Genomic DNA, 56875 nt, shown 5'->3' with positions numbered 1-56875 from the left:
ATCTTCGGCGTTTCATCGATGCCGAACCAGATGATGATCAGCGGCAGATAGGCCAGTGGCGGCAGCGGGCGGTAGAACTCGATGGGGGGGTCGAAGATGCCGCGTGCGATGCGTGACATCCCCATCGCAATGCCCAGCGGAACGGCAATCAGGAAGGCCAGCCAGAACGCCACGGTCACGCGCAGCAGACTTGCCGAGAAATGCTGCCACAGCGGTTTGTCGTTGGCCTGCCCGGTCAGGTATTCATAGAACTGCTGGAACACCGCCTGCGGGCTGGGCAGGAACAAGGGCTTGATCCAGCCGAGATTGGTGGTGGCGAACCACAGTGCCAGCAGCACGGCCACGGTGACGATGCTGATCGCGAGGCTGGAGCCTTCGCCAGGGGTCTTGAAGCGACTGGTCTTCACCGGTCCTGACGCCTGCGGGGCAGTGGCCTTGGGCTGCACGCGCGCTGTTGCGGCGGGCAGATGGTTGATGTGGACTGCTTCAGACATTGGCAGGCTCCCGTTGGTGAATCAGACTCAGAACTTCTTCGCGCATCCTGATGAAGTCGGGGCGCGACTTGACGGCACGCGCATCGCCGGTGCGCAGAAACTCGTGGCAGAACGGCATGTCGTCGTAGACATGGGAGATGCGGCCCGGGCTGGGGCTCATGACGATCAGCCGGCTGGCCAGAAACAGCGCCTCCTCGACCGAGTGGGTGATGAAGAACACCATCTTGTGGGTGGCATGCCATACGCGCAGCAGGATTTCCTGAACCTGCTCGCGCGTGAAGGCATCCAGCGCACCCATGGGCTCGTCCATCAGCAGCAGTGCGGGATCGTTGGCCAGTGCACGGGCAATGCCGACACGCTGCTGCATGCCGCCAGACAGTTCATAGACGGCACGCCTGGCGTAGCTCTCCAAGCCCACGAGGCCCAGTTTCTCTTCGGCGATCTTCGTGCGCGTCTTCAGATCCATGCCGCGCATGCGCAATCCCAGTGCGACGTTGTCGATCACATTGAGCCATGGCATCAGCGCATGCTTTTGAAACACCACCCCTTGATTGGCTCCGGGGCCTTGAATGGGTTTGCCGTCTAGCAGGATCTGGCCGCTGGAAGGTGCCAGAAAGCCTGCCATGCAGTTGAGCAGTGTTGTCTTGCCGCAGCCCGATGCACCCAGAGCGACCACGAAGTCGCCTTCATTCATGGTCAGGTTGACGGGCGCCAGGGCTTGCAAGTGTCCGCCCTTGACCTCGTAATTGACGGTCAGGTCACGTATATCCAGAGTCGGCATGACATTGCCCTCCTATGTGAAACAAAGTTGGGAGCCACGACGGGAAACTCCTGTCGTGGGCAGGAGCCGTCAGCGGCCGAGAGCCTGCTTGACATAGCTGTTGGTGACGTACGCGGCGTAGTCGGGCTTGACCTCCTGAATCCGACCTTGTGACTTCAGAAACGTTGCGGTATTGGTCATGGCCTTGGCCGCACCGCCTTCCAGCCACTGAACGCCGAGCTGCTCCTCAGCGCTGGGAAAGCGGTAGAGCGCCATGGCGGCGGGCACGTCCTTGGGGTCGGCCTTGCTCCATTTGGCAATGGCCTTGATCTCGGGCGAATCGGGAGTCCACGTGGCCAGGTTGTCGCGCACCTGGGCGCTGGCCCGATTCAGGGCCTTGATGAACGCCACCATGAACTGGGGATTTTCCTGGGCGAACTTGCTGCTCACGGCAATGCCCTCGAAGGTGGGATAGCCCATCTGCGCAATGGAGCCGGAGGTGGCAATCACCTTGCCCTTTTGCTTGACCTTGGCCAGTACCGGATCCCAGACAAAGGTGCCGTCGATATCGCCGCGCTCCCAGGCTGCGGCAATCTCTGGCGGGCGCATGTTCATGATGTTGACCTTGCGTGCATCAACGCCTTCCTTGCCCAGGGCCGCGACCAGCTGGTAGTGCGCGGTGGAGACGAACGGCACGCCTATGCGCTTGCCCTCCATGCTCTTGAAACTGCTGATGCCGCCGCCATCGCGTGCCACCAGGGCTTCGGCACTGGCGATGTCTGCAGAGATCCAGAGCAACTTGATGTCCTGCCCCTGGCTGGCTGCTGCGGTCAGCGGGCTGGAGCCCACCTCTCCCATCTGCACGTCGCCCGAGGCCATCGCCCGTATCACGTCGCCGCCGCCCGAGAACATGCGCCAGTTGATCTTGTAGCCAGTCTCCTTTTCCACTTCACCCGATTCCATGACCAGGCGCAGAGGCACCAGCATGTCCTGGTTGGCGAAGGTCACGGTTTTCTGCTGCGCCAGCGCGAAGCCTGTCATGGCCAGTGCTGCCGTCGCAACACCCGCTTTCAGCATCCATCGTTTTTGCATTTTCATTGCCAATTTCTCCATGGTTAGAGCGATATCGGTTGAAGACTTAGACCAGAGAACCCTTGCTGTGCTCACTCTTGCTGACTGTTTTCCCATTCCCGCTTCTGGCTGAACCGGTTGAAAGCCGCATCGCGAGGCTCAAAGAGCTTTCTCAGCGGATCGTAGTGAGCAACCTTGTGAAGCCAGTAGGGCCAGTTGATGTGAATCGTTAGGTCCAGTCGCGCACGGCCCCGGATGGTGCGTGCAGCATGGGTTGGCGTGCACCGCGACCGTGCATTGCAAAGCCATGCATGGCGCGGCTTGCGCGGGATATCTCGGTTCTGGTGGAAGGCGTTTTTGCGACGTCTGCATGGGCTTAGGTGGTTTCACTGATCGCAGACAGATGCGGGAGGATTGGGCTGTCCGAGAGGCACGAGCGCTTGCGCAATATGCGTGCCAGAGAGGCGGTTTTTCCTGCGGCCTGGGCGCTGAGGTATGCGCTGCCGCGCATCCGTCGATAGGATGAAAAAAGCACCTTCCTCGCGGAAGGTGCTTTGCGTTGTGTGAAGCCCGAGCGGCGGCTGGCAGGGTCAGTTCTTCTCGTCGTTCATGTGATACCAGTGGTAGAGAAAGCGCTGTCCCATGCGGCGAAATGGTGCAAATGCCTCCGAGCGCACCATATTGAACACATTCGGATATTCGAGCGATGAGTTGTAGATTGGCAACTCGAAAGCCTTGAGGTTCTGGCCTGCGATGCGCTGGGCCATGCGCCGGCCTGCATGCGCAGAGAACGACACACCATTGCCGCCATAGCCGACCGCATAGAAGACGCTTTCCCTTGGATCGGGCTGGGTGATGCGCGGCATCATGTCGTGGCTTACATCGACCCAGCCCCACCAGGAGTAGTCCACCTGGATTCCCTTGAGGGCCGGGAACTTGTGGTGCAGGCCCTCGACCAGCTTGGCCATATGGACCGGATTGGGCGCATCGGCGCCGGTGATCGAGCTGCGGCTGCCGATCTGCACGCGGTTGTCAGGCAGCTTGCGGTAGTAAAAGCGCAGGGTGCGGGTGTCGGTGATGACTTGCGTGGTCTTGAAATTGGTGGCGGCCAGCTCTTCTTCCGTCAATGGCCTGGTGACCAGCGAGTTCGAGAGAATCGGCATGATCTTGGAGCGCAGACTGCGGTGCAGGCCGTTGCTGGTATAGCCGCCGGTGGCAAAGCCGACGGCGCGTGCCTTGACCGTGCCGCCCGGGGTCTGAAGGTAATGCACGCCGTTTCGCGTTTCCATGCCCAGCACGGGACTGGCGGGATGCACCTTCACTCCCAGCTCGCGGGCCTTGCGCAGATAGCCGAATGCCAGCTTGAGCGGATGCACGCCGATGCCGTCGGGCTCGTGCATCGCGCCACGGCAGTCGGCGTCGTCGACATAGTCGCGGCGCACTGCGTCGACGCTGAGTATGCGGGCGTCGTAGCCGAAGACTTCGCGCATGACGCGGGTCTCGTTGCGCAGAAAATCCATTTTTCTGTCGCGGTGGGCAATATACAAATGCCCTCCCGGTTGCGGCTCGCATTCGGGAAACTCCGCGACCAGGTTCTTGAACGTGTCGAATCCTTCGCGGATTTCCGCGTCCAGCTTCAGGGCTGTGTCCTTGCCCCAGCGCTCTATCCACTGCGAGCGATAGAGGCGGCCGCTGGCATTCTGGCCCTGGCCGCCGTTGCGGCTGGTGCAGCCCCAGGCGCTCTGGTTGGCTTCGAGAACCACGGCGCGAATGCCGTGCTCGCGGGCCAGAAACAGGGCAGTGGACAGGCCCGTGAAGCCCGATCCCACGATGACCACATCGGCCTCCATGTCGCCGCAGACCGGACCATCGTCCTCGGGGGGCCGGCCTGCCGTCCCTACCCAGTAGGTCGGAGCGTAGCCGGTGCCATGCCCGGGGTTTCTGGCAACCAGGGGGTCGTACTGCGGGTCGTATGGATTCAGATGGCTGGGGCGGATGTCCTCGGCTTTCATGGCGGTCGTCTCCTGGTGTGGCTGCGTTTGAAGCGGCGCTCTATTGCTATGGAATTGATGTGCGCAAAGTCAATGCAGATGCACTGCTTGCGATGTCCAGAGCAGCATAGCCAGCCCCCTGTGTCGCCGGTTAGGGCCACGGCACAGGTTTTGATGGAGCCAGCGTGCAAGCCTGGCCATCCGAACCTCGGGATTGCCGCAGAGGGGCTGCGGCGAGTCTCTTGCAAACCGGGTGCCCATCGAGTCGCGCCCGCCGAGCGGGGCTGCGCGCTGGCCTGCTTCAGGCCGGCATGACCAGGCGGTGTCATTCGCCACCTCAGGGGGATGCATTGGAGTTCACCGCAACCTGTGCAGCCAGCGGGCGTTGCCGTGAACTTTCCCTGCGCTTGTGGCGGCGATGACCGCATTGAGCGTGGTGATGCTCTCCTATCGTTTTCACCTAAATGAAGCAGCACAAGAGGCGTTTGCCGACGGGCGTCGGTCTGCATCGGCAAGCGCTGCGCCAGAGCGTCGCGCTCAGAGGAGATGCGGACTTTTTCAAGGCATTTTTTCGGTGCGCGCCGCCGTCATTTCGCGAGGGATCCGAGCCCTGCGCGGCAAGGTCTTGGACTTAACGATAGCCGGCAACTGGTCCTACGAAATGGAGCCAGTGCTCCCTACCATGAGCCATCGGAATTTCAGGCATTTTTCGATCGAAAGGGGGCGCTTTTGCAATGGTCGGCCCCCATGACATGACAGCAATCTGGAGAGCATATGAACAAGCAAGAATCCCAACCCGATGTCCAGTTTCTAGCGCGTTTCTCCGACGCGTGGAATCGGCATGACATAGACGCATTGATGGACTTCATGGCCGATGAATGCGAGTTTCACGCCGTTGCCGGCCCTGATCTGATGGGGCGCAGCTTTGTGGGGCGTGAAGCCGTGCGTGAGGGCTTTCAGCTGGCCTGGCAGGCATTCCCTGATGCCGCCTGGGTGGATGGAGAGCATTTTGTGCAAGGCTCGCGCGGCGTTTCGGAGAGCACCTTCAAAGGCACCAAGGCCGACGGCCTGCGGGTAGAGGCGCGCATGGTCGATGTGTTCACCTTCCGCGACGGCAAGATCGCCGTCAAGAACGCCTACCGCAAGGATCGTCCTCCAGTGGCGCTTTCCTGACACACGCCGGGCCTGCGGGCACACCTTCCTGTCTTACGGTGGGAGGCGTTGCACGCAGGGCTTCTCACGACAATTTTCAAGCAGATAACTGAACGACCACGGCAACGGCCTGCACGAGCAGCAAGGCGCGATCCGATACATAAAGCCGTGGCGACCGGCATTTCCAGGCCGGCAAGACAGGAGACAAAAATGATTGGAAATCCGCATTCGTCGCCGGACGGGCTGTCGCACAGCCTCAAGCAGCGGCACATGACCATGATTGCCCTGGGCGGCGTCATCGGAGCCGGGCTTTTCGTCGGCAGTGGCGTGGTCATCAAGTCGGCCGGACCGGCGGCCGTCATCTCTTTTCTGATCACCGGCCTGCTGGTGGTGCTGGTCATGCGCATGCTGGGCGAGATGGCCTGCTCCATGACAGGGGGCTCCTTTTACGAGTACGCCCGCGAAGCATGGCGTGACAAGCCCGCCGTGGGGCAGTTGGCGGGATTTCTGACGGGCTGGATGTACTGGTACTTCTGGGTCATCGTCGTGGCGATCGAAGCGGTGGCAGGGGCCGAGCTGGTGCGCTACTGGCTGCCCGACGTGCCGGCCTGGAGCATCAGCCTGGTCTTGCTGATCATGATGACGCTGACCAATCTGGTCTCGGTCAAATCCTTTGGCGAATGCGAGTTCTGGCTGGCTTCCGTGAAGGTAGCCGCCATCGTGGTGTTTCTGTTCATCGCCGGTGTCTATGTGCTGGGCCTGACACCGGGAGGCGGCGGAATGCATGTCGCCAATCTGAGCCAGAACGGCGGCTTCATGCCCAACGGCATTGTTCCGGTGCTCACGGGCGCCGTGGCCGCCACCGGCTTCTATTTCGGCGCGGAGATCGTGACGATTGCAGCGGCCGAAACCGCTGAGCCCCAGAAGGCCGTGGCCAAGGCCACGAATTCGGTCATCCTGCGCGTGCTGGTGTTCTACGTGGGATCGGTGCTGCTGGTGGCCTGCCTGGTGCCATGGAACTCCACCGGCATGTCCATGCCCTATGTCAGCGCTCTCGATGCGATGGGCGTGCCGGCCGCTGCCCAGATCATGAATGCGGTGGTGCTGACCGCCGTGCTGTCGGCGCTCAACTCCGGGCTTTATGCTTCGTCGCGCATGCTGTTTGCGCTGACGCGACGCGGCGATGCGCCCAAGGTGCTGGCCCAGGTCAGCCGCAACGGCGTGCCCGTGTACGCGATTTTGGTGGCCACATTGTTCGGCTACGGCGCCATCGTCATGTCCTATCTGTCTCCCGACAAGGTGTTCGCCTTCCTCGTGAACTCCTACGGAACGGTTGCCATCTTTGTCTATATCCTGATTGCGATTTCCCAGCTGCGCCTGCGCTATCGATTGGAGCGCGAAGCGCCGCACCTGCTCAAGGTGCGCATGTGGTGCTTCCCTTATCTGACCTGGCTGGCGATTGCGGGCATGCTGTCCATCGTGGTGGCCATGGGCTTCATTCCCGAGCAGCGCACGCCGCTGGCCCTGGGTGTGGCCAGCCTGTGCATCTTGCTGATTGCCTATCGCGTGCGCCAGGCGTTGCGGCGCGGAATCAGTCCCGAGGGGCTGCTCGACGAGCTGGCTCCGCCCAAGCTGCGCAAGAAGAATTGATGAGACCAACAAAAGCCCCGGACCCTGAGTCCGGGGCTTTTTGCTTTGCACATCTACATGCAGTGCATGGCTTCTGCCAGAGCCTTGATGCCCTGGGCGATTTGTCCTGCGGGAATGGACTGATAGCCCAGGCGTATGAAGTTGCCCGTGTTGCGAGGGGAAGTGAAGAACACATCGCCGGGCTCGATCAGCACTCCATGCTCGGCGGCCTGGCGTGCCAGTGCCTGCGCGGGCACATGGTCGGGCAGTTGCACCCAGCACGAGCCGCCGCCGCGTACCGGCGTGATGCGGCATTGGGGCAGGTAGCGAGCCATGGCTGCCGTCAGCTCGGCATGACGCTCTTTCTGGGCCTGACCCAGGCGGCGCAGCTGGGCCTCGTAGTGGCCCAGCGAGATGAACATGGCCAATGTGCGCTGGATGAAGGTGGACGGATGGCGGATCATCAGACGGCGCAGGGCGCGCAGCTCCTTGATCAGCTCGGGCGGGGCCACGATATAGCCCACGCGAAGGCCGGGTGCCAGACTCTTGGAGAGGCTGCCGATATAGATCACGCGGTTGTTGCGGTCCAGGCTTTTGAGCGCCGGGATGGGTTGTTCGTCGAAGCTGCTTTCGCTTTCGTAGTCGTCCTCGATGATGATGAGGTCGTGCTTTTGTGCGGCCTCGAGCAAGGCCTCGCGCCGCTCCAGCGGCATGGTGACGCCGGTGGGGCACTGATGGCTGGGCGTGACGTAGAGGTACTCGAGCTTGCGCATGGCATTGACGATAGGCAGTCCATCGCCATCCACGCCAATCGGGATGACCTGCGAGGTGCGGCTGCTGAAGATATTGCGCGCATCGGGGTAGCAGGGGTTTTCGATGCCGATGGAGGTGCCCTCGCGCATCAGCAAATCGGCCACCATGTACAGCGCATGCTGGGCGCCGACGGTGATGATGATTTCGTCGGGTGACGCCCAGACGCCGCGGCGCGGCAGGATCTTGGTCTGCACCTGCTGGATGAGGCTGTCGTCGTCGCGGGTGATGTGATCGGGCGCCCACATGCGGATGTCCACCACGCCCAGTGACTTGAGGCAGCATTCGCGCCAGGCGGCCGTGGGAAACAGCTCCTTGTCGAACTGGCCGTAGAGAAACGGATAGGGGAACTGCTGCCAGTCGTCTTCCTTCACGATGCTGCGCTGCAGGCTGGGGCGCAGCCACAGGCGGCGCGACCAGTCCGTGTGCGCCTCGGTGCCCGCATTCCTGACGTTGCTGGGGGTGCGCTCTGTGGTGCGGCCCTGCAGCACATCGGGGTGGATGAAATGGCCTTTTCTCTCTCGGCTCAGCAAAAAGGCCTCTTCGGTCAACTGCTGGTAGGCCATGACCACGGTGATGCGGCCCACGCCCAGCAGCTTGGCCAGTTCTCGACTTGAGGGGACGGCATCACCGGGCGCGAGAATGCCGGTGAGGATGGCATCGACCAGCATTTCGCGAATCTGCCCCTGAAGGCTCAGCGAGGGCCTGGCGCTGCGGCGAAACAACTGCTCCCACATGGCCACGGATGGAGGAATCGAAGGCGAGGCCGGTTTTCTGTCTGTCGTCATTGATGGTTCTGAATGCACTGCCGCAGCCCGTGGTGGCCTGGAGCGACCGGCGGCCCCGACGCGCGGGGTCTGGTTCTTTAGGGTCCATTAACGCGACATCGCAGAGGCCGCCAGCAGCTTGCTGGCCGACCGGTTTCAGCGCTCAAGATTAGCGCATATGCATGTGCTTGGAATCAGGCTTTTCATGTGGATGCATGCGTGCAGCGGCGCCCGGAATTTGAAAAATCTCGGAGACTTCTCTGCAGGCTCAAAAATAAGTATATAATTTGAGGCTTAGCGGCTGTAGCTCAGCTGGATAGAGTACTTGGCTACGAACCAAGGGGTCGTGGGTTCGATTCCTGCCAGCCGCACCAAACGACAAGCCTCAGAACTGCAAAGTTCTGAGGCTTTTTCGTTTCTGCCATGTGTGCTTCGCCGCACTGATGGCGCTTGAGTGCCTTTGAAGAAAAATTCGGGTTTTCACCGAGCGGCTTCAAAAACTGTATATAATTCGAGGCTTAGCGGCTGTAGCTCAGCTGGATAGAGTACTTGGCTACGAACCAAGGGGTCGTGGGTTCGATTCCTGCCAGCCGCACCAAACGACAAGCCTCAGAACTGAAAAGTTCTGAGGCTTTTTCGTTTCCGGGCTTTGACGAGCCCTGGCCTGATCGGGCCCCGATCTGTGTGAAGATCGGCCTCATGAGCAAGGCTTTCACCAAAGAATCGGATGGCGACGACGATGAAGACGTCGCAGCTCTGCCGCCATTGCCCGCCGGCGGCAAGAACTACATCACGCCACAGGGCTACCAGCGCATCAAGGACGAACTGCTGGATCTGATCGACAACGAGCGCCCCAAGGTCGTGGAGATCGTGCACTGGGCGGCCAGCAATGGCGACCGCTCCGAAAACGGCGACTATCTCTACGGCAAGAAGCGCCTGCGCGAGATTGACCGACGAATTCGCTTTCTCACCAAGAGACTGGAAATCGCCGAGGTGGTCGACCCTGGCGTGCACGCAGGCAGCGATCAGGTCTTCTTTGGCGCCACGGTCAGCTACGTGGATGACGAGGGCGTGGAGCGCACCATCACCATCATGGGCATTGACGAGGCGGACAGCGCGCAGAACCAGGTCAGCTGGATTGCCCCGGTTTCGCGCGCGCTGCTCAAGGCGCGCGTGGGCGACGAGGTGGCCTTGCCCACGCCGGCCGGCGTGCGCATGCTGGAAATTCTGGACGTCAGCTATCCTCAGCCCACCACTCGATCCTGAGTCCAGCGGCAACCAAAAAGCGCGGCTTCCGTATCGGATGCCGCGCTTTAATTTTGTGAGCTGCAATCGATTGATGTACAACGATTTCAGATGGTTTTATTATTGAAATCGTTGAGCATAAAGCGCTAATAGCTATTATTTTTGAGGCTGATCGCCAGCCTGCAGGCGTTGAAGCAGCTCCAGCGTGGGGTAACCGTCTGCCGCCAGACCCTGGCTCTGCTGGTACTGACGAAGCCCGGCACGGGTGGCCGGACCCATCACGCCGTCGGCCACTCCGGTGGCAAAGCCGCGCTGGGCCAAGGCGGTCTGCAGCGCCCGTGTCTGCTCACGCGTGAGTGCGCCGAGATCGCGCGGCCATTCGGCGCTGACACCTCCATTGCCGGCCAGCTGCGATGCAAGCAGGCCCACGGCGAGCGCATAGTTGGTGGAGTTGTTGTAGCGCAGGATGGCGCGGAAGTTGCTGCCCACCATGAAGGCCGGACCACGGGCACCGGCCGGTGCAATGATGCTGGCTCCGGCCATCGCGGGCAAAGCCTGGCCGTTGACGCTTTGCACGCCTTCTGCAGCCCAGGCGCTGCTGTTCTGGCGAGTGGAAAGCTCGGTGCGTGCGTAATCGAAACTGGCTGGCAGGCGCACTTCAACGCCCCAGGGCTCGTCGGGGTTCCAGCCCGAGCTTGCAAGATAGTTGGCAGTGGAGGCGGCCACATCGGCCATGGAGCCCCAGATGTCGCGGCGGCCGTCTCCATCGGCATCGACGGCATATTGCAGGAAGACCGAGGGCAGAAACTGGGTGTTGCCCATGGCTCCGGCCCACGAGCTGATCATATGGGCGGCGTCGATGTCGCCGTTGTCGATGATGCGCAGCGCGGCAATCAGCTCCTTCTGAGCCCATTCGGCGCGGCGGCCGTCAAAGGCGAGAGTGGCCAGTGCATCCACGGCCGAGAAGCTGCCGAAGTTGCTGCCGTAGTTGCTCTCCATGCCCCAGATGGCTGCAATCACGGGTGCCGGCACGCCATAACGCTGGCTGGCCGCTTGCAGATTGGCTGCGTATTCCTGCATCTTGAGCTTGCCGGTCTTGATGCGCTGTGCGGAGACGGCGCTATCGAGATACTGCCAGGGCGTGCGCGTGAACTCGGGCTGTGAGCGGTCGAGCTTGACGATGCTGGGCTGCAGCTTGGCGCCGGCCAATGCGCTGCGCAGCGTGCGCTCCGAAATGCCTGCGGCGCGCGCACGCGGGGCAAATTCCTGCTTCCAGTGTGCGAAGTTGCTGGCCTGTATGGGGCTTTCCATCGCTGCGTCGTCAGTGCCTTGCTCTGTTTTGGCCGGCTGGGCCGGCTCGGACACCGCCGCTGCTGGAGGTTCGGACCGGGTGGCGCAGCCTGCGAGCAGGGCTGCTGCGATGGCGGTGATCAGCAACGGCTGACGGACATTCAGAAGCGAAGGTGCGGTTTGGAGCATGAATGCCATTGTCGCCTGCTGCCGTGGCCGGCAGGCCCTTGCAGGGCGGGATGGTGCCCGCAGAATGCAACAAAATCTTTCGCCCATGAAAAAGGCCGCCCGAGGCGGCCTTGTGGAGCACATGCAAGAGATCAGGCCATGACGCGGCTGGCGCGAATCACCGAATGCAGGCGGCGCAGATTGCGCAGCGCATTCTCCAGCTGCACGCTGTTTTGCACGGAGATGACAAAACGCAGGTCGGTGGTGCCGATCGCGGCTTCGTCGGTCATCTCGACGCGCACGATATCGGCTTCGGCGTTCGATAGCTCGGCCGCCACGCGGGCCAGCACGCCCTTGTTGTTCTGCACCGTGACCACGATGCCGGCCTCGAACAGCCGCGTGATGTCGTCGGACCAGTCCACGGTGATGAAGCGGTCGGCATCCTTTTCGCGCAGCTTGATGGCATTGTTGCAATGGGCGTGGTGCACGACCAGGCCCTGACCGCCCAGGTAGCCCAGAATCGGGTCTCCCGGCACGGGGCGGCAGCAGTGCGAGTAATAGACCGAGCTGCTCTCGTCGCCGTTGAGCGTGACCGCGCCCTGGAAGGGGCGGTTGTGTGTGTTGAAGCGCTCTTGCGTGATGAGCAGGGCATCCGGGCGCACACCCTGCTTGGTCATGAAGCTGGTCATGCGCGCGGCCACCAGGGAGGCGATGCGGCGACCCATGCCGATATCGACCATGAGGTCGGCGGGCGTGCGGTTGCCCGTGATGCGCAAAATCTCGTCCCAGACGCCCTTGTTGGCATCGTCCTGCGACGGTACGCTGTCAATGCCTTCGGCACGCAGAGCCTGGGCCAGCAGCGTTTCTCCGAGCTGGCCGGCTTCGGTCTGGGCCGCATTCTTGAGGTAGGAGCGAATCTTGGAGCGGGCGCGTCCGGTTTTCACAAAGCTCAGCCAGGCCGGATTGGGCGTGGAGGTTTCGGAGGTGATGATCTGCACCACATCGCCGCTCTTGAGCTCGGTGCGCAGCGGCACTTCCTCGTCATTGATCTTGGCCGCCGTGGTGCGATGCCCGATCTTGCTGTGGATGGCGTAGGCAAAGTCCACCACCGTGGCGCCGCGCGGCATGGCCATGATCTCGCTCTTGGGCGTGAACACGTACACGGCATCGGGAAAGAGGTCCACCTTGACGTGATCCCAGAACTCCGCCGCGTCGCGGGTCTCGTTCTGGATATCGAGCAGGGACTGCAGCCACTGGGTGGACAGATGCTCGGAGTCATGACCTTGCTGCGCCTTGTACAGCCAGTGCGCCGCGACGCCGGCCTCGGCCACGATGTTCATCTCTTCCGTTCGAATCTGGAATTCGATGCTGACGCTGGAGGGGCCGACCAGCGTGGTGTGCAGCGACTGGTAGCCATTGCTCTTGGCAATGGCGATGTAGTCCTTGAAGCGGCCCGGCATGGGCTTGTACTTCTGGTGCAGCACGCCGAGGGCCGTGTAGCAGTCCAGCGTCTTGGGCACGATGATGCGAAAGCCGTAGATGTCGGTGACCTTGGCAAAGCTCAGCTGGTTCTTCTGCATGCGCTGGTACAGCGAGTACAGCGTGCTCTCGCGGCCCAGCAGCCGCACCGGCAGACTGTGCGTGGCAAAAGCGGTGCTGACTTCGTCCTGCACGCGTTGCACCAGATCACGGCGGCGCGTGCGCGAGCGGTCTATGGCTTTTTCCAGCGTGGCATAGCGCCAGGGATGCAGATGCTTGAACGACAGATCCTGCAGCTCGCGATAGGTCTGGTTCAGGCCCAGGCGGTGCGCGATGGGCGCGTAGATTTCCAGTGTCTCGGACGAGATGCGGCCCCACTTGCTGCGCGGCATGTCGCTCATGGTGCGCATATTGTGGGTGCGGTCGGCCAGCTTGATCAGGATGACGCGCACATCGCGCGCCATGGCCAGCAGCATCTTGCGAAAGGACTCGGCCTGGTTTTCCTCGCGGGTATTGAACTGCAGCTTGTCCAGCTTGGTCAGCCCGTCCACCAGCTCGGCCACATCCTCGCCAAAGCGCTCCTTCAGATCCAGCTTGGTGATGCCGCAATCCTCCATCGAGTCATGCAGCAGGGCCGCCATCAGGGCGGGGGCATCAAGCTTCCAGTTGGCGCATATCCCCGTGACCGCGATGGGGTGGGTGATATAGGGGTCTCCACTGCTGCGCCACTGATTGGCATGTGCTTGATCTGCGTAGACATACGCTTGGCGCACGCGCTCGGCGCTGTCGGCATCCAGATAGCCCAGATGCTCCATCAATCCGTCAAAAGCAGCAGCCGACACACGTGCAGCCTGTTCAGCGGGCATGCGCTGAGGCTTGGCCGGTGCCGTAGAAGAAGGTGCAATCGTCGAGTTCTGGGCCGCTGTCATATTCCTTAAATGTAGCCTGCAAGTACCGAGCGCACGGTGATAGGTACAAAAAAGCACCGACGAGCGGTGCTTAATTGTCTGTTTTGGTGCTGCGATGCAACAGCTTAACCCGGCACCTTCTTCAGCATTTCCAGGCCTACCTTGCCGTCTGCGATTTCACGCAGGGCAGTGACGCTGGCCTTGTTTTTGGTTTCAATCTTGGGGGTATGGCCTTGATTGAGCATGCGGGCGCGGTAAGTCGCGGCCAAAACGAGCTGGAAGCGGTTGGGGATCTGCTCCAGGCTATCTTCAACAGTAATGCGTGCCATCAGGAACTCCGGGAACGGTCAGTTGGATTCAGGGATATTGAGCGACTCGAAGGTGTCGGCGCGAAGGCGCCGCTGGGCCGCATATTTGAGGCGTTGCGCGTGAATGATCGCCTTGAGATCAAAGAGCGCACTCTCAAACAGTTCGTTGATTATAACGAAGTCGAATTTGGCTACCTGTGCCATTTCTTCAGAGGCATTTTTCAGGCGCAGTTCGATCACTTCAGCGGTGTCCTCGCCACGGTTTTCCAGGCGTGCGCGCAGCTCGTCCCAGCTGGGCGGCAGGATGAAGATCAAAATCGCGTTGGGAAAGGCCTGCTTGACCTGCAGGGCACCCTGATAGTCGATCTCGAGCAGCACATCGGTGCCGCTCTGAATGCGCTCTTCTAGGGACTTCTTGGCCGTGCCATAGCGGCGGCTATGCACATTGGCCCATTCGACAAAGCCGTTGTTAGCGACCATGGCATCGAATTCGGCATCCGAGACGAAGTAGTACTCGCGACCGTGCTTTTCCTGGCCGCGTGGTGCACGCGTGGTGTGAGAGACGGAGGGGTAGACACGCGCATCGAGCTCACGCAGGGCGCGTACCAGAGAAGATTTGCCGGCACCGCTGGGGGCCGACACGACAAATAGATTTCCGGGATGGTCCATGACTTTGGGCATGACTTTGAGCATGAATTTTGGCGTATGGGGTTGGATACGCTCGGGGTTTGCTTACTCGATGTTCTGCACTTGTTCGCGCATTTGCTCGATCAGCACCTTCATGTCCACGCTGATGCGGGTCAGCTCTAGCGTGGCAGATTTGGAGCCCAGTGTATTGGCTTCACGGTGCAGTTCCTGGATCAGGAAGTCCAGGCGCTTGCCGATGTCGCCACCCTTTTTGAGCAGACGCTCGATTTCGTCGAGGTGAGAGCCCAGACGCGTGACTTCTTCAGCCACGTCGATGCGGATGGCAAAGGCCGTGGCTTCGGCCAGGGCTCGATCCTGGGCGGCCTCGGGGGCCACCGAGCCTTCACCGAGGGCCATGGCCTCCTTCCAGCGCTCGAGGAACTTCTGGCGCTGCTGCTCCACCAACTGCGGCACCAGCGGCGCGGCGGTCTTGGCCAGCGCGCGCAGTTGCTTGATGCGGTCGAGCAGCATGTCAGCCAGGCGCTCGCCTTCGCGGGCACGAGCCGCGAGCAGCTCGGTGACGGCCTGTTCGGCCAGGGCCGGAGCGATCTCGCTCCAGTCCGTGGTGGTGGTGGCGGTGCCGCTGCACAGGCGCAGCACATCGGCCACGGACAGGTCGCGTGCCTTGGGCAGCCAGGCCTGAACCGAGTCCTGCAAGGTCACGAGGCGTTGCAGTTGGCTGGCTGCGGGAATGGGCAGGTATTGGTTGCTGGAGACGTCGATGGCGGCTCGTACTTCCACCTTGCCGCGCTTGAGGCGCGCGGTGAGCAAGGTGCGCAGGGCCGGTTCAAGGGCGCGCAGTTCGTCGGGAAGGCGGAAGGACAAATCCAGAAAGCGGCTATTGACCGCGCGGATCTCAAGGCCCAGACGGCTGTTGGACTGGGACTCTTGACCACCCTCAACGGATGCGCTGTGCTGGGCACTGGCGTATCCGGTCATGCTGTAAACTGGCATTGGACTTTTGATGGATGCTTGCAATTGCCCGATTATCCGGGTTTCGTATCATCCTTGAGGTTTACCGGTAAAAAATGTCTACAAAAACCAAGCCAGCCCCCCTACCGTCGGGCAGCACAATAGGCGGATACCGGGTGGTGCGCAGGATTTCCTCGGGGGGGTTCGGGATTGTCTACCTGGCTCTGGATGCCGATGGCCAGCAGGTAGCGATCAAGGAGTACCTGCCGGCTTCGCTTGCCACTCGCGCACCTGCCGAGCTGCAGCCCGTGGTGGCACCAGAGAAACTGTCCCTCTATCGCCTCGGGCTCAAGAGCTTTTTCGAGGAAGGTCGCTCGCTGGCGCAGATTTCCCACGCCTCCGTGGTGAGCGTGCTGAACTTCTTTCGCGAAAACGAAACCGTCTACATGGTGATGAACTACCTGGAAGGGGCGACCCTGCAGGAGTTCATCGTCACGGCGCGCGAGCTCAAGGCCGACAAGGTGTTCAGGGAGTCGACCATCCGCGCCCTGTTTGACGAGGTGCTGCGCGGCCTGCGCATCGTGCATCAGCACAAGATGCTGCATCTGGACATCAAGCCCGCCAATATCTTCATCACCAATGACGACAAGGCCGTGCTGATCGATTTCGGCGCGGCGCGTGAAGTGCTGTCCAAGGAGGGCAACTTCATTCGTCCCATGTACACGCCGGGCTTTGCTGCCCCTGAGATGTACCGGCGCGATTCCCAGCTGGGTCCCTGGACCGATATTTACGCCATTGGCGCCTGTATCTATGCCTGCATGCAGGGCATACCTCCCAATGAAGCTCCGCAGCGTCAGGACAAGGACCGACTGGCCCTGGCCTTGAACAAGCTGCGCGGCGTGTATTCGGACAATCTGATCGAGGTGGTGGAGTGGTGCATGGCCATGGATCCGCTCTCGCGCCCGCAGTCGGTGTTTGCTCTGCAAAAAGAGCTGAGCCGCGAAGGCGAGCGTCGCTATACCAAGCTCAGCATGCAGGAGCGCATGCGCATGCAGTTTGACAACATGGTGCAGGACGCCAGGAAGAATCTTCAGAAACTCGGCAGCTCCGAACGTGGAGCGGTGACCGACAGCAATCGCAAACCATGAAATTTTCCGTCTTCCAGCTCAGCCGCCGCGGAGGCCGTGCCCTCAACGAAGACCGCATGGGCTACTGCTATACGCGAGAGGCGGCGTTGTTCGTGCTGGCAGACGGCATGGGCGGGCATCCGGACGGCGAAGTGGCCGCACAGATAGCATTGCAGGTGGTTTCCACGCTTTTTCAGCAAAAGGCCAAGCCCATGCTGGAAGAGCCTGCTCTGTTTCTGGAAGAGGCGCTGCTGCAGGCCCATCGCCAGATCCTGCGTTATGCCAGCACCAAGGGCATGATGGACACGCCGCGCACCACGTTGGTTGCGGCCGTGCTGCAGGACGGCAAGGTGACCTGGATTCACTGCGGCGACTCACGTCTGTACTGGGTGCGCGACGGGCAGCTCGTGGAGCGCACACGTGATCATTCCTACAGCGAGATGCGCAAGGTCTCCGGTGCGCTGGTGCCGGCCAACCGCAATGTGCTGTTCACCTGCCTGGGCTCGCCTTCCAAGCCCATCTTCGATGTGAGCGAGATAAGGCGGCTTGAAGAGGGCGATCAGCTGATGCTGTGCTCCGATGGCCTCTGGGGGGCGGTGCCGACGCCGGAAATTCTCCAGATCATGAATGGCAAGGCCGTGGCCCATTTCGTGCCCATGCTGGTCGATACGGCACTCAAGCGAGCCGGAGACGGCAGCGACAATGTCACCGTGCTGGCACTGGTATGGGAAACACCTAATAATTTCGAACCGTCTTCCATCTCCACACAGGAGATCGAGGATGAGGGCTTCGAGTCCACGATACAGGTGGGACCGATCGATGAATGCGAGGATGAACTCGATGACGAGGCCATCGAGCGATCGATTGCAGAAATCAACGAGGCCATACGCCGCTCGGCGCAGCGCCAGAAAGCCAAGAACTGAACACGGTTGCACGCTGCAATAGGCGCTGGCTTGAAACTACTGAATCAATAGCTGATTGCGCAAGCGCCATAAGCGCTTCCATGGATTTTTATGATGAAAATTGTGCTGGCATCCAACAACCGCGGAAAGCTCGTCGAGTTGCAGGCCATGTTTGCCCCGCTGGGCGTGGAGCTGATCCGCCAGGGCGATCTGTTCGAGGGAGAAGCTCCCGAGCCCTATGGCACCTTTGTAGAGAATGCTCTGTCCAAGGCGCGCTTTGCGGCCGAGAAGAGCGGCTTGCCTGCCATTGCCGATGATGCCGGCATGTGTGTGGATCATTTCGGCGGTCTGCCCGGTGTGGACACGGCCTACTATTGCACCCAGTTCGGCTACGAAAAAAGCGACGACAACAATGTGCGCGCGCTGCTCGAGCAGATGCAGGGCGTGGCCAACCGCCGTGCCGCCATGGTCAGCACCCTGGTGGGCGTGCGTTCGCCCAAGGACCCCGAGCCGCTGATTGCCGTAGGTCGCGTGCAGGCGCTGCTCACGACCGAGCGCCGTGGCAGCAATGGCTTCGGCTTTGACCCGGTACTGCTGATCCCCGAGCTGGGCCTGACCTTTGCCGAGATGGAGCCCGAGCTCAAGCATGCACATAGCCATCGTGGACTTTCTTCTCGGAAGATGATCGCGATGGTGAAAGAGAGATGGCTGTAACCCCCTGAGGCGCTTTGCCTAGGCCCTTGCTAGGCATCTCTTGGCAGGGGCTGTGCTAGTTGTAGCAGCATCGGTTTTTTGCTGAGCCAGAGAAAAGTAATTCCCCCCTCCATGATCCCCATCCAGCCTCAAACAGAGACTGCCGAAGCGGCGGTGCAGCGCGATATTCAGCACTACATGCGCCCCGGCACGCTGCAGCTGGGCAGCTTGCCGCCGCTGTCGCTGTATGTGCACCTGCCCTGGTGCCTGAAGAAATGCCCGTATTGCGACTTCAACTCGCATGCCTGGGCCAAGGGGGATGCGCTGCCCGAGGATCGCTACATCGATGCTTTGATGGCCGATCTGGAGTCTGCGCTGCCGCTGATCTGGGGGCGCACGGTGCACAGCGTCTTCATGGGCGGCGGAACGCCCAGCCTGTTTTCGCCCGAATCCATAGACAAGCTGATTGCCGGTCTGCGCGCGCGTCTGCGCATGGAGCCCGATTGCGAAATCACCATGGAAGCCAACCCCGGCACCTTCGAGAAGGACCGTTTCAAGGCCTTCCGTGCGGCCGGCGTGAACCGCCTGTCAATCGGGGTGCAGAGCTTTGATGACCGCTATCTGCAGGCTGTGGGCCGTGTGCATGATGCGGCGCAGGCCCAGGCGGCAGTGCGCGAGGCGGCGGACAATTTCGAGACCTTCAATATCGATCTCATGTATGCGCTGCCCGGCCAGAGCCTGGTCGATCTGCAGCGCGATGTAGACACGGCACTGTCGTTTGCACCGCCGCATCTGTCGATTTATCACCTCACCATCGAGCCCAACACCTATTTCGCCAAATACCCGCCTGTGGTGCCGGAAGACGATACGGCCTATGAGATGCTGGACCTGATCACGGCCAGCACCCGGGGAGTCGGCATGCAGCGCTATGAAGTCTCGGCCTATGCCAAGGACGGCCATCAGTGCTTTCACAACAGCAACTACTGGCAGTTCGGGGACTATCTGGGCATTGGCGCCGGTGCGCACAGCAAGCTGAGCTTTGCCCACCGCATCGTGCGCCAGGTGCGTTTTCGCGATCCGGCCCGCTATATCGACATGGCACTGGCCGGCACGCCGCTGGCACAGGACAACGAGGTCAAGCGTGCCGAGCTGCCGTTCGAATACATGCTCAACGCGCTGCGCCTGCGCGGCGGCTTTGCCTTGCAGGAGTTCATGGAGCGCACGGGCCTGCCCATGTCGGCCATCGCCAAGGGACTGGATCAGGCGCAGGCCAAGGGCCTGATCAGCCGCGATCTGGGCCGCGTGGTGCCCACCGAGCGCGGCTTCGACTTTCTGAGCGACCTGCAGGAAATGTTCCTGGCCGACTGAGAGGCAGGCCGCCATGGAAAAACGGGAGGTCCAGGCCTGCCGGACGGTGCCAACCGCAGCGCCGGGCGCCCGTGTCATGGCATTCCTGAGGAGAGCCTGAGTTGAGCCATGAACTCAACGCGAAACGGTTGCGGGCCATCCTGGCTGAGCGCGAAAATCATTGCCGTAATGGGCTACTGCCAGCTTGCGCATAGGCGTCGAAGTCGCTGCCTGTGCGCTGAATGAGGCAGACCAGCGGAGTGTTCTTCCGCTTGCCTTGACTAGGAAAGCCGTCGCCATGAAATTACGTCATGCCGTTTTTGCGGGTTCTGGCCGTCTTGTTTGGTATAGGCTCGAATTCAAGCGACTTTTCAAAGGGCAGGCATCCCGTGGTGCAGTCGCTGGCAGCGTCGTCCGCCCCGGACTTCATGCGTGTCTGCTGCTTGGCATGATGGCTTTGACAGCGCCGGCCAACGCCGACCTTCGCTTTGTCTGCAACCCGGCTCAGCTGCCCATGCTCGAAACGCAGATGGTCGAGTACCTTGGCAAGTTGGACATCGACCTCGCGCTGGTCACCCAATCAGAGCAGCAGGACACTGGGGTCGTCGTTTATGCACTGGCCACGCCTGCGGACGATACCGACACCTTGGACCTGGTCCGTCGCGTGGAGTACAACGTGCCGTTGGAAATCGTCCAGCTGCCGGAGCGCAAAGGCAAGCTGCGCAAGGTTGCCACTGTTTCCAAAAAGGAAATCCTGCTGTCTGTGCTCCAGCATGGCCGGATGACCTCATTCGATGGCGGCGCTTGCAGCCTGGGGGCTTTGGAGGACCACATAGGCTTGCGCCAGAATATCGTGGCGTGGACCGAAGTCTTGCAATGGACTTGGCCCAATGGTGGGCGTGCGCGCTGGAACGTGCGCTACTGGGCGAATGGAACCCCCAGGAATGGCGTGTCGATAGCAGCCGCGCTGATGGACGCTTTTCAGTCGCAGCACAAATACGCAATCGGCTGCTATACCGCCGCCAAACTATTGATGGCCCAGGGTGTGGTGGACTACTTTCAGCGCGTAAGACCGGATGCCAGCCGGGAGCTTGGCGTCGAAAGACGGCTGGCCTTGGACGGCGACTCCTTGGTTGACGTGGAGCCGCCCCGGATGTGGAGTTTCGAGAAGGAATTCGACCCAGCGACATTGCCGCGCCCCGGTAAATTGCTTCGCATTGCAGAGCATGTCGCGCCGCGCAACTTCATTCCGGGCGACTGGGCCTATTTAGTCAATACGGATCCGCGATTTTCGCAGAAGACGGGATATGAAGGTTCCAACGCCATCTATCTCGGGCGTGGAAAATTCGGCGATTTTTACAACGACAACCACCATGCCTATACCTTCGACCAGAAGCTGGATGAAGTGTATCAATGGCGCAATGGCGTTTTCAGCCGGACCCGAGACTTCAGGAAAATCCAAGAAATGTCCGCCCAGGACTACGAGCGGCTTGCCAGGACGCCCGAGGAAGGTGGTCTGGTGCTCGATATTCGTGCCACCCCGCAGCTTTTCGGATACGAAACCCAGCCCCAGCCCCAGCCTGCGGCTCGGTGAGACGAGGCCGTATTTCGGGTTTTGTTCCTGTGCTCTCGGCCCTGTCCTCGTCGCGACTCGATGTCAGCTTTCGGCGTGCTTGCTCGGCTTTGCGCACCGTATCGTTTGGCAGGTGTGCTTGCGCGATTCGGGCCGTGTGGTGCCCACCGAACGCGGCTTCGACTTTCTCAGCGACCTGCAGGAAATGTTCCTGTAAGTCCTGGTGGATGCTCAGCCGCAGCGCAGCGCCGTGATCTTGCCTGCGTCATTGGTGATGACGTTCAGGCGCTCCTGGTTGTATTCCATGGTTGTGGGCTGACCCTCGCGCAGCACGCGCAGCAGATACGAGCCGGATTTCTGGCGGATGGTCTCCAGCGTCGACGCCACCGTGTTGTGGCCGATATAGATCTGTACTGGCTCCGCATGACAGACCTGCAGCTGACGCGCAGCCGGGGCGGCCGTGCCGCCTGCGACCATGCCGTTGCTGGCGCAGCCAGCCATCAGCACTGCCATGCTGGCAGCAGCCATGCCCAGCAAAGGGCGGGTGGAAATAGGCCAAGTGGGTGTTCGATGCTTCATGCCCCACACCATAGCGCCACCCAGGTGCCCGCGCATGCCAGACCAGGCCTTGATGTGCAAGCGGGTGCAACAAGGCAATGCGCAAATTTGATGGCTTCATGCGCAAGGCCATCAGGGCAATGCTTGCATCTGGACTCTCCGTGTTTAGCGCCGGAGTCTATGGCCTGTGGGGACCTTCTGCACTTTGAAAGATGCCGGCATCGATATTCGCGGCCTGCAGCTTGCGCGCAGCCTTTTCGGCGCGCTTTCGGCTCTCGAAGGGGCCGCTGCGTACTCGGGTGACCTCCCCTTTGTTGCTGGCCATCTTCTGCGTCAGCGCGGGCAGTCTGGACTTTTGCAGCTGCGCCAGTACCTTGTCTGCATTGCCCGCTTCGGAATAGACGCCCAGATTCAGATAGAACTTGCCAGGAACCAGATCCGAGCCGGCATGGGGTGTCGAGGGGGCATCTTTGACGGGCTGCTCCTTGGTATCTGTCGCCGGTCTGGCTGTCTGGTTTTCGCTCGGCTCGGCCTTGACCGCCGCTTTGCTCGGCACTGAGGCAGCGGCATTGGGCGCTGCTTGCTCTGCGCTTGTGTCTGTCTCGGTGGCGGCCGTAGGCGTTGGCTCTGCCGAGCGGCTTTCTGGCTGGACGGCAGTGGAGGCAGCTTCGGGGGCGGGCTTTGCCGGGTCCGGGCTGGCAGCCGGACGATTAGCTGCAGCGGTGGCTGCGGCGGTGGCTGCAGGCTGCGCGCTCTTGGGGGGGGCAGGGTTGTCGGCGGGCAGCAAGGCCAGGCCCGCGCCTGCGGCCGCTGCCACAGGCAGGGCCAGCACCAGCATGGCTGCGGTTCTGTTGCGAGCAGAGCCGACCTGCGCCTGCAAGGCGGCATGGGCGGCGGCCATATTGGGCGCGTCCGTAATCGCCTGCAGCGTCTGGGCCTTGATCTTGCGCCAGTACCAGCCATTGCCCAGCAGGCCGGGCACGGCCACGGCGAGCAGCCACAGGGCAATGCCCAGGCCTAGAGCCATGGCCTCGGGCAGAGCCGGGCGCAGGCCAAACCACCAGATCAGCGCGGTTGCCGTGACGGCTGCCAGGTATTTCGCAGCCTCGCGCCATAGACCGTGCAGGCTGCACCAGGCCAGGGTCAGCAAGGCGGCCGCCATATTCCAGCTGGGCAGGCTGCGGTCCAGGGCATCGAAGCGCTTGAACTGGGCCAGGTAAAAGTCGCGTGAACGTGGGCTCAGACGGCTGGCATAGAGTTGGGGCAGCAGGCCGCTGTCCTCCTCTTCGGGCGCAGCGGTCTGCTCGTCCTCGTGTTGCAGACTGTGCTGCATGGAATAGGCCGCAGCTGCAAAGGCCCCTGCAATGGAGGCAGGCAAGGGGCTGGCATCCGAGCGCGTAGGCTGGTCCAGCACGGGCTCCTGGCGCTGGTTTCGGCCAGCAGGGGCGAGCGCAGGGGTGGGGGTGTCCGAAGCAGAAGGCATGGCTGCAATTGTGTCATGGCGTTACGAGCAGGCCCAAGGCAGATTCCCAACAAAAAACCGGCGCCAGGCCGGTTCTTTGGGAGATGGCCGAGGCGTGCTCAGGCCTGGTGTGCAGGCAGCACGGTGGCGCGGCATTCGCCAAAGCCGATGCGCGCGGCTCCAGGCTTTTCGCACCAGCCGGTAAAGACCACGGCGTCGCCGTCGAGCAAGAAGGTGCGGGTTTCGCCGTTGCTCAGGCTCAAGGGGTTTTTGCCGCCTTCGGTGATTTCCAGCAGGGCACCGGCTTCGGCCATGGTGGGGCCGGACAGTGTGCCCGTGCCCAGCAGGTCGCCGGGGTGCAGATCGCAGCCGTTGACGGTGTGGTGGGCAATCAGCTGGGCCATGGTCCAGTAGGCGTGGCGGTAGCTGGTGCGGGTGATCTGCTCGGCAGCCTTGCCTTCGGCGCGCATCTTCTCGGTCTGGATGGCGACCGTGAGCTGTACATCGAGCGCACCGCGCTGCGAGTTGGCTTCGGAGCTGAGGTAGGGCAGGGGCTGTGGGTCCTCGGACGGGCGGACAAAGGCCGTGCGATAGGGCTCCAGTGCTTCCAGCGTCACAATCCAGGGCGAGATGCTGGTGGCGAAGTTCTTGGACAGGAAGGGGCCCAGCGGCTGGTATTCCCAGGCCTGAATGTCGCGTGCCGACCAGTCGTTGAGCAGGCACAGACCGAAGATGTGGTGCTCAGCGTCCTCGATGCCGATGGCCTCGCCCCAGGCATTGGCCGAGCCTGCGTAAATGCCCATCTCCAGCTCATAGTCGAGGCGGTTGCAGGGCTTGAGCACGGGGTCGGCATCGGGGGCCTTGAGCTGGCCGTTGGGGCGCTTGAAGTCCACGCCGGAGATGCGGATGCTGGAGGCACGGCCGTGGTAGCCGATGGGCACCCACTTGTAGTTTTCCATCAGCGGGTTGGTGGGGCGAAACAGCTTGCCCACATTGGTAGCGTGATGCACGGAGGTGTAGAAGTCCGTGTAGTCGCCCACCTGTGCGGGTACGCTGTACTCCACATCGGCCTGGGCCACGAGGCAGGCCTTGAGAGCGGCTTCTTCGGCAGCGCCGGCACGCAGGGCGCGCGACAGGGCCAGGCGCAGGGCCGACCATGATGCAGGGCCCATGGCCATCAAGCTGTTGAGCTGACCCTGCGCCGCTGCTTCGACCTGGGCCTGCACATCGCCGCTCAGTGCCTGGGCATCGCGAACGGCCGCCATATCCAGCACCTGGTCGCCAATCGCCACGCCGCCGCGAAAAGCCTCGCTGCTGCTCTTGCGACGAAACACTGCAAACGGCAGGTTCTGGATGGGGAAGTCGCTGCTGCCTGTGTTGGCGCTGGTGACCCAGCTTTGCAGGCCGGCGTCGTGGGTTTCGTTCAATGTCATGTTCGTCTCCTTAAACGATTTGAATAAAAACAGGCTGCAGCGCTGATCTGCTGTGCGCTGTCAGCCATTGATCTATGAGCGATCTATGACCGATCAATGGGATCTGGCTTGTGGACCTTTCATGCCGCAGTGAAGCCTCCATCCATATTCCACTGTGCACCACGCACCTGGGCGGCGTTGTCGCTGGCCACAAAGCTGACCAGCGCCGCAACCTGCTCCACCGTTACAAAAGCCTGCGAGGGTTGCTTGGCTCCCAGCAACTTGGTGCGGGCTGCGGGCTCGTCCAGGTTTTCGCGCAGCGCCAGGGCCTGGATCTGGGCCTGTACCAGCGGCGTGAGCACCCAGCCGGGGCAGATGGCGTTGCAGGTCACGGGCGTGGTGGCCAGCTCCAGTGCCACGGATTTGCTCAGGCCCAGCAGGCCGTGCTTGCTGGCCACATAGGCGGGCTTGTGGGCCACGCCGACCAGGCCGCTGACGGATGCCATATTGATGATGCGCCCCCAGCCGCGCTCCAGCATGGCCGGCGTGCAGGCCTGTATGGTGTGAAACGGTGCGCTAAGGTTGACGGCCAGCATGGTGTTCCACTGGGCCGCAGGGAAGCTGAGCACCGATTCCACATGCTGCATGCCTGCGTTGTTGACCAGAATGTCCACGTCCCCCAGATCGGCGGCAATACGCCGGGCCAGGGGGGCAATGGCTTCGCCGTCAGCCAGGTCGAGCGCGTAATAGCGGGCCGCCACACCCAGTGCCTGCAGCTCGGCCAGCTGCGCATCGGTGCGAGCGCTGGGGGCGGCGCTGCCATGCAGGGCAATGGCGGCACCTTCGCCAGCCAGTTGCCTGGCAACGGCCCAGCCTATGCCGCTGGTGGAGCCGGTGATCCAGGCGACGCGGCCGCTATGGGGCTTGGAGAGCTGCTGGACTTGGGGCAGGACGGTGGTCATTTGAGCAGGTCCATTTCGATATGCACGTATTCGCTGATGAAGCGTACCTTGGCCCAGTAGACGATCAAGCCCTGTGGATTGCAGGCCCAGCGCAGCGCCTGCATCAACGGCGTGCCCAGCGGCACGCCCAGCTGCTCGGCAATCAGCTCGTCGGCCGGGGCTACGCTCAGGTACTGGCGGGCCGTGGCGATCTGCGCTGGATCATTTCCCAGCGCCTGAGCCAGCGTGGTGCGCTCCAGCTGTTCCTGCAGCCTGGGGTAGAGGTTCTGTTCCAGGTACAGCTCGGAGAGGCAAAAGCGTGCATCGCCGTGCTTGTGCACGCGCAAAAAATAGGTATAGGCCGGGGCCAGTTCGCCAGGGGAGGGGAAGCCGGCCGGAATGGGCGGCACGCAGTCATTCGCTTGCTGCAGCGTGGTCTGCTGAATCTGCTCGCCAAAGGCCACCAGTTCCTGCCAGGTCGTGGGCAGCAAAAAGGATGGGGGCTTGTAGGGCTGGCCCACGACCTTGGTGCCGCCGCGCTTGCGGGTCTCCAGCAGGCCTTCGTCGACCAGCGCATGTACGGCCATGCGCACCGTGGTGCGCGAGACGCCGTGCAGTGCCTCAAGCTCATCGACAGTGGGAATGCTTTGTCCGACCGGCCACTCGCCCGTCGCTATCTTGTTGCGAAACAGCCGGGCCAGCTGCAGGTGCAGCTTGTCGCGAGATTGGGAGGCGGTGGACGTAGCAGTCATAGGCACAGTTTTGCGGGGCAGTGTAGCAAATAAAGTATCTAAAAAAGTACTTTATTAAGGCAAACAAGCAGCCGCTCAAGATGGCGCAACAAGGCCGCAGCAGGCAGTGCCAGCCAGCTCCAGGAAGCGCAAGAGTTCACAAATGTCACCATTCGGGCAGTGCAAATGACTTTTAAACTCCTCGCTTTTGATAGCGGATAGTGCAGGCAGCCATTGGTTGCCATGTGCTTTGACAAGGGCAATCCTTGCCTGGGAGTTGGTAGTTTCATGCACAAGCAGTACGAGTGGCAGTTTTTCCGCGCCGGCGAGGTGGACCAGGTGGTGATCCGCACGGGCCAGGACATTGCCCATATTGGTGAGCTCGATCAGAAGCTGTGGGTGGCTCTGGCCTGTCCCACCAGAGGTATCGAGTTCGACAGCGCAACGCTGGATTTGATTGACGAAAGCAAGGACGGGCGCATTCGTCCCCCGGAGCTGGTGGCCGCCTGTGAATGGGCCGTGGCAAGAGTGCGTGACCCGCAAGTTCTGGCCGATGGCGGCGATGTGCTGCAGCTGGGCAGCATCAACGATGCGACGCAGGAAGGCGCGCTGCTGCTGGCAGAGGCCAGGCGCGTGCTGGAACTCGCGGGTCTGCCCGATGCCCAGGCCATCACGCTGGCCCAGGTGCAGGAGCGCATGGCCTCGCTGCAGGCCCTGCGCTTCAATGGCGACGGCGTCGTCAGTGCGGCCACTGCCGAGGGCGATGAGGCGCTGGCCGGCCTGATTGCGCGCATTCAGGAGCTTTACGGTGCGGTGGACGGCAGCGATGGAGTGCCCGGCATCAACCGCAGCAAGGCCGAGGCCTTCTGGGAAGACGTGCAAAGCCTGCAGGACTGGTTTGCCCGGGCACAAGGGCTGGGTTGCAATCTGCAGCCGCGCGCACAGGCGCTGGCGGCTGCGGAGGCTGTGAACGCGGTGCAGGCCAAAGTCGATGATTTTTTTGCCCGCACGCGACTGGTGGAGTTCGATGCCAATGCACGGGCACCGCTCAACCCCACGGAAGAGGGCTATGCCGCATTGGGGGCGCAGGTGCTCAGCAATGCATCGGAGTCTGTGGCCGCGCTGCCGCTGGCTGCCGTCACCGGCGAGCGCAGCCTGCCGCTGGTCAATGGCGTCAATCCCGCCTGGGCTGCTGCCTTGCAGACCTTGCGCGAGCAGGCCGTGCAGCCCGTGTTCGGCCAAGCGCTGACGGCGCTGACCGAGGTGCAGTGGGATCAGCTCAAGACCATGCTGGCTCATTGCCAGCAATGGTTGTCAGAGTGCCCGGCCACGCCGCTGGGCGCAGTGAGCGAGGCCGAGATTCAGCAGTTGCTGTCCAGCGGGCTGAAAGATGCCGTAATGCAGTTGCTGGACCATGACGATGCCGAAAAAGAGCATGCCGTGCAGGCCATGGCCCTGGAAAAGCTGATCCGCCTGCAGCGCGATCTGCTGGAGCTGCTCAACAACTTTGTCTCCTTCTCCCGCTTCTATCGCCGCGAAGGCGCGGCCTTCCAGGCCGGTACCTTGTTCCTGGACGGCCGCAGCTGCGATCTGACCGTGGAGGTGGCCGATGCCGCCGCCCACTCGGTGCTGGCCGCCATGGCCAAGACCTATCTGGCCTATTGCGAGTGCAAGCGCGAGGGGCAGAAGAAGACGATCGTTGCGGCCTTCACGGCAGGCGATGTGGATTTTCTGTTCGTGGGGCGCAACGGCGTGTTCTACGACCGTGCGGGCCAGGACTGGGATGCGACCATCGTCAAGCTCATCGACAACCCGACCAGCATCGGCCAGGCCTTTTTTTCGCCCTACAAGAAGTTCCTGCGCATGATCGAGGAGCAGGTCGCCAAGCATGCCGCAGCCAAGAACGATGTGGTCAATACCAGCCTCAGCGACAACGCGGCCAAGCTGGTGACGGCGCCCAAGGAGCTGGCCCAGGCACCTGCCGCAGCGCGCAAGACCGATGTGGGGACGGTGGCCGCCATCGGCGTGGCACTGGGCTCGCTCAGTGCCGTGATCGTTGGCATCTTCGGCAAGTTCATCGAACTGGGGCCGTGGATTCCGGTGGCCATACTGGGCCTTATCCTGGCCATCTCCGGCCCCAGCATGCTGATTGCCTGGCTCAAGCTGCGTCAGCGCAGCCTGGGACCGATTCTGGATGCCAGCGGCTGGGCCATCAATGGCCGCATGAACATCAATCTGGGCCTGGGCCGCAGCCTGTCGCAGACGGCCAAGGTGCCGGTCAACGCCAAGCGCAATATTGCCGACCCTTATGCGGACAGTCATGGCCTGCGCAACAGCCTGTGTGTGCTGGCACTGATGGCAGCCGCCGCGCTGCTGGCCTGGCGCATGCACTGGCTGGACACCGTGCTGCCCGTCAGCTGGCAGCACGGCCCTGCAGTCGCTAGCGTGCCAGCGGCCAGTGCGCCGGCAGCGGCCGCAGCAGGAGCCGCAGTCAGGTAAGCCAGGCAAGCTAGGAGCACGTGCCGTCTGCACAGGCTGGCGGCAGGCTCATCGCCTCTTTGGCTGGCAGTTCGCTGCGTCCCCAATACCGCTGGCATGGGTGCGGTATTGGGCGGCTCAGCCGGAATCTGTCCTAGAGTGCAGTTCTGTACTCACCGAAACACCTTGGATGTGCATGCTTCCAAGGTGTTTTTTCATTGCATTTGATGACAGGAGCAAGCCATGGGACGTGCCATCCATAGCGCACATGAACTTCTCGCCACCGATGAGTGTGAGCTCTACGACCTTTCCCAGTCCGATGCGGCCCTGGTCAGGCTGAGCCCGGCCCAGCGCCGCCTGCAACTGCAGCGCGCCCGTGCCATGCGCGACCGGGCGCGTGCGCTGTACCGCAAGCAGGTCGGCCATACGCTGCACCACACGGCCACCAAGCGTGGCTTCACGGGCATGGCCAACGAGCGCACCCGTCAGAAGGCCCAGGTGCTGTCCGAGGTGGTGCGCCGGCTGGCGGGCGAGCCGAATTGAATCCCCGTCGTCTCGGTGGATTTGTGTAGCTATTGAAAAGTGAGCTTATTGTGTAAGCCATTCATGGGTTTTAATATGAAAACACATTGAAATCATTGAATGGATTGCGCTATCAGCTCCTTTTTTATGCTGTCGGCAGATTCACAGCCGACAGCAGCGGCATGCCGGTGCGACGGGTGAACTCCTCGTAGCTGATGGGCGGGCCCATGCGGGTGTCGGCACTATTGGCCTGCCAGTACACCCAGCTCTTGCCGGTGCTGGCGTCGTAGACCAGCTTGAAGAGGTAGTCGGGCACCGCCACTTTGCCCGCACCGATGGTCGAGGCATTTTTGCTGAACACCGGGCCGGTGAAGACATAGACGTCGCCTCGGGCACGCAGCGCGTATTTGCGCGTGGCCTGTTCCACCTGGCTCCAGGCTCCCGCGTTGTGCACCTGGTTTTGCGGAACCATATTGGCGAGGCTGAAACTCTGGGCCATGGCCTCGGGCGTGCTCATGTCTGCCGCCGGGGCCATATGGCCGCGCGAAAAGCCGGAGCGCTTGTAGTCATCAAGCTCGGAGCGCTCGGCGCTCGGCAGGCGGGCGTCGGCATAGAACTTGTCGCTGCGCTGCAAGCCCTGGGCCTGCTGCAGCGTCTGGCGGTTCAGACGCTCGGCAACAAACACCGGGGTCTTGGTGCTGCCGTTGTGCAGAACGGCAAAACCCGAAAAGCACAGCTCGCGCTCATGGGAGTGCAGTTGCAGGGCCGGAGCCTTGCCGCCGGGAAAGAACTGGGGGCAGCCGGCAAAGTGCGTGGGCTGGGCAGTTGCCGTGACATCGGCCTTGGCCACCTTGCCGCCCACACTGGGCGTGTGGGAGCCGGAATGCAGACCATCCAGATCCGGCCAGCCGTTCTTGCGAAAGGCCTGCAGGCGCTGGCCCAGCGCATCCAGTGCGGGAATATGCAGGCTCGCCAGCGCCTGGCCCAGCAGTTTTTCGGCAGAGGCACCGGGATTGAAGCTGCAGCTGGCAATCTGGAAGCTGGCCAGCGCCGCCGCACCTGCAGACAGGGCAAAGCGCTTGATGCGGGAGAGACTGTAGCGAGCAGTCTTGGAGGCATTGCCGCGCTTGCGCGCAGGCGTTTTCTTTTTCTTGGCGGTCGTCATTGAGGCGGCAATGGTACGCCGCTTGAATGCTGCTTGAGGCATGGCGCGCCCCGCAGGCCGCACTTTGTGTGTCCGGCAATGAAACCGTATGTGAATCGCCTGCCTGCAGGCGCGCAATTCAAGGGCCGGGTGTTTGTTTCAAGCCGTGATGTTGCCGATACTGGCCTGGCGTCAGGCCCAGGTGTTTGCGAAATAGATGGCCCATATGCGACTGGTGGTTGAAGCCGCATTCCAGCGCGATCTGCGTGAGGGACAGATCGGGGCCTCGCATCATGGCGCGGGCCGCCTGCAGCCGGGTCTCCGTGATCCAGGCATGCGGCGTCATGCCCGTGAGCCGTGTGAACTCGCGCAGAAAGCGCAAGGGGCTGGTGCCCACCATGGCGGACAGATCGGCAATGCTCAGCGGCCGATCGAGCTCGGCGGCAATGCGGTCCAGCACGCGCGCATAGCCGGCGCCGGGGCGCGCGTCGCCCCCGCAGGCGCTGCCTTCCTGGCAGGCCAGAAAGCGCAGCGCAGCCTGCTCGATGGCCAGAGCGTCCGGCTGCGGGCTGAGCAGCAGCCGGCGCAGATACTGCGCCATCTGCAAGGCTGCACGCTCGCCATGTCGCGAGATGCGCCGCGATGGGCCGGGCGCGTCAGCCTCATGGGCGGCATAGCGCAGCACCAGATATTCGCCGCCGGTGGCCGATTCGGAAAATACCTCCACGCCCGGCGGTGTATAGCTCAGGGTGCCGGGCCAGGTGTCGAAGTCCACGCGCCTGTCGGAGGCAATCGCGTGCACGCCTTGCTGCCTTTGCAGTGCGATGCCCAGCGTATGCATGCGCACCGGGTCGCGGCTGCTGTAGGCGGCGCGGTCGAGCAAATGGATCTGCACGGCAGGCGCATCGGTTGCCAAAGGCTGAATCAGGTGGGTCTTCATGGCGGGCTGAAATTTCATGATAGACGATGGCGGCCAGCCGGCCTCACACTGGCGCTCATGAATCAAGACCTGCAAACAAGCGCCGGGCCGCAGCGCGTCATCGGCCTGATCGGCGGCATGAGCTGGGAGTCCAGCGCCGAGTACTACCGCCTGATCAACCAGGGTGTCCGGGACCGTCTGGGCGCGCTGCGCTCGGCCAGGCTGCTGATGTACAGCGTGGACTTCGGCCCTGTCGAGCAGGCCCAGCATGAAGGCCGCTGGCATGACGCGGCAGCGCTGCTGGCCGATGCCGCCCGGCGTCTGCAAGCCGGCGGCGCCGACTGCGTGCTGCTTTGCACCAACACCATGCACAAGGTGGCGGATCAGGTGGCGGCAGCCGTGTCGATTCCTTTCGTGCACATAGCCGACCCGGTCGGTGCGGCCGCGCGCGCAGCCGGCGTGCAGGTGCTGGGGCTGCTGGGTACGCGCTTCACCATGGAGCAGCCGTTCATGCGCGAGAGGCTGGAGCAGCAGTTCGGCCTGAAGGTGCTGGTGCCGGGCGAGGCCGAGCGCGCGCAGGTGCATCGCATCATCTATGAGGAGCTTTGCGCGGGGCAGATCAGCGATGTGTCGCGCAAGCTCTATCAGCGTGCCATCGAGTCATTGGCGGCCCGTGGGGCGCAGGCCGTGGTGCTGGGGTGCACGGAAATCGGCTTGCTCATCAAGAGCGAAGACAGCGTGCTGCCGGTGCTGGACACCACGGCCTTGCACGCTGCAGCGGCCGTGGACTTTGCGCTGCGGGCCTGAGCTGACGGAGATCAGTGCGCCGAGCCCGGCTGGAGGATTTGCGCAATGGCGCAATGCGTGCTGGCCTCGTTCATGGCAATGTCATGCTCGTGCTTGGCCACTTCCACCGACATGGCCTGCGGCAGCGGCACGGCGTTCTTCACGGCCAGAATCTCGGCCATGACGCTCACCGCGATCTCTGCCGGAGTCTTGCTGCCTATATAGAGGCCGATGGGGCCGCGCAGCTTGGCCAGCGACGCTTCGGTCTCGCCAAAGTGCTCCATCATGCGCTCGCGCCTGGCGTGGTTGTTGCGGCGCGAGCCGATGGCGCCCACATAGAAGGCCGGGCTGTGCAGGGCTTCGAGCAGGGCCAGGTCGTCGAGCTTGGGGTCGTGGGTGAGGGCGACGATGCAGCTGCGCGCATCGGGCTTGAAGGCCGTGACGGCATCGTCGGGCATGTCGGTGACGGTGCTGACCTGGGCCACGGACCAGCTGCCCATGTATTCCTCGCGCGGGTCGCAGACGGTGACCGTGAAGCCGTTGAACAAGGCCATGGTGGCCAGGTATTCGGCCAGGGCCCCCGCACCGATCAGCAGCATGCGGTAGCCGGGGCCGAGGTGGTTGACGAGTTGCTGGCCGTCAAACTCCAGCACATCGGGGTGCTCGGCCGTCTGCAGGCTGACTTCGCCGCTGCTGCAGTCGACGCTGCGTTTCACCAGTGATCCTGCTTCAAGATCGGCCACCAGTTGCTGCAGGCTGGCCGCATCGGGGTTGAATTCCAGCAGCAGCTCCAGCGTGCCGCCGCAGGGCAGGCCGAAGCGGTGGGCCTCGTCGGCGCTCACGCCATAGCGCACCAGCTGCGGCGGGCCGTCCGGGATGCCCAGATTCTGGTTCAGGGCCTTGGTGTGGCGGGCGATCAGATCGTCTTCGATGCAGCCGCCCGATACCGAGCCAATGGCGCGACCGTCCTCGCGCAAGGCCATCATGGAGCCCACGGGCCGCGGGGACGAGCCCCAGGTGCGCACCACGGTGGCGAGCAAGGCGTGCTGGCCGGCCGAGCGCCAGTCACGCAGTGCCTTGAGTACCAAGACGTCGATATTGTCCATTGCTTGCTTTCTCTGTTTCTCTCGCTCGCTGCAATTTTGAAGCATCAGGCGGGCGCTGGGTAGCGGCGCTACCCGTAAATGATCACGCGCAAAAAGGCCTTCCGAGGCCCGATGGGACAGGGAAGGCCGGCTTGTGCAGAGCTGTGCAGCGCTTTGGCAGCGCCTGCTGTCAATGCGCCTGGGTCTGCTTGCGCAACTGGCCTACCTTGGCAGCCAGGTCCTTCCACTCGTCCACACCGTACTGGGCACGCATGGTGTTGAGCAGGGTGGCGATCTGTGCATCGCTGAGTGCATGGCGGAAGGCCGGCATGGTGCCCAGGTCGGCATGGGCCGGATGTTGCACGCCTTCGAGCACGGCCATGATGGCGTTGTCGGGCGATGCGGAGTGCAGGCTGGTGCTCAGCGCCAGCTGGGGACGCACGCCGAAGCTGCTGCCCGAGGGGTCTGCCTTGTGGCAGGCCATGCAGGCGCCCTGGTACAGGCGGTAGCCTTCGGCATCAAGCGCCAGCTTGGGCTTGGCGGTCTTCTCTTCGATGAGTGCCTTGGCATCGCCGGGCGCGGCGTCGGCCTTGCGGTAGCTCATCAGATAGGTGGCAATGGCGTCGAGGTCGGCATCGCTTTGCTGCGACAGGCCGTGGGCCACGGGAGCCATGGGGCCGGCTGCCACGCTGTGACGGGCCGAGAAGCCGGTCTTCATGTAGTCGACCAGATCCTGCTTGGTCCAGGGCAGGGGCGAGGCCGTCTTGTCCGTCAGAGCAGGAGCATCCCAGCCTTCGGCGCTGCCGCCGGTGAGGTGGAATTCACCCGTTTTTTCAGCGGCCAGGCCGTTGCGCGGTGTGTGGCAGGCGCTGCAGTGACCCAGGCCTTCGACCAGATAGGCACCGCGATTCCATTCGGGAGCCTGCTTTTCATCGTCCTTGACGACGCCGGGCTTGAGGTAGAGCCAGTTCCAGGCTGCAATGCCGCGGCGCACGTTGTAGGGGAAGTTCAGCGCCGTCTTGGGTGGCTGGTTCTCCACGGCAGGCTCGCTCATCAAATAGGCGTACAAGGCCTTCATGTCCTCATCCGTCACGCGGCTGAAGGCCGTGTAGGGGAAGGCGGGGTAGAGGTACTGGCCTTCGCGGTCCACGCCGTGGCGCATGGCGCGCTCGAAGGCTTCATAGCTCCAGCTGCCGATGCCGGTCTGCAGATCGGGCGTGATGTTGCTGGTGTAGATGGTGCCGAAGGGGCTGGGCATGGCCAGACCGCCCGCGTTGGTCTTGCCGCTGGGAGCAGTGTGGCAGACGGCGCAGTCGCCCATGGCGGCCAGCAGCTTGCCCTTGGCAATCTGCTGGGGCGTGAAGTCGGCAGCAGGAATGGCTGACTGGGGCGCAATCTCGCCCTGATGGGTGAGCGCCAGGCCGGCGGCAGCCAGCACGACCACTACAGCCGCACCGCCCGCCAGAATCTTTTGGAACGTTCGCATATCTATGTTCTTTATCGGTGGAGTCACTTGGACGAGGCGGCGCCGCTCTTGGCGGCCTTGAGCGCGGCCAGCACGCGGCTGGGCGTGAACGGCACTTCCAGCAGGCGCACGCCGGTGGCGTCGAAGATGGCGTTGGCCACGGCGGCGGCGCTGGGCACGGAGGCCGATTCGCCGGCGCCCATGGGCGCCTCGTCGGGGCGCTCGACCAGCAGCGAGTCGATCTCGGGCAGCTCGTCAAAGCGCAGGATGGGGTAGCCGCCCCATTCCACGGAGGTGACGCCGCTCTTGTCGAAGGTGACGAACTCCTTGAGCACGCGGCTGGTGGACTGCACCACGTTGCCGTGCACCTGATGACGCACGCCTGCGGGGTTGACCATGGCGCCGGTGTCCTGGGCGACAAAGACCTTGTCGACCTTGACTTCGCCGGTTTCGCGGTCCACGGTCACGTCGACCACCCAGGTCGCCCAGGCCGCACCGTAGCCGGGGAACTTGCTGTGGAAGTAGCGGGCATAGGCAAAGCCGCGACCCTTGACCAGGCGCTGATCGTCAGCAGCCGCACTGCGGCGCGCCGGACCTTCCTGCCAGTTGCACTGCTTCTTGGCCTCGGCAATCAGCGCCACGGCGCGCGGATCCTTGAGATAGCGCAGGCGGTACTCGATGGGGTCGGCCTTGGCCAGATAGGCGCATTCGTCGATCCAGGACTCATGGGCGAACACATTGGGCAGGGCGGAGACGCCGCGCATCCACGAGGCGCGCACGATGGGCACGGCGTCCTGGGAGATCACGCGCATCTTGGGGTACTCGTACTGCGGAATGGCAGTGCGGTCGCCCATTTGCTGGGCATCGATCTTGGCGGACACCTTGCCGGTGAGGATCAGGGCCAGCGCCGAGGCGTTGTTCGAGGGGTAGCAGGTGCGCAGCTCGTAGGCGGCCACATTGTTGTGCTCGTCCAGGCCGCCGCGCACGCGAATCAGCTGGCCCGTGCCCTTGGGCTCCCAGCCGGCTTCCTGCTCGCGCATCAGCTGCACGCGCACGGGCTTGCCCACGGCGGCAGACATCAGCACGGCATCCGAGCAGACGTCGTCAGCGCAGTTGCGGCCGTAGCAGCCAGAGGCTTCGAGGCGGGTGACGTTGATGTTGTCGGCATTCACGTCCATGAGCTTGGCAATGTCCTTGCACACGTCGTGAGGGTTTTGCGAGCCGGTCCAGACCTGGATCTGGCCGTTGCCCACTTCGGCAATCGCACAGGACGGGCCGATGGAGCCGTGAGCGTGATAGGGCCAGACATAGTCGCGGGTCAGCGCAGTCTTGACCTGCTCGACGGCCTGCAGCGCGCCTTCGTCTTCCTGCAGCACGCGGTCGGTCTTGGCGTGGTCCACCAGGGTCTGGTGCAGACCGCTCAGCGACATATCGGGCAGGCCGCTCCACTCCTTCCAGGTGACCTTGAGCTGGCGCATGGCAGCGATGGCCTGCTCTTCACGCTCGGCCACCACGCCCACGAAGTCGCCCTTGACCACGACCTTGACGATGCCAGGCAGATGGGCGATGGACTTTTCGTCCACGGACACGAGGCTAGAGCCCAGGGGAGCCGTGGCATCGGCGCCGGTGTAGGGAGGACGGATCACGCGGCCGTGCAGCATGCCGGGCACGCGCAGGTCATGGATATAGGTCAGCGCGCCCAGCACCTTGTTGGGGATGTCCACGCGCTGCACCGACTTGCCGATGTACTCGAAGCCGGACTTGCGCAGCTCGATCTTGTCGTCGACCTCGATCTGCAGATCCTGGCCCTGGACCAGCTCGCCATAGCCATAGCGCTTGCCGCCGGCGATGACAAAGCCTTTGTGGGTGGTGATGCGCTCGGCGGGAACACCGGATTTTTCGCTCGCCAGCTTGATCAGCAACTGGTGCACCTGCGCTGCGGCATGGCGCATGGGCAGGGACGACACCTGGATGGTGTTGCTGGCAATGGTGGGGCCCAGGTCCGGGGTGCGGGCAGTGTGGCCCAGCACCATGGTCACGGCGGCAAAGTCCACATACAGCTCGTCGGCCACCAGTTGGCCCAGAGCCGTGCGCACGCCCGTGCCCAGGTCCACGTGGCCGTTGTAGGCCGTGACGGAGCCGTCGGCGCCAATCGCGATGAAGCTGTCCACCAGCTTGGCCGAAGGAATGGGGAAAGCGCCCTTGGCAGCCGCTTCAGGGGCGGTCTGGGCCATCAGCAGATGGCCGCCTGCAACGGAGCCGACCATCAGCATGCCGCCGGCCTTGAGCAGCTGGCGACGGGTGAGCTGGGCGTGATTGTCTTTGGTGAAGAATTTCATGATCAGGCAGCCTTTGCGGTGGTGGATGCGCCGGCGGCGGGGAGGGCCGGGCTGTGACCCATGGCAATCAGCTCACGGGCGCGGGCGGCAGCCTGCATGATTTCCACATGGGTGCCGCAGCGGCACAGATGGCCGGACAGGGCGTGCCTGATTTCTTCGTCGCTGGCCTTGGGCTGCTGGTTGAACAGGGCGACCAGCGCCATGATCATTCCGTTGGTGCAGTAGCCGCACTGGGCAGCCTGTGCATCGACAAAGGCTTGCTGCACCACATGCAGGGTGTACGTGCGCGATGGGGCGGGAGCCTCTTGCTTGGCGGCGCTGACATCCAGCACGGCGTGGTCCTGCAGGGCCTGCGCGTTGGCGGCCTTGCTGGCGTCGGGCGACAGGCCTTCCAGCGTGGTGACCTTCTTGCCGTCCACCGCCTTCAGGGGCACGGAGCAGGAGCGCGCCACCTTGCCGTCGATCAGCACGGCGCAGGCACCGCACTCGCCCAGGCCGCAACCGAACTTGGGGCCGTTGAGCTGCATGTCATTGCGCAGCACATACAAAAGAGGTGTGTCGGCAGTGGCGCTTTGCGCGTCCACTTCCTGGCCGTTCAGAGTGAATTTCATGACGTAGGTTTCAAGAATTGAGTCTTATATATGTGTAGTCAATTATATGACTAGACAAAAATGAAAGAAGTTAACTTGATATAAAGCAGACGCTGTTGCTCTGGTGTGCGCTAGCCGAGGCAAGCTCGGCCTGCGCCGGGCGGCGACTTGCCGGCCCGAGATACGGCGGCAGGGGCAGGCGCGACTCCGGTGAAGGCCCGCCCCGGGAAAAGGCCCGCCCCGGGAGAAGGCCCGCCCCGCAAGCCGTCTGCGCCGCTATGCACTGATCCGATCCGGGGCCCTGCCCAGAGCCGAGTGCGAGGCTGTTTGCGTGGAGATGGGCCGTGCCTGCCGACTTGGGGGTTGAAGCGGCGCAGAAATGGGGCTTGAATGCACAGACACCGAAAGCCGGCAATGCATCGGCGCATCGATAGAGAGAGGGGGTCGCGGTCTGCGGGTTGGCAGACATTCATCAGTCCCTGTTCAGGAGAGTCAAGATGGTCAGCAAAAACACGATTTGTCTCTGGTACGAAAGCGAGGCACTGGAAGCCGCCAGGTTCTACGCCCAGACTTTCCCCGATAGCGCCGTGGGCGCGGTCCACCATGCGCCGGGCGACTACCCGTGCGGCAAGCAGGGAGATGTGTTGACGGTCGAATTCACGGTCATGGGCATTCCCTGCCTGGGCCTGAACGGCGGCCCTGTCTTCAAGCACAGCGAGGCGTTTTCGTTTCAGGTCGCGACGGACGATCAGGAGGAAACGGATCGCCTGTGGAACGCCATCGTCGGCAACGGTGGCCAGGAGAGTCAGTGCGGCTGGTGCAAGGACCGCTGGGGTCTGTCATGGCAGATCACGCCCCGTGTACTGACCACGGCCATTGCCGACCCGGATCGCGCGGCGGCCAGACGGGCTTTTGAAGCCATGATGGAGATGAGGAAGATCGATATCGCCGCCATCGAGGCCGCATGGCGCGGCTAGGCGGCCCGCTGCGATAGCAAGGCGGCAACAGGCCGGCAGTCCGGCGGGTCGGCCCGGCCCGGCCCAAGGGCGCATCGGGGCGCGCGCAGGTGCTGGCGCACTTTGCCAAGCTTTGAGCGTCCTGGGGCAAACGCTTTGCGGACAGCTCTCCTACAGTGAAATTGCTTTCAATTTCGACGATCCGGTGCCTGATGGCCGGTGTTGCCCATGCCTTTTGAATGCCAGGCGGCATTGCGCAGGTCGGGCAAGCCGCGGCCGTGGCAGTGCGTCGAAGCCCGCATTCACTTGGAGACATGTCATGAACTTTCTCGACGGCCACCTGTTCCCCGAAAACCAGCAACCCCTGATCATCACGGCGGCGCCCTATGCCCCGGGCTGGCTGCCTTCGGATTTTCCCGAAGACATTCCCGTCACCATGCAGGCGCAGATCCAGAAAGCCGTGGACTGCTATAACGCGGGCGCCACGGTGCTGCACCTGCATGTGCGCGAGCTGGACGGCAAAGGCAGCAAGCGCCTGTCCCAATTCAACGAGCTGATCGCCGGCGTGCGCAAGGCCGTGCCCGAGATGATCATCCAGGTCGGCGGCTCCATCAGCTTTGCGCCCGAGGACGAAGGTCAGGCGGCCAAATGGCTCTCCGACGACACCCGTCACATGCTGGCCGATCTGGAGCCGGTGCCCGATCAGGTGACCGTGACGGTGAACACCTCGCAGATGAATGTGACCGATCAGGCCGAAGACGCGGACTTTGCCGGGACCTCGCGCGCCAATCCCACGCTGTTCAATGCCTACAAGGAAATGACCGTGCCCGCGCAGCCGGGCTGGGTGGAGGAGCATGTGCGCCGCCTGAGCAAGGCCGGCATCCAGAGCGCTTTCCAGTGCTACAACCTCAACAGCTTCGAGTCGGTGGAGCGCCTGATGCGCCGTGGCTTCTACAGGGGCCCGCTGGTCATGAACTGGGTGGCGATTGCCGGCGGCATGGACACGCCCAGCCTGTACAGCCTGGCCAACTTTGTGCGCGCCGTGCCCGATGGTGCCGTGCTGACCGTGGAAAGCAATGTGCGCAACGTGCTGCCCGTGAACATGTGGGGCATCGCCGCCGGTTTGCATGTGCGCTGCGGCACCGAGGACTGTCTGTGGAACCAGACACGCACCGAGAAGGCCAGCACCGTCTCGCAGATCGAGCAGCTGGTGCGCATCTCGCGCGAGTTCGGTCGTCCTGTCGCCACCGCCAGGCAGGCGCGCGAGATCAGCAAGATCGGCGTGTTCTACGACAGCGTGGAGGAGAGCCTGGCCGCCAACGGCTTTGCGCCCAACCGGCCCGGCGCCAACCAGGGTTTCCTCAGGAAGACTTCCTGATCTCCGGGGACAGCCTTGCAGGCAAGGCGATCACGGCCTCGCCTGCAAGCGGTCTGTGCTGAACCGACATGCGCAAAAACGGCCTCCGCGATGGAGGCCTTTTTCATGCCTGGATGATGTCGGGAAGAGCCGGAAAAATGGCTATGGCAAGACAGGGGCGGGCCTGACATAGTCTGCGCACGCCATGGCTCACCGCAATGGCAGGCTGTACCTGGCGGCGCTGCCGACCTCGCGGTCCTGGGCGCCGTCTTCGGCCTCAGGGCGCGATTGGTGCAAGGCAGGGGCTGGTCGGGTCGGGCGCACATTCATGCAGGGGGCGATGAGGAAAAAATAATAGCTGCCTGCGCTTTATTTAAAAGCTTTTCAGGCAGCCATGGCTTTATCTTCGATGGCAGTCAAGCGATGCCAGCTATTGTTTTTGTGCAGCGCCGGTGTGATGCACCGTGTGCCGGTGCCGGCATGCGGCGGCGCTGGTGGCTGGCAATAGCGGGTCGGAAAAAGGGGCGCAAAAAAGCAGGCCAGATAGCTCGCTCAAAAAGGCTTGTCGCCGATGATGGCAGCGCGCTCCATCTTGCGCGCGGCGGGCCAGTAGTCCTGCACGGCGTAGTGCTGGGTGCAGCGGTTGTCCCACATGGCGACGCTGCCGGGCTTCCAGCGAAAGCGCACCTGGTACTCGGGGATGGCCGCCTGACTGATCAGATAGTTCAGCAGCATGCTGGCGCCGGGCGTCTTGTCCTGGCCATAGCGCACGTTCTCGGGCGTGTGGTAGTTGGCAAAGTGGGTGGTGAAGCTGCAGACGTAGAGAACCTTCTCGCCGGTTTCGGGGTGGGTTCGCACCACGGGATGCTCGACCGGAGGATGCTGGCGGCCCAGCTCCAGACGCTTTTCTTCGGGCATGACGGCACCGAAGCCATGCTCGATGCTGGACTTGGCCTTGAGACCGTCAATCTTTTTCCTGATGTCTTCGGGCAGGTTGCGGTAGGCCTCGGCCATGTTGACCCAGATGGTGTCGCCACCGACGGCCGGGCCTTCGATGCAGCGCAGCACGCAGCCCATGGTCGGGTTCTCGCGCCACTGGCCGTCGCTGTGATAGGTGTTCTCGTAGTTTTCGCGCTTTTCGCTGCGGTAGATCTGCACCAGACCGGGGTGCTCGGGGTCGCTGCCGGCCACGGGGTGGTCCTCCAGGTCGCCGAAGTGGCGGGCAAAGCCCACATGCTCGGCGCGTGTGATGTCCTGATCGCGGAAGAACAGCACCTTGTGCTGCAGCAGCAGGGCGCGAATTTCCTCGGCCAGGCCCTTGTCGCGGGACGCATCGCCGAGGTGGATGTCGGAAACCTCAGCGCCGATGCTGCAGGTCAGTTGTTCGACTTTCATGGTCTTCTCCTAAGTTGCCGGCAAGGCCTTGATGCAGGGCGCCGCCGTCTGATGGAAAAATTTTCGGCGCAGCAACAGCCGCAGGGCTTGACCGATCGCGTCAGCTTGTTGCCCTCTTGGGTGGGGGCAAGGAAAACCCTGGGACCGGTTCGGGGGCGTCTTGAAGTGGACGCATCTGCGCGCCGAATCGTCATATCTGTCGCGATCTACTGGTATCCATTGATTGACCGCTGGTGGTGATATTGATAAACATCAACACCCGAAATGCAGCTTGCCCTTGAGCCCTGTTTGCATCCATGAAATCCGGGCCTGCTGCGCAGTACCTGGGTCAACCGTTTTCCTGGTCACGATGAAGCCCCGTATCCGAAGTGTGAGCCTGTGCAAATACGCCAAGGTGGCCAATGAGCTCGGCATCGATCCGCTGCGCATGTTCCGCCAGGTGGGGCTGGATCACAGCTGTCTGAGCTCTCCCGACCTCATGGTTCCCGAAGCGGCGTTTGCGCAGTTGCTGGAGGCTTCGTCGGCGCAGGCCGGGCAGGCTTCGCTGGGCCTGCTCATGGGCTCGCATTGGCGTCTGTCCGACTTCGGGCCGATCAGCCTGCTGCTGCAGCACCAGGCCAGCCTCGCAAGTCTGCTCAAGACCTTCAAGGACTATGACCACATGATCAGCACCACCGTGGGCACGGAGGTGGTGACCCAGGGGCGCTATTCCATCATCCAGCTGAACCTGGATACCGAGCGCGAGAGTCCGGGGCGTCACCCGGTGGAGCTGGGTATCACGGCGCTGATGAGCCTGTGCCGCTATCAGCTGGGCAAGCAGTGGAGCCCGGCCGGCATCCACTTCTCGCACAGCTCGCCGGGCAGCACCATGAGCCATCGCCGCGTGCTGGGCAGCGAGATCGTGTTCGGCTCGGACTTCGATGGCATCGTGGTGAGCAACGAGGATCTGGAGGCCGTCGATGCCGATCACGACAGCCTGATGGAGAGCCACGCCCGCAGCCTGATGGAGCGCCACGCGCCGCGGCCCATGGCCAGGTCGCTGGAGCAGCAGGTGCGCAGCACCTTGCAGTCGCTGCTGCCCCACGGGCGCCACAGCATCGCCCATGTGGCCGGCGCGCTTGGCTATACGGCCCGCTCGCTGCAGCGGCACCTGGAAACCCAGAACACCAGCTTTCAGGAAACGCTGGACGCCGTGCGCAGCCAGGCCGCGCTGCGTGCGCTGCAGAATCCGCAGCTGTCGGTGAGCGAAGCGGCAGCCCAGGCCGGCTTTGCCGAGAACAGCTCGTTCACGCGCTGGTTCAGCAAGCATTTTCAGCAAAGCCCCAGCAGCTGGCGCCAGCAGAATCTGAGCCGCAGGCTGTCCTGAGAACGCAAAGACGTTCCAGGACTTCTTGCCGAATGAAAACGCCAGCCTGCGCGCTGGCGTTGTGCATTGCGGCTCAGGGCCGGGGCATTGCGTCAGGGCTGGGGCATTGAGGCCAGACGGGTTGCTTCGGGCTGGGCCTTGGCCAGCAGAAAATCGATGCAGGTACGCACGGCCTTGGTCTGGTGCCGGTTGGGCAGGTACAGCAGATACATATGGGTGCCGAAGATGCTGAGCCGGTACTCGTCCAGCGTGCTCAGCACCTCGCCCGTGGCCAGCTTGTCCTGCACCACATAGTCGGGCACCAGGCCCACGCCCAGGCCGGCCAGGATGCCGTCGCGCAGAAACGGGAAATGCTCGGAGATCATGGTGGGCTCCAGCATCACCTCGTGGCGCTCGGTGCCCAGATAGGCGGCCAGGCGCAATTGCCGCCCCGTGACCCCGGCGGTGATCAGCGGGCTGGCGCGCAGGGCATGCAGGGTTCTGGGCAGGCCGTGGGTCTGCGCATATTCGCGTGAGGCACAGGCCAGGTAGCGCACCGTGCCCATGCTGCGCGCCACCAGGGACAGGGGCGGCTCCTGGATCACGCGCACGATGATGTCCACATCGTCGCGCAGATTGTCGGCCCGGTTCTCGAACAGCACATCGAGCACGATGCCCGGGTACAGGCGCTTGAACTCGATCAGCCATTCGCTCATCACGATCTGGCCGTAGCCGCTGGGCACGCTGATGCCAACGCGCCCCTGCAGGCTCTGGCCCAGCGCCGTGATGGCCTCGCGTGCGGCCAGCATTTCGTTGTGGATGTTGCGCCCGTGCTCGTACAGGCGCATGCCGATCTCCGTGGGCTCCACGCGGCGCGTGGTGCGCTTGACCAGTTGCACGCCCACGGATTTTTCCAGCTGGGTCAGGTGATAGCTCACATTGGCGCGCGTCATCTTGAGCTTGCGCGCCGCCTGACTGAGATTGCCGCTATCGATGATTTCGACCAGCAGGGTCAGCGATTGGGAGTCCATGGCGTGTTTGTCCAATTTCCTTTGACAGTCTGTCAATGATTCATGGGATTGTTAGAAAACATTGTCGTCGTAAGAATAAAGCCCATTCCATAAAGAGATTCAGGAGACACGCATGACCGCCCAAGCCAGCACCTCTGTCGTCGAACTCAGGCAAGACGGTGACGTCCTGCTCGTCAGCGTCAACAATCCGCCCGTCAATGCACTGGGCGCTGCCGTGCGCCAGGGCCTGATGGCGGCCATGGAGCAGGCCGATGCCAGCGCCTCGGTCAAGGCCGTGGTGATCGTGGGCGAGGGCAAGGCTTTCATCGCCGGTGCCGATATCCGCGAATTCGGCAAGCCCCCGGTCCTGCCTTTCCTGCCCGATGTCTGCAACCGTATCGAGGCCTGCAGCAAGCCCGTGGTGGCCGTGATCCACGGCGCGGCGCTGGGCGGCGGCCTGGAGATCGCCATGTCGGCGCATTACCGCCTGGCGCTGCCTGGCGCGAAGCTGGGTCTGCCCGAAGTCTTGCTGGGTCTGGTGCCCGGCGCCGGCGGCACGCAGCGTGCACCGCGCCTGATGGGCGTGAAGGCCGCGACCGAGCTGATGCTCAGCGGCCAGCAGATCGGCGCCAAGGCCGGACTGGCAGCCGGTCTGGTGGACCAACTGGAAGAGGGCACGGACCCCGTGTCTGCGGGCCTGGCCTATGCGCGCGAGTTGCTGGCGCAGGGCGCGCCGCTGCGTCCCGTCAGCGCCACGCCGGGCCGTCTGGCCGACAAGGCCGCCGCCCAGGCGGAGCTCGATGCGCTGCGTGCCGACACGGCCAAGAAGTCGCGCGGCCTGTTTTCGCCCCTGAAGATCATCGACTGCGTGCAAGCCGCGCTGGATCTGCCTTTTGCCGAAGGCCTGAAGTTCGAGCGTGCCCAGTTTCTGGCCTGCATCGACAGCCCGCAGCGCGCCGGCCTGATCCACGCCTTCTTTGCCGAGCGCGAGACGGCCAAGATTCCCGAAGCCCGCGCCGCGCAGCCGCGCGCCTTCAGCAAGATCGCCATCATCGGCGGCGGCACCATGGGCGCGGGCATCACCGTCTCGGCGCTGGATGCCGGCCTGGTCGTGACCATGATCGAGCGCGACGCCGAATCCATCGCACGCGGCCAGGCCAATGTGGAGAAGGTCTACAACGGCCTGATCGCCAAGGGCCGCATGAGCGAGGAGGCCAAGGCCGCCATCATGGCGCGCTACACGCCCTCGACCCGCTATGACGACATTGCCGATGTGGACCTGGTGATCGAGGCGGTCTTTGAAGACCTGGAGGTCAAGAAGGCCGTGTTCAAGGAGCTGGACCGCGTCTGCAAGAGCGGCGCCGTGCTGGCCACCAACACCTCGTATCTGGATATCGACGCGATTGCCGACGTCACCAGCCGCCCGCAGGACGTGATCGGTCTGCACTTCTTCAGCCCGGCCAACATCATGAAGCTGCTGGAGATCGTCGTGCCCACCAAGGTGGCCCCCGATGTGGTGACCACGGCCTTCGAGCTGGCCAAGAAGATGAAGAAGGTGCCCGTGCGCGCCGGCGTCTGCGACGGTTTCATCGGCAACCGCATTCTGGCCACCTACAAGCAGGCCGCCGACTACATCATGGAAGACGGTGCCAGCCCCTACGAGATCGACGAGGCCGTGCGCGGCTTCGGCTTTGCCATGGGGCCCTTTCAGGTCACCGACCTGGCCGGCGGCGATATCGGCTGGGCCACGCGCAAGCGCCGCGCTGCCACGCGCGACCCCAAGGCCCGTTATGTGGAGATTGCCGACCGCATCTGCGAGCAGGGCTGGTTCGGCCAGAAGACGGGCCGGGGCTTTTATCTCTATCCGCAAGGTGCGCGCATCGGTCAGCCCGACCCCGAGGTGCTGGCCATTGTGGACGCCGAGCGCGCCAAGAAGGGCGTGACACCGCGCCCGTTCACGGCCGAGGAAATCATGCGCCGCTACATGGCCGCCATGGTCAACGAAGGCGCCAAGGTGGTGGGCGAGGGCATTGCGCTGCGCCCGCTGGATGTGGACGTGACCTTTATCTCCGGCTACGGCTTTCCGCGCCACCGCGGCGGCCCCATGAAGTGGGCCGATATGCAGGGCCTGGCCAAGGTGCTGGCCGATATCGAAGCCTTTGCCAAGGAAGACGCGCTGTTCTGGAAGCCTGCGCCGCTGCTGCAAAAGCTGGTGGCCGAAGGCAGGAACTTCGAGAGTTTGAACCAGTAACACCCCCTGAGGCGCGGCGCCGGTGCGGCCCCGCGCCTTCCCCCTCTCTCGCTTCGCGGGAGGGGGACACTGCCCTCGCTGCGGGGCGGCGGGGCCGCCTAGGCCCTTGCTCGGCAGTCCGCCGATAGGGCGTGTCGGTTTTTGATCGCGTAGTCAAAAAAACGAGCTGCTATCGCTTTATTTGTATTGATTTCAGTATGAAAAGTATCTGAAAACAAGTAATGACAGGCGAAGACAGCTATCAAAAATATTTTTCAACATTCACAGAGACAAGCACCATGCGTGAAGCCGTTATCGTTTCCACCGCCCGCACACCGCTGACCAAGTCGCATCGTGGCGAGTTCAACGTCACTCCTGCCGCCCAGCTGGCTGCTTTCTCCGTCAAGGCGGCGGTGGAGCGCTCGGGGGTCGATCCCGAAATGATCGAGGACCTGATTCTGGGCTGCGGCAACCCCGACGGTTTCCAGGGCCGCAATCTGGGCCGACAGACCGTGTTGCGCGCCGGGCTGCCGCTGTCGATCGCCGGCACCACCATCACGCGTTTTTGCGCTTCGGGTCTGCAGTCCATCGCCATCGCGGCAGGCCGCGTCGTGGCCGAGGGCGTGGACGTGATGCTGGCCGGCGGTATCGAGACCATCTCCGGCATCCGGGCCGGCAACAATCTGCCCACCGACATGGACCCCTGGCTGGTGGAGCACAAGCCCGAGCTGTACATGGCCATGATCGACACCGCCGATGTGGTGGCCAAGCGCTACGGCATCACGCGTGAAGACCAGGATGCGTTCTCGCTGCAAAGCCAGCAGCGCACGGCAGCGGCCCAGGCCGCCGATCTGTTCAAGGACGAGATCATCGCCTGCTCCACACGCATGATGGAGAAGAACAAGGAAACCGGCGAAGTCACCTACCGCGAGGTGGTGGCCACGCAGGACAACTGCAACCGCGCCAGCACCACGCTGGAGGGGCTGGCCAAGCTGGAGCCTGTAAAGGGCCCGGGCAACTTCATCACGGCCGGCAATGCCTCGCAGCTGTCTGACGGCTCCAGCGCCTGCGTGGTGATGGAGGCCAGGCTGGCAGAGCGTCTGGGCCTCAAGCCCCTGGGCGCTTTCCGCGGCTTTGCCGTGGCTGGCTGCGAGCCTGACGAGATGGGCATTGGCCCCGTGTTTGCCGTGCCCAAGCTGCTCAAGCGCCACGGCCTGACGGTTCAGGATATCGACCTGTGGGAGCTGAACGAAGCCTTTGCCTCGCAGGCGCTGTATTGCCAGCGTCAGCTGGGCATTCCCAACGAGCGCCTGAATGTCAACGGCGGCGCGATTGCGATCGGCCACCCTTTCGGCATGACGGGTGCACGCCTGACCGGCCACATCCTGCTCGAAGGCCAGCGCCGCAAGGCCCGCAACCCCCAGGTCAAGTGGGGCGTGGTGACCATGTGCATTGCCGGCGGCATGGGTGCTGCTGGCCTGTTCGAGATTTTCTAAACACCCCCTGAGCGGCTGGCGCCGCTTCCCCCTCTCTCTTCGGGAAGGGGACGACGCCTTTGCTGCGAGACGGCTCTTGCTCGGCGCCTCTGGTTCAGAGCGTGCCGGTGTCAGAGGCTGCAAAGGCGCGCTGCGCCATGGATTACCAGGAAATAGCAATGGATTTGCAATTCACCCCCCAGGAAGAGGCGTTTCGCGCCGAGGTGCAGACTTTTCTCAAGGAGAAGCTGCCCAAGCATATTTCGCTCAAGATCAAGGCCGGCCAGCGTCTGAGCAAGGCCGATCAGGACGAGTGGCACGCCATCCTCAACGAGCGCGGCTGGTATGCGAATCATTGGCCCGAGGAGCATGGCGGTCCGGGCTGGGGAGCAGTCGAGAAGTTCATCTTCGACACCGAATGCGCCCTGGCCGGCGGCCCGCGCATCGTGCCCTTTGGCGTGAACATGCTGGGGCCGGTGCTCATCAAGTACGGCAACGAGCAGCAAAAGAAGTACTGGCTGCCGCGCATTCTGAGCGGCCAGGACTGGTGGTGCCAGGGCTACTCCGAGCCCGGCGCGGGCTCCGATCTGGCCTCGGTGAAGACCACGGCCGTGCGCGATGGAGACTTCTACATCGTCAACGGCCAGAAGACCTGGACCACCCAGGGCCAGCACGCCAATATGATCTTCTGCCTGGTGCGCACCAACCGCGAGGCCAAGGCCCAGGCCGGCATCAGCTTTTTGCTGGTGGACATGAACAGCCCCGGCGTGGAGCTGCGTCCCATCCGCACGCTGGACGGCGACAAGGAAGTCAACGAAGTCTTCTTCACCGATGTGAAGGTGCCTGTCGAGAATCTGGTGGGCGAGGAAAACCGGGGCTGGACCTATGCCAAGTATCTGCTGACCTACGAGCGCACCGGCATTGCGGGTGTGGGTTTCTGCATCTCGGCCCTGGCCAAGCTCAAGGTCATCGCCGCCAAGGTACACAAGAACGGCCAGCCTTTGAGCCAGGACCCGCTGTTCGCCGCCCGCATGGCGCGCGTCGAGATCGACCTGGAGAACATGAAGACCACCAATCTGCGCGTGATCGCCGCCGTGGCCGGTGGCGGCGTGCCCGGTGCGGAAAGCTCCATGCTGAAAATTCGCGGCACCGAGATCCGTCAGGAAATCCTGTCGCTGATCCGCCGCGCCATGGGCGTGTATGCCGTGCCCTATATCGACGAGGCCCAGTACGAAGGCTATGACCAGGCGCCCATCGGCGGCATCGACGAGGCCGCCACGGCCTCGGCCAACTACTTCAACTACCGCAAGCTGTCGATCTTCGGTGGCTCCAACGAAATCCAGAAGAACATCATCTCCAAGATGATTCTGGGCTTGTGAACCTGTAACCCCCTGAGTCGCTTCGCCTGGGCGGCCCCGCACCTTCCCCTAGCCGGGCGCCCCCAAGGGGGACGACAACTTCGCGTCGGGGAGGCCCTAGCTCGGTGTCTCCCGCGAAGGGGGCATGCCAAGCGATATGGGTCTCTTGTTGGGTAGAAAGAATTTGTCATGAACTTCACACACACCGAAGACCGCCGCATGCTGGCGGACAGCCTGAACCGCTTTGTCTCCGAGCAGTACGGCATCGAGCATCGCAACCAGCTGGCCTATGGCGCAGAAGGTCACAGCCCCGCGCTGTATGCGCAATTTGCCGAGCTGGGCGCGATTGGCGCGCTGTTCCCCGAAGCGGTGGGCGGCTTTGGCGGCTCGGGCTTTGACATCAGCGTGGTGTTCGAGTCACTGGGCCGCGGCCTGGTGGCCGAGCCGCTGCTGGGGGCGCTGGTCGTGGGCCAGGCCCTGATTGCCGCTGGCAGCGATGCGCAAAAGCGCCAGCTGGAAGAGATCATTGCCGGCGGCGTGATCGCCGCCCTGGCGCACGATGAACCGGGTAGCCACTACGAGCTCAACAAGGTCACCGCCACGGCCGCCAGGAGCGCCACGGGCTGGGTGCTCAACGGCGCCAAGAGCGTAGTGGCCTTTGGCGAAAAGGCCGGCCTGCTGCTGGTGTCGGCGCGCACCGCAGGGAGCATGTTCGATGCTGCCGGCATCAGCCTGTTCCTGGTCGACGGCAACGCCGCCGGCATTGCCAAGCGGGGCTATAGCCGCATGGAAGGCGGCCGCGCTGCCGAGCTGACGTTCGAGAATGTGCAGCTGGCCGAGGATGCTCTGCTGGGTGCCGAGGGCCAGGGCCATGCCGTGCTTGAGCATGTGCAGGGATTTGCCCTGCTGGCGCTGGCTGCCGAGGCGCTGGGCGCCATGGATGTGGCCAAGCAGAACACGCTGGAGTATCTGCAGACGCGCAAGCAGTTCGGCGTGGCCATCGGCGGCTTCCAGGCGCTGCAGCACCGCATGGCCGATCTGCTGCTGGAGGTGGAGCAGGTGCGCTCCACCGTCATCAATGCGGCCGATGCCATCGACAATGCCCAGGGCGCCGAGCGCGAGAGGATGCTGTCTGCCGCCAAGTACACCGTGGGCTCCGTGGGGACCCTGGTGGCCGAGGAAAGCATACAGATGCATGGCGGCATCGGCATGACCTGGGAGCTGCCGCTGGCGCATTACGCCAAGCGACTGATCATGATCGACCACCAGTTTGGCGACGAGGACCATCACCTGGCGCGTTTCATGGCTTTGACGCAGGCCTGAGCCCCGAGGCTGGGAGGCTGCGGTTTCGCTAGACATGGAGAGAACATCAATGAGTGACGCTTTGCTGATCCGCCGCGAAGGTGCCGTGCTGGTGCTGAGCAACAACAACCCGGCTGCGCGCAATGCGCTGTCGCCCGCGTTCTACGCGGCCGTCACGACCGCGCTGGCAGATGCTGCGGCCGACTCCAGTGTGGGCGCGGTCGTGCTCACGGGTGAGGGCGGTCATTTCTGCGCCGGTGGCGATCTGCGCCAACTGGCCGGGCGCCGCGAACTGCCCGTGGAGCAGCGCCGAGAAAAGCTGGAAGGCCTGCACGATCTGATTCGCGCCGTGCGCGACTGCCCCAAACCCGTCATCGCCGCCGTCGAAGGCGCAGCGGCGGGCGCTGGCCTGTCGCTGGCCCTGGCCTGCGATATGCTGGTGGCCGCCCGCGACAGCCTGTTCTCCGTGGCCTATGTGAAGGTGGGGCTGACGCCCGACGGCGGCGCCACGGCCTTTCTGGCCGAGTTTGTCTCGCGCCAGGTGCTGACCGAGCTGTGCCTGACTGGCGAGCGCATCAGCGGCGAACGCATGCACGCTCTGGGTCCCGTCAACCGGCTGGCCGAGCCCGGCCAGGCGCTGGCCGATGCCGTAGCGCTGGCCGCCCAGATCGCGACCGGCCCGGACCAGGCCATGGCCTTGATCAAGGACCTGTGCCGGCAGGCACCGCGCACCACGCTGGAGCAGCAGCTGGAGCTGGAGGCGCAGTACATGGTGCGCTCTCAGGGCAGCGAAGAGTCCCGTGAAGGCATTGCCGCCTTTCTCGAAAAGCGCAGCGCCGATTTCACCCGATTGCGTGCCTGAGCACCCGACAAAACCAAGATTTTCAAGGAGACAAGGCTCATGGCCGACAGCAATACCGAACAGAACCCGGACATCGACTTCCCGCTGGAGGGGGTGAAGGTACTCGATCTGTCCCGCGTCTTCGCCGGGCCGTTGTGCGGCATGGTGCTGGCCGACTTCGGTGCCGAGGTGGTCAAGGTCGAGCACCCGGGCCGCGGCGACGACACGCGTGACTGGGGCATGCGCATCGGCAAGACCGAGACCACCTACTACAACAGCATGAATCGCAACAAGCGGTCCATCACGCTGGATCTGCAAACGCCCGAGGGCGTGAAGATCCTCCATGAACTGCTGCCCCAGTTCGATGTGCTCATCCACAACTTCAAGACCGGCGGCGCCGAGAAGCTGGGCCTGGGCTACGAGCAGCTCAAGGCCATCAAGCCCGACCTGATCTATTGCGCCGTGGCTGGCTACGACAGCAGCGGCCCCGAGGCCAAGCGCCCTGGCTACGATCTGGTGATCCAGGGCGAGGCGGGTCTGATGGCGCTCAACGGCGAGGCAGGCATGCCGCCGCTCAAATTCGGCGTGGCCGTGGTGGATCTGGTGACTGGCATGTATGCGGCCCAGGCCGTGCTGGCCGCCTTGTTCCGCCGCGAGCGCACGGGCAAGGGCCGGCTCATCGAGATGGCGCTGTACGATAGCGGCATCATGGTCACCGGCTACTACGGGCTGGACGCCATGCAGCTGGGCCATGACCCCGAGCGCTACGGCAACGCCCATCCCTCCATCGTGCCCTACGGCATGTACGAGGCCGCCGACGGCCCGCTGATCATTGCCGTGGGCAACAACAGCCAGTTCGACAAGTTCTGCCGCCAGGTCATCCTGCGTCCCGACATCGTCGAGGACCAGCGCTTCTCCACCAACGTCAACCGTGCCAGGAACCGCCAGGAGCTCAGTCCCATGCTCAAGGAGCTGATTGGCAGCTTCCCGCGCGATCTGCTGCTCGAGCGCCTGACGGCCGCCGGCATTCCCTGCGGCCGCGTGGCCGGTCTGCACGAGGCCCTGACCAGCGAGCGCACGCGCCGCAGCGGCCTGCTGCGCGACATGCCCCATCCCGTGGCCGGCACCACGCCCGTGTTCGCGCCGCCCTACCGCCTGGACGGCCAGCGTCTGCCCATCCGCCATGCGCCGCCCACGCTGGGTGAGGGCACGCGCGAAGTGCTGCACCGGCTGCTCAGCATGAGCGACGAGCAGTTGCAGCAGCTGCAGTCCAAGGGCGTGCTGACCCTGCCCGAGCCCCCCGCGCAATAGGGATAAGAGGACCGATCACGCGACTGATTCCACGGGGGCCATTGATGCCCGGCCCCCAGCCCCGCCAGGTTTGCATGCCGCACCAAGACGGCACCCATAGACAGCAATACCCAGGAGACAAAACAATGAGCAATCAAGTCACACGCCGCGACATTCTTCAAGGGCTGGCCGCCATCGGCGGCGGCAGTCTGCTGACCACGGGCGCGGGCAGCGCCTTGGCGCAGGCCGGCAAGCCGGCATGGCCCAGCAAGCCCATTCGCGTGGTCGTTCCCTTCAACGCAGGGGGCGCCACCGACATCATGGCGCGCACCATCGGCGAGGTGCTGGCCAAGCGCCTGGGCCAGCCCGTGGTGGTGGACAACAAGGCCGGCGCCGCCGGCATCCTCGGCACCGAGGCCGTGGCCAAGGCAGCGCCCGACGGCCATACGCTGCTGCTGTCGCTCAGCACCTCGATGCTGATCAACCAGTTCCTCTACACCAAGCTGCCCTACAACCCGCAAAAGGACATCGCGCTGATCACCCAGGTCGCGGCGGCGCCCGTCACGCTGGTCGTCCATCCCTCGGTGCCGGCCAACAACATGAAGGAGCTGCTGGCCTATGTGAAGGCGCACAAGGGCAAGCTGTCCTATGGCTCCTGGGGCGTGGGCTCGTACGCGCATCTGGCCGGTGCCTACATGAGCAAGACCATGGATGCCGACATGAACCATGCGGCCTACAAGGGCGAGGCTCCCATGATCCAGGAGCTGATCGGCGGCCAGTTGCAGCTGTGCTTTTCCAGCGCGCTCAACACCAAGCCCTTCATCGACTCGGGCCGCCTCAAGGCCATCGGAGTCACGGGCAAGGAACGCATGGAAATCCTGCCCAAGCTGCCGACCATCTTCGAGCAGGGCGTCACCGACGATGCCTATTCGATCTACGGCTGGGTGGCCATGGGCGCGCCCGCAGGCGTGCCCAAGGAGGTCGTGGACCAGCTCTACGGCCACCTGCGCGAGATCATCAAGGACCCCAAGGTGCTGGAGCGCATCACGGGCGCCGGCTTCATTCCCATGATGAACAGCCCCCAGGCCTTCCGCGACAACTATCAGCGCGATATGCCGGTCTGGAAGGCGCTGGTCGAGCAAGCTGGCGCGAAGCTGGACTGATGCCAGGCACACTCATTTTTCCGGCCTGCGGCAGCAGGCCGCTACCGACGACTGCTCAGACAGTCCAGACAGGAGACTTCATGTACACGCGCAACACCGCACCTCAGGCCGGAGCCACCCGGCGCAGCGTTCTGGCACTGGCCGCAGCGCCGCTGCTGGCCGGCATGGCCGGCGGCGCGCTGGCCGAGACCGACTGGCCCAGCAAGATGCTGCGCCTGGTCGTTCCCTTCCCTGCGGGCGGCCCGACCGACACGGCATCGCGCATCGTGGGGCAGAAGCTGGGCGAGCGTCTCAAGCAGACCGTGGTCGTGGAAAACCGCCCCGGCGCATCGGGCTCCATCGCGGCCGTGCAGGTCGCCAAGAGTCCGGCCGACGGCTACACGCTGATGATGCTGGCCACGCCCACGCTGCTGGCGCCGCACCTGTACAAGAAGGCCGGCTATGACACCGTCAAGGATTTCGCGCCCGTGGCCACGGTCTATGACCTGCCCATCGTCATCGTGGTCAACCCCGCGCTGCTGCCCGATGTCACCGACCTCAAGAGCCTGATCGCCCACGCCAAGGCCCAGAAGTCCCCGCTCAACTACACCAGCTCGGGTGCCGGCAGCTTCGGCCATCTGAGCATGGAGATGCTCAAGCAGATGGCCGGCTTCGACATGCAGCACGTGCCCTACAAGGGCGGCGTGCCCGCCATCACCGACACCATCGGCGGCCAGGTGCCCATCATGTATGCCGACCTCGTGGCTGCGCTGCCCCATATCCAGGTCGGCAAGCTGCGCGCCATCGCCGTGGGATCGCCCCAGCGCGTGAGCATGCTGCCCGACACGAAGACGATCGCCGAACAAGGCATCAAGGGCTATGACGCCGTCTCCTGGGGCGGCCTGCTCGCGCCCAAGGGAACGCCCAAGGCCGTGGTCGAGCGCATCGCCTCCGAAGTCCAGCAGATACTGGCCGACAAGGACGTCCAGAGCAAGCTGCTCCACGCGGGCGCCATCGCCAACTTCCAGAATCCCGCCCAGCTGGGCCAGCGCATCCAGCAGGACTACACGCGCTGGGGCCAGCTGATCCGCGACAAGGGCATTGCAGTGGAGTGACAACGACATGAAGACACGCATCACCGAACTCTTTGGCATAGAGCACCCCATCATTCAGGGCGGCATGCACCATGTGGGCCTGGCCGAGCTGGCCGCCGCCGTTTCCAATGCCGGGGGACTGGGCATCATCACGGGCCTGACCCAGCGCACCCCCGAGCTGCTGGCACGCGAGATCGCGCGCTGCCGCGAGATGACGGACAAGCCCTTTGGCGTCAACCTGACGTTTCTGCCCTCGGTCAACCAGCCCGACTACCCGGGCTATGTCAAGGCCATCATCGAAGGCGGCGTCAAGGTGGTCGAGACGGCCGGCAACAACCCGCAGAAATGGCTGCCCGCGCTCAAGGAAGCCGGCATCAAGGTGATCCACAAGTGCACCTCGGTGCGCCATGCGCTCAAGGCCGAGGCCATCGGCTGCGATGCCATCAGCGTGGACGGCTTCGAATGCGGTGGTCATCCGGGCGAGGACGACATCCCCAACTTCATCCTGCTTCCGCGCGCGGCCGAAGAACTGAAGATTCCCTTTGTCGCCTCGGGCGGCATGGCCGACGGCCGGTCGCTGGTGGCCGCGCTGGCGCTAGGCGCCGAAGGCATCAATATGGGCACGCGCTTTATCGCCACGAAAGAGGCACCTGTACACGACAAGGTAAAGCAGGCCATCGTTGCGGCCAGCGAGCTGGACACCCGTCTGGTCATGCGCCCGCTGCGCAACACCGAGCGCGTGCTTAGCAATGCGGCCACCGAACGCCTGCTGCAAAAGGAGCGCGAGCTGGGCGCGGCCATCACCTTTGCCGACATCGCCCCCGAAGTGGCCGGCGTCTATCCGCGCATCATGCACGACGGCGACATGGACGCAGGCGTCTGGTCCTGCGGCATGGTCGCGGGCCTGATCCACGACGTGCCCACGGTTGCGCAACTGATCGCCGGCATCATGGACCAGGCCCATGCACTGATCAACGAGCGGCTCGCGGGCCTGGCCCGCTAAGCCTTTCACTCTTCAAAACCAGGAAAGAGCTTTCTCATGAAAATCCTTGTACCCGTCAAACGTGTCGTGGACTACAACGTCAAGGTCCGCGTGAAGTCGGACGGCACGGGTGTGGACATCGCCAACGTCAAGATGAGCATGAACCCCTTTGACGAAATCGCCGTCGAAGAAGCCGTGCGCCTGAAGGAAAAAGGCGTGGTCACCGAAGTCATCGCCGTCTCCTGCGGCGTGGCCCAGTGCCAGGAAACCCTGCGCACGGCCATGGCCATCGGTGCCGATCGCGGCATCCTGGTCGAGACCGATGTCGAGCTGCAGCCCCTGGCCGTGGCCAAGCTGCTAAAGGCCCTGGTGGACAAGGAGCAACCCGGTCTGGTCATCTGCGGCAAGCAGGCCATCGACGACGACGCCAACCAGACCGGCCAGATGCTGGCGGCCCTGGCCGATCTGCCCCAGGCCACCTTCGCCTCCAAGGTCGAAGTCGCCGGCGACAAAGTGAACGTCACCCGCGAAGTGGATGGCGGCCTGGAGACCGTGGCCCTGTCCACGCCCGCCGTCATCACCACCGACCTGCGCCTGAACGAGCCCCGCTACGTCACCTTGCCCAACATCATGAAGGCCAAGAAAAAGCAGCTGGACATCTTCAAGCCCGAAGACCTGGGTGTGGACGTGACGCCTCGCCTCAAGACCGTGAAGGTCTCCGAGCCCGCCAAGCGCGGCGCTGGCGTCAAGGTGGCCGATGTGGCCGCTCTGGTCGACAAGCTCAAGAACGAAGCGAAAGTCATCTAAGGCCCCCTGAGCCGCTTCGCGTCATCCCCCGCAGGGGGACGACCCCTCGGTGCGGGGCGGCCCTTCCTCGGTGTCCCGCGCTTGAGTCGCGCCAGATTGGCCGGCTGCGGGTGATGCAGGCACCATGAAAAATTCTAGAGAAAGACGACTGAAATGACCTCTCTCGTTATTGCAGAACACGACAACGCGTCGATCAAGACCGCGACCCTGAACACCGTGACGGCTGCCAAGGCCTGCGGCGGTGATGTGCATGTGCTGGTCGTTGGCGAAGGTGCAGCCGCTGCAGCAGCCGCTGCCGCCCAGATCGCCGGAGTCTCCAAGGTCATCCATGCCGACGGCGCCAGCCTCAAGGACGGCCTGGCCGAGAACGTCGCCGCCCAGGTGCTGAGCATTGCCGGCAACTACAGCCACATCCTGTTCCCCTCGACTGCCTCGGGCAAGAACGTGGCACCCCGCGTGGCCGCCAAGCTGGACGTGGCCCAGATCAGCGACATCACCAAGGTCGACTCGGCCGACACCTTCGAGCGCCCCATCTACGCGGGCAAC

47 protein-coding genes, 2 tRNA genes and 1 pseudogene (1 of these 50 cut by a window edge) are annotated in these 56875 nt (G+C 63.4%); 27 read left to right on the top strand and 23 right to left on the bottom strand.

Features of this window, described 5'->3' with window-relative positions:
- From AC1RTQ_RS00250 to AC1RTQ_RS00235, 4 genes are all read right to left on the bottom strand, one after another.
- Positions 1 to 494 carry the 5' portion of an ABC transporter permease subunit gene (locus tag AC1RTQ_RS00250; protein ID WP_492873551.1) on the bottom strand. The gene continues 388 nt to the left of window position 1, outside the view, so the window shows 494 of its 882 coding nt (coding positions 1-494); its start codon is at positions 492 to 494; the stop codon falls past the left edge of the window.
- Positions 487 to 1275, bottom strand: a complete 789-nt coding sequence (locus tag AC1RTQ_RS00245; protein WP_302089418.1) for a taurine ABC transporter ATP-binding protein — start codon at positions 1273 to 1275, stop codon at positions 487 to 489. Before AC1RTQ_RS00245 ends, AC1RTQ_RS00250 begins: the two co-directional genes overlap by 8 nt.
- 69 nt (positions 1276 to 1344) lie before the next feature.
- Entirely contained in the window at positions 1345 to 2352 is a 1008-nt protein-coding gene (gene tauA / locus AC1RTQ_RS00240) for a taurine ABC transporter substrate-binding protein (protein WP_302089419.1), read from the bottom strand.
- Positions 2353 to 2915: 563 nt separating this feature from the next.
- A complete protein-coding gene (locus AC1RTQ_RS00235) occupies positions 2916 to 4337 on the bottom strand; it encodes an NAD(P)/FAD-dependent oxidoreductase (protein WP_492873548.1) in 1422 nt (473 codons plus the stop codon).
- A 753-nt stretch (positions 4338 to 5090) separates the two neighbouring features.
- On the opposite strand from AC1RTQ_RS00235, the gene AC1RTQ_RS00230 reads away from it, so the two are divergent.
- Both AC1RTQ_RS00230 and AC1RTQ_RS00225 read left to right on the top strand, forming a co-directional pair.
- Entirely contained in the window at positions 5091 to 5489 is a 399-nt protein-coding gene (locus tag AC1RTQ_RS00230; RefSeq protein ID WP_034368828.1) for a nuclear transport factor 2 family protein, read from the top strand.
- 189 nt (positions 5490 to 5678) lie between these two features.
- Positions 5679 to 7118 carry an amino acid permease gene (locus tag AC1RTQ_RS00225; RefSeq protein ID WP_492873546.1) on the top strand — a complete coding sequence of 480 codons (1440 nt, stop codon included), beginning with the start codon at positions 5679 to 5681 and terminating at the stop codon, positions 7116 to 7118.
- Positions 7119 to 7171: 53 nt separating this feature from the next.
- Here AC1RTQ_RS00225 and pdxR read toward each other — a convergent pair whose 3' ends face one another.
- A complete protein-coding gene (gene pdxR, locus AC1RTQ_RS00220; protein WP_492873544.1) occupies positions 7172 to 8695 on the bottom strand; it encodes a MocR-like pyridoxine biosynthesis transcription factor PdxR in 1524 nt (507 codons plus the stop codon).
- A gap of 276 nt (positions 8696 to 8971) precedes the next feature.
- Here pdxR and AC1RTQ_RS00215 point away from each other — a divergent pair.
- The 3 genes from AC1RTQ_RS00215 (at position 8972) to greB (ending at position 9940) form a co-directional block, all read left to right on the top strand.
- Positions 8972 to 9048: transfer RNA gene (locus tag AC1RTQ_RS00215), tRNA-Arg, on the top strand.
- Between the two features lie 147 nt (positions 9049 to 9195).
- A tRNA-Arg gene (locus AC1RTQ_RS00210) sits at positions 9196 to 9272 on the top strand.
- Positions 9273 to 9373: 101 nt separating this feature from the next.
- Complete coding sequence (gene greB / locus AC1RTQ_RS00205; protein WP_304350013.1) at positions 9374 to 9940, top strand: transcription elongation factor GreB; 567 nt, start codon at positions 9374 to 9376, stop codon at positions 9938 to 9940.
- 135 nt (positions 9941 to 10075) lie between these two features.
- On the opposite strand, the gene AC1RTQ_RS00200 is transcribed toward greB, so the two are convergent.
- From AC1RTQ_RS00200 to AC1RTQ_RS00180, 5 genes are all read right to left on the bottom strand, one after another.
- The gene (locus AC1RTQ_RS00200) at positions 10076 to 11407 is read right to left on the bottom strand and encodes a lytic murein transglycosylase (protein WP_492873542.1); all 1332 of its coding nucleotides are present in this window, start codon (positions 11405 to 11407) and stop codon (positions 10076 to 10078) included.
- A gap of 122 nt (positions 11408 to 11529) precedes the next feature.
- Positions 11530 to 13785 (bottom strand): RelA/SpoT family protein, encoded by a 2256-nt coding sequence (locus AC1RTQ_RS00195; protein WP_302089425.1) that lies wholly within the window; start codon positions 13783 to 13785, stop codon positions 11530 to 11532.
- Positions 13786 to 13889: 104 nt separating this feature from the next.
- Positions 13890 to 14093: a DNA-directed RNA polymerase subunit omega gene (gene rpoZ, locus AC1RTQ_RS00190; protein ID WP_003052081.1), complete on the bottom strand. Its 204-nt coding sequence runs from the start codon at positions 14091 to 14093 to the stop codon at positions 13890 to 13892.
- 18 nt (positions 14094 to 14111) lie between these two features.
- Entirely contained in the window at positions 14112 to 14741 is a 630-nt protein-coding gene (gmk, locus tag AC1RTQ_RS00185; RefSeq protein ID WP_302093210.1) for a guanylate kinase, read from the bottom strand.
- Positions 14742 to 14804: 63 nt separating this feature from the next.
- Entirely contained in the window at positions 14805 to 15698 is an 894-nt protein-coding gene (locus AC1RTQ_RS00180; protein WP_302093211.1) for a YicC/YloC family endoribonuclease, read from the bottom strand.
- Between the two features lie 89 nt (positions 15699 to 15787).
- Here AC1RTQ_RS00180 and AC1RTQ_RS00175 point away from each other — a divergent pair, with 89 nt between their 5' ends.
- The 5 genes from AC1RTQ_RS00175 (at position 15788) to AC1RTQ_RS00155 (ending at position 21334) form a co-directional block, all read left to right on the top strand.
- The gene (locus AC1RTQ_RS00175) at positions 15788 to 16819 is read left to right on the top strand and encodes a serine/threonine protein kinase (RefSeq protein WP_302089426.1); all 1032 of its coding nucleotides are present in this window, start codon (positions 15788 to 15790) and stop codon (positions 16817 to 16819) included.
- A complete protein-coding gene (locus tag AC1RTQ_RS00170) occupies positions 16816 to 17721 on the top strand; it encodes a PP2C family protein-serine/threonine phosphatase (protein WP_492873539.1) in 906 nt (301 codons plus the stop codon). Before AC1RTQ_RS00175 ends, AC1RTQ_RS00170 begins: the two co-directional genes overlap by 4 nt.
- Before the next feature lie 93 nt (positions 17722 to 17814).
- Positions 17815 to 18414 carry a non-canonical purine NTP pyrophosphatase gene (locus tag AC1RTQ_RS00165; protein ID WP_302093212.1) on the top strand — a complete coding sequence of 200 codons (600 nt, stop codon included), beginning with the start codon at positions 17815 to 17817 and terminating at the stop codon, positions 18412 to 18414.
- A gap of 111 nt (positions 18415 to 18525) precedes the next feature.
- Positions 18526 to 19761, top strand: a complete 1236-nt coding sequence (gene hemW / locus AC1RTQ_RS00160; RefSeq protein WP_492873537.1) for a radical SAM family heme chaperone HemW — start codon at positions 18526 to 18528, stop codon at positions 19759 to 19761.
- Positions 19762 to 20038: 277 nt separating this feature from the next.
- A complete protein-coding gene (locus AC1RTQ_RS00155) occupies positions 20039 to 21334 on the top strand; it encodes a hypothetical protein (protein ID WP_492873536.1) in 1296 nt (431 codons plus the stop codon).
- 210 nt (positions 21335 to 21544) lie between these two features.
- Here AC1RTQ_RS00155 and AC1RTQ_RS00150 read toward each other — a convergent pair whose 3' ends face one another.
- From AC1RTQ_RS00150 to AC1RTQ_RS00130, 5 genes are all read right to left on the bottom strand, one after another.
- A complete protein-coding gene (locus tag AC1RTQ_RS00150; RefSeq protein ID WP_409815021.1) occupies positions 21545 to 21904 on the bottom strand; it encodes an I78 family peptidase inhibitor in 360 nt (119 codons plus the stop codon).
- Positions 21905 to 22049: 145 nt separating this feature from the next.
- A complete protein-coding gene (locus tag AC1RTQ_RS00145) occupies positions 22050 to 23354 on the bottom strand; it encodes an SPOR domain-containing protein (protein ID WP_492873535.1) in 1305 nt (434 codons plus the stop codon).
- 98 nt (positions 23355 to 23452) lie between these two features.
- Entirely contained in the window at positions 23453 to 24766 is a 1314-nt protein-coding gene (fahA, locus tag AC1RTQ_RS00140) for a fumarylacetoacetase (protein ID WP_492873533.1), read from the bottom strand.
- A 119-nt stretch (positions 24767 to 24885) separates the two neighbouring features.
- Positions 24886 to 25707, bottom strand: coding sequence for a 3-hydroxybutyrate dehydrogenase (locus AC1RTQ_RS00135; RefSeq protein WP_492873531.1), 822 nt, complete (start codon positions 25705 to 25707; stop codon positions 24886 to 24888).
- Positions 25704 to 26438: a GntR family transcriptional regulator gene (locus tag AC1RTQ_RS00130; protein ID WP_492873530.1), complete on the bottom strand. Its 735-nt coding sequence runs from the start codon at positions 26436 to 26438 to the stop codon at positions 25704 to 25706. Before AC1RTQ_RS00130 ends, AC1RTQ_RS00135 begins: the two co-directional genes overlap by 4 nt.
- Positions 26439 to 26705: 267 nt before the next feature.
- Between AC1RTQ_RS00130 and AC1RTQ_RS00125 the strand changes: the two genes are divergently transcribed.
- Both AC1RTQ_RS00125 and AC1RTQ_RS00120 read left to right on the top strand, forming a co-directional pair.
- Positions 26706 to 28916 (top strand): hypothetical protein, encoded by a 2211-nt coding sequence (locus AC1RTQ_RS00125; RefSeq protein WP_492873529.1) that lies wholly within the window; start codon positions 26706 to 26708, stop codon positions 28914 to 28916.
- A gap of 222 nt (positions 28917 to 29138) precedes the next feature.
- Positions 29139 to 29438 (top strand): hypothetical protein, encoded by a 300-nt coding sequence (locus tag AC1RTQ_RS00120; RefSeq protein WP_492873527.1) that lies wholly within the window; start codon positions 29139 to 29141, stop codon positions 29436 to 29438.
- A 124-nt stretch (positions 29439 to 29562) separates the two neighbouring features.
- Here the strand turns inward: AC1RTQ_RS00120 and AC1RTQ_RS00115 are convergent, their stop codons facing one another.
- Entirely contained in the window at positions 29563 to 30582 is a 1020-nt protein-coding gene (locus tag AC1RTQ_RS00115) for a DNA/RNA non-specific endonuclease (RefSeq protein WP_492874507.1), read from the bottom strand.
- 118 nt (positions 30583 to 30700) lie between these two features.
- Positions 30701 to 31501: a helix-turn-helix domain-containing protein gene (locus AC1RTQ_RS00110; RefSeq protein WP_492874506.1), complete on the bottom strand. Its 801-nt coding sequence runs from the start codon at positions 31499 to 31501 to the stop codon at positions 30701 to 30703.
- A 57-nt stretch (positions 31502 to 31558) separates the two neighbouring features.
- Here AC1RTQ_RS00110 and AC1RTQ_RS00105 point away from each other — a divergent pair, with 57 nt between their 5' ends.
- Entirely contained in the window at positions 31559 to 32287 is a 729-nt protein-coding gene (locus tag AC1RTQ_RS00105) for an aspartate/glutamate racemase family protein (RefSeq protein ID WP_302089434.1), read from the top strand.
- An 11-nt stretch (positions 32288 to 32298) separates the two neighbouring features.
- On the opposite strand, the gene AC1RTQ_RS00100 is transcribed toward AC1RTQ_RS00105, so the two are convergent.
- The 4 genes from AC1RTQ_RS00100 to AC1RTQ_RS00085 all read right to left on the bottom strand — a co-directional run bounded on the left by AC1RTQ_RS00100 (position 32299) and on the right by AC1RTQ_RS00085 (position 37766).
- Positions 32299 to 33372: an XdhC family protein gene (locus tag AC1RTQ_RS00100; protein ID WP_492873526.1), complete on the bottom strand. Its 1074-nt coding sequence runs from the start codon at positions 33370 to 33372 to the stop codon at positions 32299 to 32301.
- 169 nt (positions 33373 to 33541) lie between these two features.
- Positions 33542 to 34837, bottom strand: a complete 1296-nt coding sequence (locus AC1RTQ_RS00095; RefSeq protein ID WP_492873525.1) for a c-type cytochrome — start codon at positions 34835 to 34837, stop codon at positions 33542 to 33544.
- A gap of 23 nt (positions 34838 to 34860) precedes the next feature.
- Positions 34861 to 37155: a xanthine dehydrogenase family protein molybdopterin-binding subunit gene (locus AC1RTQ_RS00090; RefSeq protein ID WP_492873523.1), complete on the bottom strand. Its 2295-nt coding sequence runs from the start codon at positions 37153 to 37155 to the stop codon at positions 34861 to 34863.
- A gap of 2 nt (positions 37156 to 37157) precedes the next feature.
- The gene (locus AC1RTQ_RS00085; RefSeq protein WP_492873521.1) at positions 37158 to 37766 is read right to left on the bottom strand and encodes a (2Fe-2S)-binding protein; all 609 of its coding nucleotides are present in this window, start codon (positions 37764 to 37766) and stop codon (positions 37158 to 37160) included.
- Between the two features lie 476 nt (positions 37767 to 38242).
- Between AC1RTQ_RS00085 and AC1RTQ_RS00080 the strand changes: the two genes are divergently transcribed.
- Positions 38243 to 38722 carry a VOC family protein gene (locus AC1RTQ_RS00080; RefSeq protein WP_492873519.1) on the top strand — a complete coding sequence of 160 codons (480 nt, stop codon included), beginning with the start codon at positions 38243 to 38245 and terminating at the stop codon, positions 38720 to 38722.
- A gap of 298 nt (positions 38723 to 39020) precedes the next feature.
- On the top strand, positions 39021 to 40079 hold the full coding sequence (locus tag AC1RTQ_RS00075; RefSeq protein WP_291603293.1) for a beta-keto acid cleavage family enzyme: 1059 nt from the start codon (positions 39021 to 39023) through the stop codon (positions 40077 to 40079).
- Positions 40080 to 40610: 531 nt separating this feature from the next.
- Here AC1RTQ_RS00075 and AC1RTQ_RS00070 read toward each other — a convergent pair.
- On the bottom strand, positions 40611 to 41453 hold the full coding sequence (locus AC1RTQ_RS00070) for a TauD/TfdA dioxygenase family protein (protein WP_492873517.1): 843 nt from the start codon (positions 41451 to 41453) through the stop codon (positions 40611 to 40613).
- Between the two features lie 370 nt (positions 41454 to 41823).
- On the opposite strand from AC1RTQ_RS00070, the gene AC1RTQ_RS00065 reads away from it, so the two are divergent.
- The gene (locus AC1RTQ_RS00065; protein ID WP_492873516.1) at positions 41824 to 42819 is read left to right on the top strand and encodes an AraC family transcriptional regulator; all 996 of its coding nucleotides are present in this window, start codon (positions 41824 to 41826) and stop codon (positions 42817 to 42819) included.
- A gap of 92 nt (positions 42820 to 42911) precedes the next feature.
- Here the strand turns inward: AC1RTQ_RS00065 and AC1RTQ_RS00060 are convergent, their stop codons facing one another.
- Entirely contained in the window at positions 42912 to 43829 is a 918-nt protein-coding gene (locus AC1RTQ_RS00060) for a LysR family transcriptional regulator (RefSeq protein WP_492873514.1), read from the bottom strand.
- A gap of 112 nt (positions 43830 to 43941) precedes the next feature.
- On the opposite strand from AC1RTQ_RS00060, the gene AC1RTQ_RS00055 reads away from it, so the two are divergent.
- From AC1RTQ_RS00055 to AC1RTQ_RS00005, 11 genes and pseudogenes are all read left to right on the top strand, one after another.
- Complete coding sequence (locus AC1RTQ_RS00055; RefSeq protein ID WP_492873513.1) at positions 43942 to 46059, top strand: 3-hydroxyacyl-CoA dehydrogenase NAD-binding domain-containing protein; 2118 nt, start codon at positions 43942 to 43944, stop codon at positions 46057 to 46059.
- 278 nt (positions 46060 to 46337) lie between these two features.
- Positions 46338 to 47534, top strand: a complete 1197-nt coding sequence (locus tag AC1RTQ_RS00050; protein ID WP_492873511.1) for an acetyl-CoA C-acyltransferase — start codon at positions 46338 to 46340, stop codon at positions 47532 to 47534.
- Positions 47535 to 47692: 158 nt separating this feature from the next.
- Complete coding sequence (locus AC1RTQ_RS00045; protein WP_492873509.1) at positions 47693 to 48892, top strand: acyl-CoA dehydrogenase family protein; 1200 nt, start codon at positions 47693 to 47695, stop codon at positions 48890 to 48892.
- 168 nt (positions 48893 to 49060) lie between these two features.
- A complete protein-coding gene (locus tag AC1RTQ_RS00040) occupies positions 49061 to 50194 on the top strand; it encodes an acyl-CoA dehydrogenase family protein (RefSeq protein WP_492873507.1) in 1134 nt (377 codons plus the stop codon).
- Positions 50195 to 50243: 49 nt separating this feature from the next.
- Positions 50244 to 51035 carry an oxepin-CoA hydrolase, alternative type gene (locus AC1RTQ_RS00035; protein ID WP_492873506.1) on the top strand — a complete coding sequence of 264 codons (792 nt, stop codon included), beginning with the start codon at positions 50244 to 50246 and terminating at the stop codon, positions 51033 to 51035.
- Positions 51036 to 51074: 39 nt separating this feature from the next.
- The gene (locus AC1RTQ_RS00030; protein ID WP_302089447.1) at positions 51075 to 52325 is read left to right on the top strand and encodes a CaiB/BaiF CoA transferase family protein; all 1251 of its coding nucleotides are present in this window, start codon (positions 51075 to 51077) and stop codon (positions 52323 to 52325) included.
- Between the two features lie 125 nt (positions 52326 to 52450).
- Positions 52451 to 53467: a Bug family tripartite tricarboxylate transporter substrate binding protein gene (locus AC1RTQ_RS00025; protein WP_302089448.1), complete on the top strand. Its 1017-nt coding sequence runs from the start codon at positions 52451 to 52453 to the stop codon at positions 53465 to 53467.
- A gap of 80 nt (positions 53468 to 53547) precedes the next feature.
- Positions 53548 to 54561 (top strand): Bug family tripartite tricarboxylate transporter substrate binding protein, encoded by a 1014-nt coding sequence (locus AC1RTQ_RS00020; RefSeq protein ID WP_492873504.1) that lies wholly within the window; start codon positions 53548 to 53550, stop codon positions 54559 to 54561.
- Positions 54562 to 54568: 7 nt separating this feature from the next.
- On the top strand, positions 54569 to 55543 hold the full coding sequence (locus AC1RTQ_RS00015; RefSeq protein WP_492873502.1) for an NAD(P)H-dependent flavin oxidoreductase: 975 nt from the start codon (positions 54569 to 54571) through the stop codon (positions 55541 to 55543).
- Positions 55544 to 55579: 36 nt separating this feature from the next.
- A complete protein-coding gene (locus AC1RTQ_RS00010; RefSeq protein ID WP_492873501.1) occupies positions 55580 to 56329 on the top strand; it encodes an electron transfer flavoprotein subunit beta/FixA family protein in 750 nt (249 codons plus the stop codon).
- Between the two features lie 153 nt (positions 56330 to 56482).
- Positions 56483 to 56875: pseudogene (locus tag AC1RTQ_RS00005) on the top strand (electron transfer flavoprotein subunit alpha/FixB family protein); the annotation flags it as partial.

This window comes from Comamonas sp. GW821-FHT11H03 (genome assembly GCF_058807955.1).
This window is presented reverse-complemented; position numbering and strand designations above follow the sequence as displayed.

Bases quoted from the DNA above. Each gene is read 5' to 3' on its own strand.
- AC1RTQ_RS00230 (WP_034368828.1), top strand. From the start codon at position 5,091: ATGAACAAGCAAGAATCCCAACCCGATGTCCAGTTTCTAGCGCGTTTC.
- AC1RTQ_RS00155 (WP_492873536.1), top strand. From the start codon at position 20,039: ATGAAATTACGTCATGCCGTTTTTGCGGGTTCTGGCCGTCTTGTTTGG.
- AC1RTQ_RS00105 (WP_302089434.1), top strand. From the start codon at position 31,559: ATGAATCAAGACCTGCAAACAAGCGCCGGGCCGCAGCGCGTCATCGGC.
- AC1RTQ_RS00030 (WP_302089447.1), top strand. From the start codon at position 51,075: ATGGCCGACAGCAATACCGAACAGAACCCGGACATCGACTTCCCGCTG.
- AC1RTQ_RS00235 (WP_492873548.1), bottom strand. From the start codon at position 4,337: ATGAAAGCCGAGGACATCCGCCCCAGCCATCTGAATCCATACGACCCG.
- AC1RTQ_RS00165 (WP_302093212.1), top strand. From the start codon at position 17,815: ATGAAAATTGTGCTGGCATCCAACAACCGCGGAAAGCTCGTCGAGTTG.
- greB (WP_304350013.1), top strand. From the start codon at position 9,374: ATGAGCAAGGCTTTCACCAAAGAATCGGATGGCGACGACGATGAAGAC.
- AC1RTQ_RS00050 (WP_492873511.1), top strand. From the start codon at position 46,338: ATGCGTGAAGCCGTTATCGTTTCCACCGCCCGCACACCGCTGACCAAG.
- AC1RTQ_RS00125 (WP_492873529.1), top strand. From the start codon at position 26,706: ATGCACAAGCAGTACGAGTGGCAGTTTTTCCGCGCCGGCGAGGTGGAC.
- AC1RTQ_RS00175 (WP_302089426.1), top strand. From the start codon at position 15,788: ATGTCTACAAAAACCAAGCCAGCCCCCCTACCGTCGGGCAGCACAATA.
- AC1RTQ_RS00010 (WP_492873501.1), top strand. From the start codon at position 55,580: ATGAAAATCCTTGTACCCGTCAAACGTGTCGTGGACTACAACGTCAAG.
- AC1RTQ_RS00035 (WP_492873506.1), top strand. From the start codon at position 50,244: ATGAGTGACGCTTTGCTGATCCGCCGCGAAGGTGCCGTGCTGGTGCTG.
- AC1RTQ_RS00150 (WP_409815021.1), bottom strand. From the start codon at position 21,904: ATGGTGTGGGGCATGAAGCATCGAACACCCACTTGGCCTATTTCCACC.
- AC1RTQ_RS00100 (WP_492873526.1), bottom strand. From the start codon at position 33,372: ATGGACAATATCGACGTCTTGGTACTCAAGGCACTGCGTGACTGGCGC.
- tauA (WP_302089419.1), bottom strand. From the start codon at position 2,352: ATGAAAATGCAAAAACGATGGATGCTGAAAGCGGGTGTTGCGACGGCA.
- AC1RTQ_RS00130 (WP_492873530.1), bottom strand. From the start codon at position 26,438: ATGACTGCTACGTCCACCGCCTCCCAATCTCGCGACAAGCTGCACCTG.
- AC1RTQ_RS00170 (WP_492873539.1), top strand. From the start codon at position 16,816: ATGAAATTTTCCGTCTTCCAGCTCAGCCGCCGCGGAGGCCGTGCCCTC.
- hemW (WP_492873537.1), top strand. From the start codon at position 18,526: ATGATCCCCATCCAGCCTCAAACAGAGACTGCCGAAGCGGCGGTGCAG.
- AC1RTQ_RS00025 (WP_302089448.1), top strand. From the start codon at position 52,451: ATGAGCAATCAAGTCACACGCCGCGACATTCTTCAAGGGCTGGCCGCC.
- AC1RTQ_RS00075 (WP_291603293.1), top strand. From the start codon at position 39,021: ATGAACTTTCTCGACGGCCACCTGTTCCCCGAAAACCAGCAACCCCTG.
- AC1RTQ_RS00085 (WP_492873521.1), bottom strand. From the start codon at position 37,766: ATGAAATTCACTCTGAACGGCCAGGAAGTGGACGCGCAAAGCGCCACT.
- AC1RTQ_RS00145 (WP_492873535.1), bottom strand. From the start codon at position 23,354: ATGCCTTCTGCTTCGGACACCCCCACCCCTGCGCTCGCCCCTGCTGGC.
- pdxR (WP_492873544.1), bottom strand. From the start codon at position 8,695: ATGACGACAGACAGAAAACCGGCCTCGCCTTCGATTCCTCCATCCGTG.
- AC1RTQ_RS00090 (WP_492873523.1), bottom strand. From the start codon at position 37,155: ATGAAATTCTTCACCAAAGACAATCACGCCCAGCTCACCCGTCGCCAG.
- AC1RTQ_RS00070 (WP_492873517.1), bottom strand. From the start codon at position 41,453: ATGAAAGTCGAACAACTGACCTGCAGCATCGGCGCTGAGGTTTCCGAC.
- AC1RTQ_RS00120 (WP_492873527.1), top strand. From the start codon at position 29,139: ATGGGACGTGCCATCCATAGCGCACATGAACTTCTCGCCACCGATGAG.
- AC1RTQ_RS00195 (WP_302089425.1), bottom strand. From the start codon at position 13,785: ATGACAGCGGCCCAGAACTCGACGATTGCACCTTCTTCTACGGCACCG.
- AC1RTQ_RS00245 (WP_302089418.1), bottom strand. From the start codon at position 1,275: ATGCCGACTCTGGATATACGTGACCTGACCGTCAATTACGAGGTCAAG.
- AC1RTQ_RS00045 (WP_492873509.1), top strand. From the start codon at position 47,693: ATGGATTTGCAATTCACCCCCCAGGAAGAGGCGTTTCGCGCCGAGGTG.
- AC1RTQ_RS00095 (WP_492873525.1), bottom strand. From the start codon at position 34,837: ATGCGAACGTTCCAAAAGATTCTGGCGGGCGGTGCGGCTGTAGTGGTC.
- AC1RTQ_RS00110 (WP_492874506.1), bottom strand. From the start codon at position 31,501: ATGAAGACCCACCTGATTCAGCCTTTGGCAACCGATGCGCCTGCCGTG.
- AC1RTQ_RS00115 (WP_492874507.1), bottom strand. From the start codon at position 30,582: ATGACGACCGCCAAGAAAAAGAAAACGCCTGCGCGCAAGCGCGGCAAT.
- AC1RTQ_RS00060 (WP_492873514.1), bottom strand. From the start codon at position 43,829: ATGGACTCCCAATCGCTGACCCTGCTGGTCGAAATCATCGATAGCGGC.
- AC1RTQ_RS00055 (WP_492873513.1), top strand. From the start codon at position 43,942: ATGACCGCCCAAGCCAGCACCTCTGTCGTCGAACTCAGGCAAGACGGT.
- fahA (WP_492873533.1), bottom strand. From the start codon at position 24,766: ATGACATTGAACGAAACCCACGACGCCGGCCTGCAAAGCTGGGTCACC.
- AC1RTQ_RS00180 (WP_302093211.1), bottom strand. From the start codon at position 15,698: ATGACCGGATACGCCAGTGCCCAGCACAGCGCATCCGTTGAGGGTGGT.
- AC1RTQ_RS00040 (WP_492873507.1), top strand. From the start codon at position 49,061: ATGAACTTCACACACACCGAAGACCGCCGCATGCTGGCGGACAGCCTG.
- AC1RTQ_RS00015 (WP_492873502.1), top strand. From the start codon at position 54,569: ATGAAGACACGCATCACCGAACTCTTTGGCATAGAGCACCCCATCATT.
- AC1RTQ_RS00200 (WP_492873542.1), bottom strand. From the start codon at position 11,407: ATGGCATTCATGCTCCAAACCGCACCTTCGCTTCTGAATGTCCGTCAG.
- gmk (WP_302093210.1), bottom strand. From the start codon at position 14,741: ATGGACCATCCCGGAAATCTATTTGTCGTGTCGGCCCCCAGCGGTGCC.
- rpoZ (WP_003052081.1), bottom strand. From the start codon at position 14,093: ATGGCACGCATTACTGTTGAAGATAGCCTGGAGCAGATCCCCAACCGC.
- AC1RTQ_RS00080 (WP_492873519.1), top strand. From the start codon at position 38,243: ATGGTCAGCAAAAACACGATTTGTCTCTGGTACGAAAGCGAGGCACTG.
- AC1RTQ_RS00135 (WP_492873531.1), bottom strand. From the start codon at position 25,707: ATGACCACCGTCCTGCCCCAAGTCCAGCAGCTCTCCAAGCCCCATAGC.
- AC1RTQ_RS00020 (WP_492873504.1), top strand. From the start codon at position 53,548: ATGTACACGCGCAACACCGCACCTCAGGCCGGAGCCACCCGGCGCAGC.
- AC1RTQ_RS00225 (WP_492873546.1), top strand. From the start codon at position 5,679: ATGATTGGAAATCCGCATTCGTCGCCGGACGGGCTGTCGCACAGCCTC.